The organism is Pseudoclavibacter sp. JAI123 (genome assembly GCF_013409665.1).
In the GTDB taxonomy this organism is placed as follows: domain Bacteria; phylum Actinomycetota; class Actinomycetes; order Actinomycetales; family Microbacteriaceae; genus Pseudoclavibacter.
The window spans coordinates 451,576-508,301 of sequence record NZ_JACCCM010000003.1; the positions used below are offsets into that span (position 1 = coordinate 451,576).

Here is a 56,726-nt window from a genome sequence, read left to right on the forward strand (position 1 = left end):
GGGCGAGCATGTCCTGGATCACGGCGTCGAGCGGCGCACCGCGATTGAGTCCCAGGGCGGCACCGGTGAGTCCATCATCCGTGCTGACGCGCACGACGGTGCAGTCACGGTGCGTGATCGTGGTGCTCTTGAAATGAAGCGGATGCTCCAGTGGGACTCTGCACTGCCATGTGGTGATCTCGACGGCTCTCGGCATTTCGCACTTCCTCGTATCGACGTTCGGACGGCGCTCCTTTGCGCCAGCCTCAAATTACCACCCATTGCAGACGTGGTCCATTCTGTGAGACTATTGCGCCGTTCGATGGAACCAACCATCGACCTGGACGGACAAGAGGGGAATCATGAGACTTGATTCGCACCAGCGAGAGCTGGGCAACGTCGAAGGCCGCACCGCACTGGTGACGGGCGCATCGAGCGGCATGGGGGCTGCGATCGCGCAGATGCTCCTCAGCGGCGGAGCGAGAGTGCATGCAGTCGCGCGCCGAGCGGAAGAGCTCGCAGAAGTGGGTGGCGAGCACCTGGCTTCGGGCGCATACGTGCCGCACACACTCGACGTCTCAGACGGAGCAGCGGTCACATCCCTGTTGGACCAGCTCGCGCAGGAGGACCCCATCGACACGCTCATCGTGGCGGCGGGACGGAACATCAACCCCCGCATGTTCGGCGACGTGGAGTTCGACGCCTGGGATGACCTCATCGACGTGAACCTCAACGGAGCCTTCTACTTCCTGCGCGGCGCCTTGTCGCAGCTCCGGGACGCTCGCGGCGACGCGGTCCTCATCTCGAGTGTCGCCGCCCTCTGGCCCGATCACTCGGGAGCCGCGTACCAGGCGTCCAAAGCGGGCATGATCGGTCTGGCAAGAGGTGCGAGTCGTGATGAGCACGCATCCGGGGTCCGGATAACGACTATCCTCCCCGGCGTCGTGAACACGCCGATCCTGGACCGACGGCCGACGCCGCCGCCGCAGGAGATGCGCCGGTGGTTCATCCAGCCAGAAGACGTCGCTCAGGCGACCCTGGCGGCCATCACGATGCCAGGACGCACGACCGTCTCAGAGATCACGCTCACTGCGACACGCCTGCAGTCCATCGGGAACACCCAGCAGGCCACTCCCGTGCTGCCAGCTGACCTCGACTAGCAACGCTTCACCCGGTCCGCGTCACTCGGCGCGGACCCATCCCCCTATGACCTCAAAGGAGAGGCATATGACCGATACGCAGACGCATAAAAACGTCACCCCCCAGAGTCGGGGCTCGATGATGAGAACGACTGTCGCAGGGGCACTCGGGACCACGCTCGAGTACTACGACTACGTCATCTACGGGCTCGCGACGGCGCTCATCTTCAATCAGCTCTTCTACTCCAACCTGCCCCCGCAGATCGGCTTCGTCGCAGGGTTCGCTACCTATGCGGTCGGTTTTATCGTGCGCCCCATCGGCGGACTCCTCCTCGGTGCAGTCGGGGATCGAATCGGCCGGAAGTTCATCATGGTGCTCACCATCGTGCTCATGGGTGCATCCACCTTCGCGATCGGGCTCCTCCCGACGTACGACCAAGTCGGAGTGGTCGCGCCGCTCCTGCTGCTGCTGTGCCGCATGGTCCAGGGGTTCGCCACGGGAGCCGAACTCGCCAGTGCGTCTGCGCTCATGGTCGAGTCCGCGCCTCGCAAGCACAGAGGATTCGTCGGGTCCTTCGTCTCCTTCGGCACCAATACGGGCTCACTCCTTGCGACCGGAGTCTGGCTGCTCATCTCGACGATGCCGGAGGACCAGTTGATGAGCTGGGGTTGGCGCCTCCCGTTCCTCGGGTCGATCCTGGTCACGGTCCTCGGTCTCTGGGTCCGCAAGCGGGTCAAGGAGAGCCACGTCTTCGAGTCGGTGGCCGACCGACAGCGGAAGAGCTCGATGAAGGAGCTCTACGCCAACTTCTTCCGAAGCGGGTGGCGGTCCTTCCTGGTGTGCTTCGGCCTCCGTATCGGAGAGGGCGGCACGAGCGCCCTCTACCAGGTGTTCCTCGTCGGGTACGTCGCCACGCTCCCCGGACAGGGCCAGACCACCGGGGCCACGGCGCTCCTGGTCGCCTCACTCGTCGGGCTCGGAGCGATCCCCCTGATCGGGTCGCTCACCGACAAGTACGGTCGACGGCGGGTGTTCCTGGTGCTCGCCGGGGTCCAGGTGCTCTTCGCCTTCCCCGGCCTGATGCTCATCTCCACGGGTGAGACATGGGCGATCTTCGCCGCGTTCATCATCGCTTCCGGCATCTGCGTGCAAGGCATGTATGCAACCGAATCCGCCTACATGGTCGAGATGTTCGGACTGCGCCACCGATTGACCGGGGTGACTGCGTCGAAGGAACTCGGCGGGCTCGCCGGTGCCGGCATCGCGCCTCTGGTCGTCGCCCTGTTGCTTGCCGCCACTGGCCACTGGTGGGTGATCGCGGCCTACGTCGCGTTGCTCGCGCTCATCGGCTTCATCGCAGCACTGATCTCTCCCGAGGTGGCGGGTCGCGATCTGACACTCGACGAGGACGCGATCGCGCCCCGTCAGCGGAAGCGAGGCTGACCGAACGTGAAAGGAACACGTATGCATTCGACGACGACCGTCTCGGCTGACGACACCGACCGAGCACGTCTGGAAGACCGAGCCGATTTCATCCGCACGGAGACGATCCGGCTCATCGAGATAGCGAAGACAGGGCACTACAGCTCCGTGTTCTCGGCGGCGGAGATCTTCGCTGCGCTCTACTACTCGGTCATGGACATCCGCCCCGACGATCCTGGGTGGGCGGACCGCGACCGGTTCGTGATCGGCAAGGGCCATGCCGCTGTCGGCATGTTCGCGTACCTCGCCGACCTCGGGTACTTCCCCCGCGAAGAGCTCGATTCGTATGCGCGCCTGGGCAGCCCTTACGGCGATCACCCAGACATGACGAAGGTCAAGGGCATCGACTTCAGCTCGGGATCGATCGGCCATGCCCTGTCCAACGGCTTCGGGATGGCGCTTGCCGGGAGGATGTCCGACCGCGACTACACCGTCTTCGCGATGCTGGGTGACGGTGAGATGCAGGAGGGACAGGTGTGGGAGGCGGCGATGTCTTCGGCTCACCACCGTCTCGATCGACTCGTCGCGATCGTCGACCGCAACGGCTATCAACTGGATGGAGCGGTGGACGACGTCCTCGGAGTCGAGGCGCTCGCCGACAAGTGGCGCGCCTTCGGATGGAACGTCATCGAGGTGGACGGGCACGACGTGATCGAGGTGCGCGACACACTGAACCGCATCAAGCATGCCAAGCGGGACGGGGTGCCGACGTGCGTGATCGCGCATACGCAGAAGGGCAAGGGCGTCCGCTACATGGAGGAGGAACCCGGGTGGCATCTCGGGTACCTGGATCCGGAGGACGCGGAGTCCGCTATCGAAGAGATCAACAACGGAAGGAGAGCTCGATGACCGGGCCGAAGTCGAAGAAGTCGTGGCAGTACCGCGCGCTGAACGAGTTGAATCCTGACCTCGACTACCTCTCCCTTGGGCTCGACGACCTCGTGAAGGACGGGGTCCCGGTCGTGGCGGGAACGGCAGATCTCAAGTACTCCAACGGGCTGCAGCTCTTCGAGAGACAGCATCCGGATCGATTCGTGCAGTTCGGCATCTCCGAGCAGCACATGGTCTCGGCCGCGGCTGGCATGGCCACATGCGGTCTCATGCCGTTCGTTGCGACGTTCGCGTCATTCCTCGGATTGCTCTGCTGCGAGCAGATCAGGATGGATCTGGGGTACACCAAGCTCCCGGTGCGCCTCGTTGGCCACCACACGGGAATCTCCCTCGGGTTCTACGGAACGAGCCACCACGCGACCGAGGACATCTCGACCACACGAGCGATCGCCGGCTTGACGGTCATCTCGCCGTCGGATGGTCGCCAGCTGAGGGCCGCCCTCAGAGCGAGCGCCCACTGGCCGGAGCCGATCTACTTTCGGATCGGCCGGGGTCGAGACCCACAGGTGTACGGGGACGATGTCGAGTTCACCATCGGGAAGGGGATCGAGCATTCCCGTGGTACCGACGTGACGTTCATGGCCTGCGGTGCGCTTGTCCATCCAGCACTCGAAGCCGCACGACGGCTTACGGATGAGGGGTACTCAGTGGGGGTCGTGGACATGGCGACGATCAAGCCTCTGGACGCGGAGCTCGTTGCGGCGGTGGCCGAGCGGAGCGCCGTGATCATCACGGCTGAGGAACACAACATCCTCGGTGGTCTCGGATCAGCTGTCGCCGAGGTTCTGGCTGAGCGTTCGGCTGGGGCGCGTCTCGTTCGCCACGGTCTCAGGGACGAATACAGCCTGATCGGCCCGCCGACTCACCTCTACCGTCACTATGGCCTGGATGCGGATGGGCTCGTGAGCATCGCGCGGCAGCAACTCTGACGTCGATCGGGGCGCCTTGCGGTCGTGGCCGTGCCACAAGCACAGTCGCGACCGCGGGGCGACTGTCCCGAAGATCGAGGAGGGGAGGCGTGACTCTCGATGCTGCCAGTCAGGGCGCGGTCAGCCAACGCGCCAGCTCCTGCCAGAGTGCGCCAAGGCCGCTTGCATACGATCTCTCGCATGCTCATCAGGCTCCGCAGTTCGGCCCAGCGCCCAGATTCCGAGGGGAGGGGCGTCGGGTGACCCGTCTCGAATCGCGGTATCGTGCGCCGAGGCAGACCAGGTTCTCCCGCTCATCGGTGGTGTGGGATGCGCCAGGCGTCGAGGCCGTGTCTGGCCCCGCCACGCTCGCCTGGGTGGCCGAGGCGACCGGCCATGTCGAGTCGGCGAGCGTCGTCGAGAACGCCGTCGGAGCCCTCACTGCGAACTCCCGAATCTCAGCGCCCGTCGTCGGCGCACCCGCCTCGGCGCAGGATCCGGAGCTCGAATACCTGCTCGAGACGGACCCCGTGCTGCGCACCAGGCTCGTCTCCCTCCGCCGTCCCCGCTCAGGGGAGAGCCTCACCATCACGTCCAATGGCCGCGGCGACTGGCGCGTCGGCGATCGTCCAGCCCCGGAGTTGAGCGGGGCACTGGATGTGGACATCCGTGCGACGCCGCTCACCAACACGCTTCCGATGCGCAGGCTCGGCCTCGAGGTCGGTGAGCAGCGCGAGATCGAGGTCGCCTACATCGACACAGAGACGTTCGCCGTCTTCCTCGACCGCCAGCGGTACCGCCGCCTCAGTCGCACCCGCTACCTCTTCCAAGCAGTCGATGGCTCCTTCGAGCGTGAGATCACGACCGACGAGCAGGGCTTCGTCCTCACCTACCCCGGTCTCTTCGCCCGCCTCTGACCCTCACGCGGAGGGCGGGATGCACGCACCCGGCTAGGCTCGAGCGCATGACCCAGGACGGCACGACCCAGCACCTTTCGGCGGAGATCACCCCAGGCGACGAGGTCGAACTCGAAGTCGGCGACATCGCGCACGGTGGCATCTTCGTGGCTCGCCACGAGGGTCGCGTCGTGTTCGTCGCCGACGCCGTGCCAGGGGAGCGAGTGCTGGCGCGAATCACCGAGGTGCGGAAGTCGTTCGCTCGGGCCGTCGCCACCGACGTGCTGCGCGAGTCCGCCGACCGCCAGGCGCACGTCTGGCAGGAAGCGAGTATCGAGCGAGCTCCGGAGGACCGGGCTGGCGGTGCCGAGCTCGGACACATCCGCCTCGCCCGGCAGCGGGAGCTCAAAGCGCAGGTGCTCAGCGAATCCATGGCGCGCTTCGCCGGCCACGAATGGCAGGGCGTCGTCGAACCGCTGCTCGGCGACGACGAGAACGGTGGCACCCGGTGGCGCACCCGCGTGACCCTGCACGTCGACAAGGACGGCCGCGTCGGCCCATACGCCGCGCGTTCGCACCGCGTCGTCGAGACCGAGACGCTGCCGCTCGCTCACGGCGACATCGAGGAGCTGGCTCCCCTCGGCGAGCGCCTCGCTGGAACCGGGCGCATCGAACTCGTTGCGCCGGCTGAGCTCGACACGCGCATGCGGACCATCCTCGACGGCGCCCACGGGCGCAAGCCGGGCGTGGTCACCGAGGTCGTCAACGGGCGCGAGTACCGGGTCGACGAAGACGGGTTCTGGCAGGTGCACCGACTCGCCGCCGAGACCCTCTCCAACGCCGTCGCGGACGCGCTCGACCCGGCACTCGTCGACGCGGAGGCCGTGAACCTCGACCTCTACGGCGGCGTCGGCCTCCTCGCCGCGGCCTTCGCGCAGGAAGCCGGGCCAGGCGCGTTCATCGAGACCGTTGAGTCGAACGCGGCGGCCACCCGCCACGCCGCGGCGAACCTCGCCGAATGGCGCGGCGCGAGCGCCGTGACCGCACGCGTCGACCAGTACCTCGTGCACCTCGAACGTGACGCCACGCACCTCGACCGGGAAGGCATCAGCCGCGGCACGGTCATCCTCGACCCACCCCGCTCGGGTGCAGGCAAAGACGTCGTCGACCGTATCGCCGGCTTCGCGCCAGCCCAGCTGATCTACGTCGCCTGCGATCCAGTCGCCCTCGCACGCGACACGGGCCTCCTGCTCGCGCACGGCTACGCGCTCGAGTGGATGCGCGCCTACGACCTCTTCCCGAACACCCACCACTTCGAGACGATCGCGCGCTTCGCGCGAGCCTGACCCGAACGACGTCGCCGCACGCGAAGAACGCCGGGCACTCGCATCCGCGAGGCACCCGGCGTTCACCGCACGGTCTCCGTCGAACGACGAGACCAGAGCGTCCTAGCGAGCTGCCCCGGCGAGGCTGCCCGTCGTCTGCGCGGCCTCGTCGGTGACGATGCACTGGATGAGGCGGTCATCGGCGTCATCCCAGCTCTGCTGGGTGGGAGTGAGGTAGCTGAAGTCCAGCGCGCTCTCCTCGTAGGGAAGCCCCACGAAGGTCGCGAACTGCGCCGTGCAGTCGGCTTCCGCCTGCGCGCTGATGGCTTCGTCTCCCGGGTACTCGCCCGCGGGCATCTCGACCTCGAAGTACACCTCGAAGTCGTGCGGCTCCGAGCACGGCACGACAGGGATTTCGCTGACCATGGTGCTGCCGGCGTCGTTGAAGCAGTCGCCCATCGCGAGCTTGAAGACGTCGAGGTCACCCGACTCGGTGACCTCCTGCGTCTCGTCGTCGCGGACCTCGCTCTCACCACCGGAGACCTCGCTCTCGACCGAGTCCGCGATCTCCTGCGCCGCTGAGCAGCCGGTGAGGCCGAACCCGAGGAGCGCGAGTGCTCCGATCGCGAGTGCTGATGTGACGGTGCTCTTCGCCATGTTCTCCCCCTGGAGGCTCGGTGGTTTTCGCTCACTGTAGCGACAAAATGGGCGCTTCAGGACCGCTTCTCGAGAAGCAGCGCAACGGCGCGCTCCTTCCGATCGACCGGGCAGTCCGCGAAATACGCTGAGCTCGCGATGAGCGCCTGCGTGTAGCACTCGGCGTGCCCCTCGACCGCGGGGACGGTGCTGCCGTCCCAGCCGGAGAACTGCCCATATCCTTCCTCTTCCAGCACGCGGATCATCTCGTCCGGGTTCGGGAAGACGTACGCCTGCTGCGCGTGGCCCAGCTCATGGATCAGGACCGACGCGCCCACCTCCGTGATCGTCGGGAACAGCGTCGCATCATCCGCACGCAGATGGATGCTGGCCGTCGGAGGCTCGACCGGGCAGCCGTTGCCCTCGCACCAGGACTGCTTCGTGCAGGCCTGCGCGGCCTCAGGGCAGGCCGTCTGGCCATCCGCAGCCCAGGTCGCAGGAACACCGGATGCCGCGATGAACGCGTCGATGCCTGCGTCCCCCTCCGGCCACGGACCGAGCGGGGCCGTGACGAGCGGCGGGTAGCTCAGCGAGGAGCTCTGCGCATCCTCCGGCGCGACGACGACCGGTTCGAAGCGGGACTGCGTGCCGAAGACGTTGACCTCGAACCACTCGCGGACGCCCTCAGCGCTCCACGGCTCTGCCGCACTCGCGCCACCCTCGTCGTCCGAGGGCACACCGGCAGGAGTCGCGAACACCAGCACCATGGCAAGCAAGGCGACGACGGCGAACAGGAACCCGCCAGACGATCGCTCGGTTCGCATGCGGGTGGGATCAGCTCCGGTAGGAGCCGCCGAACGGGTCGCTCGCGGAGCCGCCGCCCCGCATCCCGCGCTGGGAGAGCTCCCACGTCGTGCGCCGCCTGACGATGTCACGCGGTCGGTCGAGGTCCTGCGCGGACTCGATCATCGACGCGAGCACAAGCGTCGCCGCGGCGAGCTCGTCCTCGCTCGGATTGCCGCTGACCGTGCGCACGATGTGCTCGAGGCCGACGTGCGAGGGAACCTGCTCCTGGCTCACAGCGGGATGTTCCCATGCTTCTTGGGTGGCAGCGAAGCGCGCTTCGTGCGCAGCGTGCGCAACGCCTTCGCGACGATGACGCGGGTCGACGCGGGTTCGATGACCGAGTCGAGCTCACCGCGCTCCGCGGCGAGGAAGGGAGACGCCACGTTGTACGTGTACTCGTTCGCGAGGCGCGTGCGCACGGCGGCCACGTCCTCCCCGGCCTCCTCGGCGCGCTTGATCTCGCCGCGGTAGAGGATGTTCACGGCCCCCTGTCCACCCATGACGGCGATCTCGGCCGTCGGCCACGCGAAGTTCAGGTCGGCGCCGAGCTGCTTCGACCCCATGACGATGTACGCGCCGCCGTAGGCCTTGCGCAGGATGACGGTGACGAGCGGCACGGTCGCCTCCGCATACGCGTAGAGCAGCTTCGCGCCGCGGCGGATGACGCCCGACCACTCCTGGTCGGTGCCTGGCAGGTAGCCGGGCACATCCACGAGCGTGAGGATCGGGATGGAGAACGCGTCGCAGAAGCGGACGAACCTGGAGGCCTTCTCGCCGGCCTCGATGTTGAGGGTGCCCGCCATGGCGTTCGGCTGGTTCGCGACGATGCCGACAGAGGTGCCGTCGACGCGCGCGAACCCGATGATGATGTTCGGCGCGAACAGCGGCTGCACCTCGAGGAAGTCGCCGTCGTCGACGATGAGCTCGATGACCTGCTTCACGTCGTACGGCTGGTTCGGGGAGTCGGGGATGACGGTGTTGAGCTTCTTGTCGAGGTCCGTGACCTCGAGCTCCGTCTCGATGTCGTAGCTCGGCAGCTCCGCCTGGTTGTTGTCAGGGAGGAACGAGAGGAGCTGGCGCGCGTAGTCGAGCGCGTCGTCCTCGTCCGCTGCCAGGTAGTGGGAGACGCCCGAGGTGCGGTTGTGCGCGAGCGCGCCGCCCAGCTCCTCGAAGCCGACCTCCTCGCCCGTCACCGTCTTGATGACGTCGGGCCCCGTCACGAACATGTGGCTCGTCTTGTCGACCATGATGACGAAGTCCGTGAGCGCGGGGGAGTACACGGCCCCACCCGCAGCGGGACCCATGACGATGGAGATCTGCGGGATGACGCCGGAGGCCTGCGTGTTCCGGCGGAAGATCTCGCCGTACTTGCCGAGCGCGACGACGCCTTCCTGGATGCGCGCCCCGCCCGAGTCGAGCATGCCGATGATCGGCACCCCCACCTTCATGGCGTGGTCCATGATCTTGATGATCTTCTCGCCGGCGACCTCGCCGAGCGAGCCGCCGAACGTCGTGAAGTCCTGCGAGTACACCGCGACTCCGCGACCGTGGATCGTGCCGGTGCCGGTGATGACCGCGTCGCCGTACGGGCGGCGCGCATCCATGCCGAACGCCGTCGTCCGGTGCCGCACGTACTCGTCCAGCTCGACGAACGAACCCGGGTCGAGGAGCTCGAGAATGCGCTCGCGTGCGGTCTTCTTGCCCTTCGCGTGCTGCTTCGACGCGGAGACCTCCTCCGCCTGCGTCACCGCTTCCGCGTGGCGGGCCCTGAGGTCGGCGATCTTGTCGGCCGTGCTCGTGGGAGTCGGGCCGGACGCTGCGGAGTCAAGTGGTGCGGAGTTCACCCGCGCTACTTTACCGGGCAACGGCTCACATGCGGCCGTACGGGTTAGCCTGAGTGCCCGGCGGCGTGCACGAGACACGCGCGACGCACGACATTTGAGAGGTTGACGGCATGACTCAGGGCACTGGTGCACCGAACGAGGCCGCGCCTCGACCGGGCGCCGAGGTAGTACCGCTCGCACCGGATGCGCAGGCGCAGCAGTGCATGCTGCCGCCGAGCGCCCCCGTCACCCCGTACGACGCGAACGCGCGCGGAGACCGGCCGGAGGATGTTCCCGAGTCACGCCGCAGCGTCTGGGGGATGTGGGCGCTCGGTGTCGCCGTCCTGTCGCTGGTCCTCGCGTTCATCCCCGTTCCCGTGCTCAACATCGCGCTCGCGCTCTCCATCGCCGCGGTCGCGTTCGTCCTCGCGATCGTCGCCCTCTGGCAGAAGCGACGCTCGAAGGCGCTCGCCATCACCGCGCTCGTCACGCTGTTCGTCGCCGTCCTCGCCTCCGTCGTGATGACGTTCGTCTACCTGTCCTTCATCGGCTCGGCGATCGCGGGTGCCCAGTGAACGCCCCCGCCATCACCCAGCTCCTCCTCGGGGGGCGCGCGGCCGGCACCGAGCTCCGCCTCATCTCCGTGCCGGAGGCGACCTCGACCAACGACGTGCTCGCCGACATCTGGGAGCGCACCGGAGGAGAGGCCAGCCAGAACCCGGCCCTCAGCACACTGGTCACCTACGCGCAGACCGCTGGCGTCGGACGCCACGGGCGCGAATGGGTGTCCCCCCGAGGCAAGTGCCTCGCCGCATCGACGCTCGTGCGCCTCACCGACGACGAGACCGCTCCCCGCATCCTGGGCTGGCTGCCACTCATCGCGGGCCTCGCCCTCCGCAGCGCGATCCTCGAGCTCTCACCGCCCGCACCGGGCTTCCGCCCCGACGAGCAGGCGGCCCGCGTCGAGATCAAATGGCCGAACGACGTGCAGATCGACGGCAACAAGGTCGCTGGCATTCTCGGCCGAGTCCTCGGCACTCGTGACGGCGAGCTCTCCTGCGTCGTCGGCACCGGCGTCAACATCACGCTGCAGTCCGACGAGCTCCCCACCCCGCACGCGACCTCGCTCGCCCTCAGCGGCATGCTCCCCGCGCATCCGGCCGAACTGCTTCCCGCCTACCTCGCCGAGTTCGTCGCGCGCCTCGACGCGCTTCGCGCGGCACAGGGAGACGCCGTCGCGAGCGGCGCGCACGGCGAGCTGAGCGACGTCTGCTCCACCCTCCGGGCGCGAGTCGCCGCATCCCTCCCCTCGGGCGAGGTGCTGCACGGGTTCGCCACCGAGCTCACACCAGACGGGCACCTCGTGATCCGCGGTGACAACGGTGAGACGAGAGCCGTCGCTGCGGGCGATGTCGAACGGGTGCGCCCCGAGAACGGGGCCTGATGCGCGGCCGCCCACCGCACCCGAGCGAGCAGTCCTGGGACCAGATCTTCGGTGCCCCCGCCAGCGCGCAGCCGGGCTACCAGCAATACCCGGCGCAGCCCGCGCCCGCGCAGTACCCGAACCAGTACGCCCAGCCGGCGGCTCCCCACGCGTACACGCAGTACCCGCAGCACGGCGACCCCAGCCAGCAGCACGGCAACCAGCAGTACGACGGATACGCCGCGCAGCCAGACAGCGGCCCGCAGCGCCACTACGAGCCGCTCGGAATGCGCCTGCCCGAGCAGACGGTCATGCGGGTCCGCAAGCACGGGCGCCGCCTCCTGCTGCCCTCGCTGATCCTCATCGCCGGCTTCGGCGCCGCCGGCTACAACCTGGGTGCCCTGCAGGAGGCCACCATCGGGGCCCGCCACGCCTGGCTGCTCGTCTCGCTCGCCGCGATCGTCCTGCTCGGGATCGTGCCCATCGTCATGTGGCTCCAGGCGCGGAACCGAATCACCACGCACCGGGTCGTGCTCTCCCACGGCACGCTGACGAGCGAGAACCGCGAGATCCCCATGAACGCGATCGTCGACGTCACCGTCCGGCGCAACCTGTGGCAGGCGATGTTCCGCTCGGGAACGATCGTCATCACCTCGGTGTCAGGGCAGCGGCTGCGACTCGTCGACGTCCCGAGCGCGAACTCGGTCGCCGCGTGCATCCGGGAACTCAGCGGGCCGTAGGGTCGAAGAGGTCGGTTTCGGGGCGCGGGCCGGCGTCAGCTGGTCGCGACGTCCGAGTCGTTCTTCTCCTGCATCTCGGCGACGCGCTTCGGGGAGAACACCCAGAAGCGGTAGAGGATGAAGCGGAAGATCGCACCCAGGCCGATGCCCACGAGGTTCGCGATGTTGTACGCCACCAGCGAGTGGTTGTCGAGCACGGCGTTCGTGAACCAGATCGGCAGCAGACCGATGCCGAGCCCCACGAGGCTGACGCCGAAGAACTCGATCGCCTCGCGGAAGTTGTCCTGGCGCTTGTGCTGGCGGAACGTCCAGATGCGGTTGCCGATCCAGTTCGTCACGATCGCGGCGCACGTCGAGATGACCTTCGCCCAGAGCGCACCGTGCGCGACCTCACTCGGATTGAGCACGGTCAGCATGAGGACGTTGAAGAGGCCCGTGTCGACGACGAAGCCGACCCCGCCGACCAGACCGAAGTTGATGAGCTGCGCCATCATGCCCTTGGACGCGGCAATGCGTCGGAACACGTTGGCGACGCGGCCCCAGAGCGACCTCGAGGTGCGCTGGGCGGGAAGATCGAACTCCGCCGTCTCAGCAGCGACGAAGCCGACGAAATCCTCAGGCTCAGAGTGATGCGGCTCTGCGTGCTTGTGGGAGCGATTGGTCAAGCGCTCGACCTCCATCGTGGGGCACTTGCGGGGATGATGCCGCCGCAAGCAGGATAAACTGTCGGGGAGTTGTGACCCTCGTCGGAGTATAGACACGTCAGAGCACAGGCACGAGATTGCCACAGCACCGAAGGCGGGGAGAAGTCCCCTCACGTCGAATTCGATGCGGGCGCACAGACTCCTCCACGGCAGCAGACTGCCGGCACACTCTCGAACGGAGCGAACCATGGGTCAGGTCGTCGGCGTCATCGGAGCAGGGCAGCTCGCGCGAATGATGCTCCCGCCCGCCATCGAGCTGGATATCGACCTGCGGGTCTTCGCCGCCAGCCGCGGTGAGAGCGCAGATCGGGCGGTCACCGAGGTCGGTGACATGCACGTGCTCGAAGAGGTGCTCGCGTTCGCCCGAGGCGTGGATGTGGTCACCTTCGACCACGAGCACGTCCCGCAGGACGTCCTCCGCGGGCTGGTCGACGCCGGTGTCGCCGTGCGGCCGGGACCCCACGCCCTCCAGTACGCGCAGGACAAGCTGCTCATGCGCCGACGGCTCGCGGAACTCGGCATCCCCATCCCCGAGTGGGCCGAAGTGCAGGACGAAGCCGAACTGCAGACCTTCATCGATGCCAACGGCGGCGTCGCAGTCCTCAAGACCCCACGCGGCGGGTACGACGGCAAGGGCGTGCGCATCGTGCGGTCCGGCGCGGAAGGCGCCGACTGGTTCGAAGCAGGCGAGCCGCTCCTCGTCGAAGAGCGAGTCGACTTCCGGCGTGAGCTCGCACAGCTCGTCGCCCGCCGTCCCTCCGGTGAGATCGCTCTCTGGCCCATCGTCGAGACCGTGCAGCGAAACGGCGTGTGCGCGGAAGTCCTCGCCCCCGCGCCCGGCGCAGAAGGAGCAGACGACCGCCTCGGCTACGTCGCCGCGACCATCGCCCAGTCCGTCGCCCTCGGCCTCGACGTCACCGGAGTGCTCGCGGTCGAGCTCTTCGAGACCACCGACCAGCGCATCCTCGTCAACGAGCTCGCCATGCGCCCCCACAACTCAGGCCACTGGACGATCGACGGATCCACGACGAGCCAGTTCGAACAGCACCTCCGCGCAGTCCTCGACCTCCCACTCGGCGACACCGGCATGACGGCGCCGCACGCCGTCATGGTCAACGTGCTCGGCGGCCCGCAAGAAGGCAGCTACGGCGACCGCTACGAGCGGGCCATGCACGCGCATCCCGACGCTAAGATCCACAGCTACGGCAAGTCCGCGCGTCCCGGGCGGAAAGTCGGACACGTGACCGTCGCCGGTCAGGAACTCGACGACGTCGCCTACCGTGCTCGCGCAGCGGCGGCCGCCTTCGACGACGACAGCACCGTCTGACGCGTGTGACCTGGCGCGCCCGGAGGAAAGGCCCCACCGGCACGCCTCAGCGGCGCCCGGCGAACCCGCGTCTACGCTTGCACGCATGAGCGAGAACCCCACCGCATCGCCCGCGCCCACCGACGAAGCCTCGCAGCAGGCGCCCCTCGTCGGCATCATCATGGGCAGCGACAGCGACTGGCGCGTCATGCACGAGGCCCGCGACGTGCTTGCCGAGTTCGGCGTCCCCGCCGAGGTCGAAGTGGTCTCCGCGCACCGCACCCCGGAGAAGCTCGTCAGCTACAGCCGCGAAGCGCGCGGCCGAGGCATCCGCGTCATCATCGCCGGAGCCGGTGGCGCAGCGCACCTCCCCGGCATGGTCGCCTCCCTCACAACGCTGCCCGTCGTCGGCGTCCCCGTGCCGCTCAAGTACCTCGACGGCATGGACTCGCTGCTCTCGATCGTGCAGATGCCCGCCGGCATCCCCGTCGCGACGGTCTCCATCGGCGGAGCCAAGAACGCGGGAATCCTCGCCGCACGCATCCTCGCCACAGGCGATCAAGCGCTCGCGGCCAGACTCGCCGACTACAGTGACGGACTGCGCGACGCCGTCGAAGCCAAGAACGACGCCCTCAAGCAGTCGCTCTAGCCAAGCCGTCGCCGGCCAGACCCGTCGCCGCATCCATGCTCCTCGACCGCAGGACCCCATGACACTCACCCTCCCGCTCCGGTACCCGGACGCCAGCTCGCCGCAGCTCATGACCAGGCGCGCCTGGTGGCTGCTCGTCGCGAACTTCTTCCTGCCGGGAACCGCGCAGGTGCTCGCCGGGAACCGCAAGTTCGGGCGCTTCATGCTGTCCATCTGGTTCGGCGGCATCGCCGCGATCCTCGTGGTCGTCATCCTCGCCCTCGTGCTCCGCGGGCCCCTGCTCTTCGTCTTCTCGACAACACTCGGCATCACGATCGCGCACCTCGTGCTGCTCTTCTACATCGCCATGTGGGTGGTGAGCGGGCTGGACGCGCTGCGGCTCGTGCGCATCATCAAGCTCGAACAGGTCGCGCGCCCCCTCATCGCCATCGTCGGCGTCGTGCTCGTCACGGTGCCGCTCGTCTTCGCTGCGGTGACCTCGCAGGTCGCCAACCAGGGCAGGTCCGCCATCGAGGGGCTCTTCGGCGGCGCCTCCAACGGCATCCAGCTGCCAGCAGACGGTCAGCTGAACATCATGATGCTCGGTGGTGACCGCGGCGACGACCGCGAAGGGCTCCGCCCCGACTCCATCAGCGTGATGAGCTTCAACGCGTTCACCGGCAAGCTCACGACCATCGGACTGCCGCGAGCGATGGAGAGCTTCCCGTTCTCCGAGGGGCCGATGCAGGACCTCTACCCGAACCTCTACGAGGGCTGCGCCGTCGACGTCTGCTACCTCAACTCCGTCTACACCGAGGCCACGATCTCCGAGAACGGCAGCTACGCCGACGCCGGTGAGAAGGGCTCCGAGCCCGGTATCGAGGCGATGCGCGACGCCGTCGAGGGCATCACCGGGCTGAGCATCCAGTACTACGTGCTCGTCGACATGGCGGGCTTCACCGAGCTCATCGACGCCCTCGGCGGCGTCGACATCAACGTCACCGAACGCGTCGGCATCGGCATCAACGACGACGGCTCACCCGGATGGGCGCCCGCGACGGAGTTCATCGAGGTGGGACAGCAGCACATGGACGGCTCGACCGCACTCTGGTACGCCCGCTCCCGCTACGAGACCACCGACTTCGCACGCATGGAACGCCAGCGACAGCTGCAGGAGGCGATGGTGGCGACCATGACCCCCAGCAACCTGCTCGGCAAGATCGGCCCGGTCACGGATGCGCTCGAGAAGGTGGTGCAGACCGACATCCCCGAGGGCATGATCGGCTACGTCGGCGACCTCCTCCTGAAGTCCCGCAGCGGCAACAGCGTTCGCCTCGACATCGTGCCGCCGAACTTCGACCAGGGCAACCCCGACATCCCCGCCATCCACGTCGCCGTGCAGGACGCGATCGCCTCCGACCCGCCAGAGGCGCCGGCCCCCGAGGAGACCGCGCCCGCCGAGTAGCGCGCGCCCGCCTCCGCTCGGCTCGCGCCTCCGCTCGGCTTCGGGATGGGAAACTCGCTTCTTTGCGGAAAGTTCCCCAGCACGAGGTGATTTATCCATCCCGAGTCGGGGCTATCTCGCCTGGGCGCGCTTCAACGCCGCGCGGACCTGCGCAAAAAACTCGGCGGGGTTCGCGAGCTGTTTTCGGGTCACTCGGATCACGAGCCAACCAGCCTGCTGGATTCGGTTGATGCGCGCGATGTCCTTGAGCGCCTGTTCCTCGGTCCAATGGTGCTTGCCGTCGTACTCGATGGCGATCCTGAGCTCCGGGTAGGCGAGGTCGACCCGACCCAGGAATCGGCCTGCCAGGAAGACCTCGTGAGCGACCGTCGGCTCGGGGAATCCCGCGGCGAGGAGCGCTAGGCGCGTCGCTGTCTCTCTCGGTGACTCGACACCCTCGCGGATCAGCGGCAGAGACAGGCGGATTCGGGACGCACCGATGGTTCGCCCCCAGCCACTGCTCATCTCGCTGAGCTGTTCGAGTGTGGCGAGGGGAGGGACGCTCGCGTATTCGTTGTCGGGAATGCTCGGGTCGTCCGGTCGGCGGAGCGAACGGTAGTTTCGCGATGTGGAGACAAGAGCGTCCCCGACGGTGACGAGTTCCCGTATCGAAAGGATGCGCGCGAGAAGCGCCCAAGTCAGCGCCGGACTTGCCAGTGGCGTGCCCCGGTGCTCGACGCGCTCCCACTTGTCCGGAGAGATGCGCCGGGCTGCGAGTCTGTTCCCCTTCGGAGCATTCCTCCCGGTTGGCACCACGATGTGCACCGTCATGCTCGTGAGGAGGCGGTTCGGCACCGGCAGCCCCCAGAACATCGCAGCGGTCGTGTCCCCGAAGGCCTGCCAGTCGCGCATCCGCGGGAGATAGGCCGTCGCCATCTCTTCGGGGGTGACCGGTTCTTCATTGGTGCGGATGCCATGGTGCGGGCGCGCGTAGCTCGATCCGAAGACTTCACGTGCACTCAGGCCGGCACGGAGCCCTTCACCCGTGGTGAAGGCGGAGCCCGGACGGGAGGGCGGGAGCGGTGCTTCTGTCGTCATGCGGACAGGGTAGGGAGCGCTCGCCCATCAGGGCGAAGTTATCCACAGCGCGAATCGACCTCAGCCGCGGATTCCACATCCCGTCACCGGGTTCGGGATGGCAACCTCACTTCGTTGGGGGAACTTTCCCGCCACGAAGTGAGGTTTCCAGCCGGAGACGCGGCTACAGGTCGGCGTGGAAGTTCCAGACCTGGTCGGCCGAGATCTCCCACGAGAACATGCCGCCGCGGTCTTTGCCGGCGAGGCGCAGTCGACGTTCGAGGTCGCTGTCGCCGAGGACCCCGGCGATGGCGCCGGCGAGTCGTTCCGGGTAGCCGCTGTCGGCGATACCGTCGCCGCGTTCCACGACGAGGGTCGCGTCGAGCCCCACCTCGACGAGGGCGGGGTCGTCGGAGGTGATGACGGGGGTGCCGAACTTGAAGGCCTCGATGATGGGCAGACCGAATCCGGCGCTGAGGCTGGGCACGACAAGCGCGCTGGCGCGCTGGAGCGCGACGGCGAGCTGCTCGTCGGTGATGGCTCCGACGGCGACGACGCGCTCGCTGGCGACCCCGGACTCGCTGACGAGCGCGTCGAGGGTGACGTCGCCGCGCTCGGTCGGGCCGACGACGACGAGCTTGACGCCGTCGAGGCTGCGCTCGCCGAGTGCCTTGAGGAGCTGCGCGAGGCCGTGGCGCTTGTGCAGCGAGGCGAGCGTGACGATGTAGTCGTCTGGGAGTCCGAGCGTCTCGGCGATCGCATCGCCGGCCTCTTCGGACTCGGGGAGGCGGATGCTGGCTGCCGCGGCGGGGCTCATGACCCGTACGCGGTCGCCGAAGTCGTAGTGCTCGATGACCTGGTCGGCGACGGCGTTGGTCGGCACGACGATGCCGCTCGCGTAGCGGAACGCGCGGCGCAGCAGCGCCTTGTGGTGCTTGACGGTGTGCGAGCTGATGAGCTCGGGGTGGGTGAACGCCGTCATGTCATGCCAGGTGACGACCGTCTGGTCGATGCCCTGGCTGAGTGAGATGTCGCGCATGGGGGCGAGGGGAGTGAAGCTGTGGATGAACCCGCCGCCGACGGAGTTCGTGAGCAGCCCTCGAGACCAGGACGATTCGAGGCGCTCCGGACGAAGTGGAGCCTGCACGACGTTCGTCAGCCCGGGCACGCGCTCCTCGAGCAGCGCGACCTCTTCGCGCGACCGCTTGGGGATGATCGCCTCGACGTCGCACCCGCGTGGCGCGCGCACGATGAGCTGGCGTCCGAGCTCCTCGCTGTAACGCCGGGTTCCGCCTGGGCGCTCGTCGGCGGCGCGATCGAGCAGGACACGAAGGGTAACCATCAGGTTCTGAGGACTCCTTGGGCGGCGGCGTCTTCGAGTGCGTCGAGCCAGGGCCGCATGGGTGGAACTCCCGCGCTCGGCCAGGCGTCGTGGCCGAGGACGGAGTAGGCGGGTCGTGGGGCTGGACGCACGAACGCGGTGCTGTCCGTCTCTTTCACGTTGGCGGGGTCGAAGCCCGCGAGGCGGAAGATCTCTCGCGCGAAGTCGTACCAGGAGGCGATGCCCGCGTTGGTGCCGTGGTAGGTGCCTGCGGGTGCGTCGGCGTCGACGAGCGCGACGATCTGGGCCGCGAGGTCGGCCGAGTAGGTGGGCTGTCCGAGCTGGTCGGACACGACGGACACCTCGGGCTTGGTCGCCGCGAGGCGCGCCATGGTCTTCGCGAAGTTCGGGCCGTCGGCCCCGTAGAGCCAGGCGGTGCGCACGATGTAGGAGGCGTCCGGCAGGGCGTCGCGCACGGCCGTCTCGCCCGCCGCCTTCGTGCGGCCGTAGGCGGAGATCGGGTCGTGGTCGGCGTCTTCCTCGTACGGGGACGTCGCGTCGCCGCGGAACACGTAGTCGGTGGACACATGCACGAGCTTCGCGCCGTGCTCCGCGCACGCGGCGGCGAGCACGGCGGGACCGGTCGCGTTCACCGCGTAGGCGGTGTCCTCATCGGTCTCCGCGCCATCCACGTTGGTGTAGGCGGCGGCGTTGATGACGACGTCCATCCCCGCCACGGCGGCCGAGACCGCCGCGGGGTCGGTGATGTCGAGCGCGGCGCGATCCAGGGCGGTGACGTCCCGGCCCGCGAGGGCACGCTGGAGGTCACGGCCGAGCATCCCGGATGCACCCGTGATCAGGAACCGCGCGGCGGCCGCTGGTGCGGCCGCCGCGGCGGGGACAGACGTCGAATCGGTCACAGGGCAGCGCGCTCCTTCAGCGGCTCCCACCAGGTGCGGTTGTCGCGGTACCACTGCACCACGTCAGCCAGGCCCTGCTCGAACGGAACCTTGGGCTCGTAGCCCAGCTCGCGCTGGATCTTCGAGATGTCGACCGAGTAGCGGAGGTCGTGGCCCAGGCGGTCCTGGACGCGGTCGACGTACGACCAGTCCTTGCCGGTCGCGTCGAGCAGGAGCTGCGTGAGCTCCTTGTTCGTGAGCTCCGTGCCGCCGCCGATGTTGTAGATCTCGCCGGGCTTGCCGCCGACGAGCACCATCGCGATGCCGCGGCAGTGGTCGTCCACGTGCAGCCAGTCGCGGATGTTGTTGCCCTCGCCGTAGAGGGGAACGTGCTTGTCGTCGATGAGGTTCGTGACGAACAGCGGGATGACCTTCTCGGGGAAGTGGTACGGGCCGTAGTTGTTCGAGCAGCGCGTGATCGACACGTTCAGGCCGTGCGTGCGGTGGTACGAGCGCGCGATGAGGTCGGAGGATGCCTTCGACGCCGAGTACGGCGAGTTGGGCTCGAGCGGGAACGTCTCGCTCCAGCTTCCCTCTTCGATCGAGCCGTACACCTCGTCGGTGGAGACGTGCACGAAGCGGGGAAGCTCGTGGCGCAGGGCCGCGTCGAGCAGCTTCTGCGTGCCGACGACGTTCGTCTCGATGAACACGGACGCGTCGCGGACGGAGCGGTCGACGTGCGACTCAGCGGCGAAGTGGACGACTGCGTCGACCTTCGGGATCCACTCGTCGAGCACGTCGTCGTCGGTGATGTCACCCTCGACGAACGTGAACCGCTCGGAGTCGGACACGGGAGCGAGGTTCTCGAGGTTTCCCGAGTAGGTCAGCTTGTCCAGGACGACGACCTCGACGCCTTCCAGACCCTCGTACTGGTCCTGGAGCGCGCGGCGCACGAAGTTCGAGCCGATGAAGCCGGCCCCGCCGGTCACGAGAAGTTTCATACCTGTCCTGTTCAATCGTCGGCCGGGCTGTGCCGATGGAAATTTGCCGATGGTTGTGCGGTTCGAGCGGCGCGGTGTGGCCCGCGCGCGGTCGGAGCTACTCTAGCGCGGCCCTCCGACGTGCTACCACAGCCGTGCGGTGATGAGCGTGGCGAGGGCGGCGCGATCGCGCGGTCTGCGGCGCAGCTGACGCCAGCGTCGCACGAGCCGCAGCGCGTCCCGGTACGTGAACTCCACGAGGATCTCGTGCAGCCACTGCAGCCTCGGCAGCTCTTCCGGGGAGGCGATGTGGATGCACGCCTCGACGGTCAGCTGCACCTGCCCGCGGTGCCAGCGGTTGGAGGTGAGGCGGAGCCGTTTCCAGGCCTGGGCGAGGCCGGTGTTCGCGCCGACCGCGTTGGCGACGTGCTGCCGGTAGTCGACGGTCGACTCGCCGTCGATGATCCAGCGCAGACCGGCGGCGCGCGCGAGGGCGTAGATCAGCCAGTCGTGCGCGAAGGCCTCGCGTGCGGGGGAGTCGGGGTTGTCGAGCTGCTCGGCGACGAGGTGCGCGAAGCGCCTCGTGAGCAGGAACGTCGACCCGGGGCCCGGCGTCTCGAAGAGGTGGTCGGCGAGGCGCTGGGGGTAGTCCTTCTTGATGAGGATGCGCGTGCCGTCTTCCGAGAAGGCGGTCACGTTCGAGGAGACGCCGTCGGCGTGGCCCTCGGTGAGGAGGCGGATGTGGCGCTCGAGCTTGCCCGGCATCCACACGTCGTCCTGGTCTGCGAAGCCGACGTAGTCGTACTCCTCGACTGGGATCGTCGTGAGCAGGCGGAAGAAGTTCGGGGCGGGGGCGCCGAAGGTCTCGGGCGGCAGGATCGTGATGCGCGCGTCGGCTGCGGCCCGCTCGGCGAGGAGCTCGAGGGTGCCGTCGGTCGATCCGTCGTCGGAGACGAACACGTGGAGGTCGGCCCCTGCCTGGTCGAGGATCGAGTCGAGCTGCTCGTCGAGGTAGGTCCTGCCCATGTGCGTCGCGAGGAGGACGGCCACGCGCGGCGGCGTGCGCGACTCGGCGTTGGTGTGCATCCGTCGTCCTCTTTCTCTCTTGCGTGCGGCGAACCCCGTGGGTCGGGCAGGTCGCCAGCCCCCAAGTATGGCCGAGTGCGTCGGAGCGCGATCGCTGCACGCACCGCACTAGACTCCTCGGCATGGAGATTCGCGAACTCAGCATCCCAGACAGCTACGAGATCACGCCGAAGCAGTTCGGCGACGACCGCGGCGTGTTCTTGGAGTGGTACCGCTTCGACAAGCTCGCAGAAGCTGTCGGGCACTCGATCGACCTCAAGCAGGCGAACACCTCGGTGTCGACGCGTGGCGTGGTCCGGGGCATCCACTTCGCGGACATCCCGCCGAGCCAGTCCAAGTACGTGACGTGCACGCGCGGCGCCGTGCTCGACTTCGTCATCGACATCCGCACGGGGTCGCCGAAGTTCGGCGAGTGGGACTCGGTCCGTCTCGATGACGTCGACCGCAAGGCGATCTATCTCTCCGAGGGCCTCGGTCACGCGTTCGTCGCGCTGACCGACGACGCGACGGTCAGCTACCTCGTCACCGACACGTACCACGCAGAGCGCGAGCACGGCATCAACCCGCTCGACAAGGACGTCGACCTGCGCTTCCCCGAGGAGGCCGGCGAGCTGCTGCTCTCCCCGAAGGACACGGATGCCCCCTCGCTCGCCGAGGCGGCCGCATCCGGTCTCCTCCCCAGCTGGGAAGAGGCTCGCGCCTACTACGCGGAGCTCAGCGCGAAGGCGGGTGCGTAGCCATGAAGGGAATCATCCTCGCCGGCGGGTCGGGCACGCGCCTGTGGCCGATCACCAAGGGCATCTCGAAGCAGCTCATGCCCATCTACGACAAGCCGATGATCTACTACCCGCTGTCGACGCTCATGATGGCGGACATCCGCGAGGTGCTGATCATCACGACGCCCGAGTACAACGAGCAGTTCCGCGCCCTGCTGGGTGACGGCTCGCAGCTCGGGATGCGCATCGAGTACGCCGTGCAGCCGTCGCCGGATGGGCTCGCGCAGGCGTTCATCATCGGCGAGGAGTTCATCGGCGACGACTCGGTCGCGCTGGTGCTCGGCGACAACATCTTCCATGGCTCGGGCCTCGGCTCGTCGCTGCGCGGCAACAACGTGCTCGACGGCGGCCTGATCTTCGCGTACCACGTGTCGAACCCGGTCGCGTATGGCGTCGTGGAGTTCGACGAGGACAACAAGGCCGTGTCGATCGAGGAGAAGCCGGAGGTGCCGAAGTCGAACTACGCGGTGCCCGGCCTCTACTTCTACGACAACGACGTGGTCGAGATCGCGAAGAACGTCGAGCCGTCCGCGCGTGGCGAGCTTGAGATCTCGAGCATCAACTCGGCGTACCTGGATGCGGGCAAGCTGCAGGTGCAGGTCCTCGACCGTGGCACGGCGTGGCTGGACACGGGCACGTTCGAGTCGATGATGCAGGCGAGCGAGTACGTGCGCGTCATCGAGGACCGCCAGGGCTTCAAGATCGGCTGCATCGAGGAGATCGCCTGGCGTGCCGGGTGGATCGACGACGCCGAGTTCGCTGAGCTCGCGAAGCCGCTGCAGAAGAGCGGATACGGACGCTACATGCAGGGACTGCTCGCGTAGCGGGTCCCTCATGATGGCGAAGGCCGTGACTCGTCCGAGTCACGGCCTTCGTCGTCGGCGTCGCAGCCGGGGTTCAGCTCCCGGTGTGCGCGTCGCGGTCCCGCAGTGACTGGAAGAGGTCGCGGGCGATGTCGTAGCTGCCGCGCGAGTAGGTGCGGTAGCGGCCCCGCAGGGTCCACCTGAGGATGCGGGGCACGCGCCGGATTCGTGCGGTCGGCAGCTGGACCCTCTGCCGTTCGTGGGCGACCTTGCGCCGCACGTGGGCTTCCTGCTCTGCCGTGCCGCCGAGTTCGGTGACGCGCTTGAGGAGGGCGACGGCGCGGCGGTAGCGGCGCAGCTGGTCGGCCGAGCCGTCCTTCGTCGCCTGCGCGATCTTGACCTGCAGCGTCGGCGCGGTCTGCCCGATCTGGTTGTCGGTGTGCTGCCGGTAGTCGATGAGGGGCTCGCGGACGACGCGGAGGCCGTTGACGAGGGCGGCTGTCGTCGCGAGCCACTCGTCGTGGATCCAGGGGGCCGGCGCATTGCCTGCCCGGAAGACGAGGGATGCGCGCAGCATCATGGTCGCGCCGGTCACGAAGTTGCGGGCGGTGAGCGCTTCGAGCTGCCGCCCGTTCTCGTAGTCGCGCCACTCGGTCTGCGTGATCTCGAGCGAGTCGAGGAGGGTGCCGCCGATGGGCTCGCCGTCTTCGTCCACGAGGAGCGCGTCCGAGTGGGCGAGGAGCGCCTCGTCGTCACCGAGGAGGGCTGCGAGGAGGTGCTCGACCTTCTTGGGGTGCCAGACGTCGTCCTGGTCGCTCGTCGCGAGGTACTCGGTGCGGGCCTCGCCGAGGGCGAAGCTGAAGTTCGCGCTGACACGCAGCGGCTCGTCTCGCGTGTAGATGCGGAACGCCCGGTCGGAGGCTTCGAGCACGCGGCGGGCGAGCTCCACCGTGCCGTCGCTGGACGCGTCGTCCGAGACGATGATCTCGGCGACGGGGTGGCTCTGCGACAGGATGCTCAGCAGCTGCTGCTCGAGGAATCTCTCGCCGTTGTGCGTGCAGACGACCGCGGTGACGGCGGCGTCTCCGAGTCGTGGCTCGCGTGCGTCCTCTGGTCGGCGTTCGGCGACGAGTCGCGAAGCTGGCATCTGCTCTCCTGGGTCTGGTGCGCGGTGGTGCTAGCTTGGCACGAGTCTGCACGCGCTCAGGGGAGGAGTCGGCCGTATCGGCCGCCCGCGACTATGAATCGACTTGTCATCTACCTGCTCTTCGACAGGGCTGGCGTCGCCGACGCTGGCGTGCTGCACGCCCTGCGCGGCCTGCGCCCGCACGCGAGTGAGCTCTTCGTCGTCGTGAACGGCTCGGTGACCGACGAGTCGCGCGCGTCGCTGGGCGCGGTCGCCGATTCGGTCTTCGAGCGACCCAATGAGGGCTTCGACGTCGGCGGCTACCGTGCGGCGCTCGAGGAGATCGGTGCCGAGCGTCTGGCCGCCTTCGACGAGGTGATCCTCGCGAACTACACGTTCCTCGGCCCCGTCGGCGACTTCGCCGCGACGTTCGAGTGGGCGGATGCGGCGGGGCACGATGTGTGGGGCGTCACCGAGCACGGCGAGCTAACGCCCGACCCGTACACGCGCCGCGGCACGATGCCAGCGCATCTGCAGTCGCACTGGATCGCCGTGCGCCGGAGCGTCGTGGTGAGCGATGCGTGGGCCGAGTACTGGGCGTCGTTGCCGGAGATCCGGTCGTACGACGATTCGGTGCGGCACCACGAGGCTCGGTTCTCGCCGTTCTTCGCGGAGCGCGGCTTCTCGGTCGGCGCGCAGTTCCCGGCGGGCAACTTCAGAGTCGAGGGGGCACCGGTCGCCAATCCGAGCCTCGAGACGCCCGTCCTGCTGCTCGAGGCCGGTGCGCCGCTCGTGAAGCGCCGGATCTTCGTCCACGACCCCGTCGAACTCGACCATCGGGGTGTGTCCGCTCGTGATGTCGCGCTCGATCTCGAGCGTCGCGCGTTCCCCATCGACGTGCTCGTCGAGAGCACGGCGAGGTTCGCGCCGAGCCGTGTGCTGGCCGGGGGAGTGGGGGCAGGGCCCAGGGTCCTGCGTCGCGCATCCACCGCTCTCACGCACGAGTGGGTTCGCGACGAGGCGAGCGGCGACGAGTCGGCGACCATCTCGGGGCTCCACCTCCGCATCGTGCGCGGTGACTTCTGGCGCAGGCTGGCGAACGGTGACGCGCGACTCCTCGAATCCGACCTCGTGCTCGTCGAGTCGGTCGCGGCCGCGTCCCTGGACTCGATGCCGGCGAGCGCTTCCCTGCTCGCCCGCCAGCGTGGGCGCCGGGTCGTCTTCGAGCGCGCCGAGCCCCTTGCGTGGGAGTTCGCCGACCACCGAACGCTCGGCATGGTCGTCCCTGTCACACCGCCGATCGGCACGGGGCTGCTCGCCGACGGCTGGCGGGGTGCGCGAGCGAAGGCGGCCGCGCTGGCCGCTTCGCTCGGTGCGGTTGCGCCCTTGGACGCCAATTCGCCCGTCGCGCCGTTTGCGGGCTTCGCCGCGTACCGGGTGGATGCGCTCCGCCGTTTCGCCGCGGTCCTGGACGCGCATGGGTTCTCGGCGCTCGAGGCCCGGTTCCCCGACGGCGAGCTCTCCCGGCTGCTCGACCTGCTCGCGAGCCGCCTCGTGTTCGATGCAGGGTTCGCCGTGTCGGAGGCGGAGACAGCCGACGGGCTCGCGAGCGACTACGCCCTCTTGGCCGCGAAGTACGAGGACCTCGTCGCGGAGTTCGGCGCTGAGGTGCGGGCGCCGCACCGGCTCGCGCGGGCACGGAAGCCTGGCGGCAGTCGCGTCGCGAGTCTCGCCGCGTCGCTCTTCCACCGGATGCCGGCGCTGGAGGAGCCGCTGCGGCGTCTCGCCGCTGACGCCAAGGGACTGCTCGCTCGCATCCGCTGACCCCGCTTCGCGGCGCGGCATCAGGTGGCCGTTACCCGCGCCGGGGTACCGTGTCTGCGACTGGAGGTGGCAGATGAGCAACGGCGAGACGCCGCTCGGCGGGCAGTACGACCCCGACGAGCTCGAAGAGCTGGAGAGCCAGGCCGAACGCCGTGGCACCGGCCGGGGGCTTGTCATCGGCCTCCTCATAGCGGCGGCCGTGGCGATCGCGGCGATCGTGTTCGTGCTCATGAACCCACTCGGCCAGGGCGCTCCTGCCGACAACACGGCACCCGTCACGACGCTGCCGCAGGCGACCGAGGTCGCCGTTCCGGAGACGCTCATCGTCACGGCGACGCCCGTGCCGACCGTCACCGTGACGGAGACGGCCACGGCCGAGCCGAGCGACCCCGCCGAGGCCTCCGGCGTGCAGGTCTCGCTCAGCCGCGTCTACTGGGTGCCGGACCAGAGCGTCATCTCCGCCGCAGCGCTCGTCTCGACCACGGACCCGGGCGGCACGTGCACGCTGGTCCTCAAGAACGGTCCCGAGACGTTCGCGGCCACCGCGACGGCCACCGCCCCCACCTCGGGGGACACCGACGCGTCCAGCTGCATCGTGAACCTGCGCGACCCGGCCATCAAGGCCGGCGACTGGTCGGCCGTCATGCAGTACGAGGGCCCGGCTGGCAGTGGCTCGAGCGAGCCGATGACGGTCACCGTCTCCTAGCCGAAGCCCCGGAATTCCGCCCTGACGGCCCGAAATCGCGATTCTGCTCTCTGTGTAGGATGAAGCGCCGCCTGCTTGCGGGCGAACGACTCCACGACCTAGGAAGCTATGCCGCTGACGCTCGACAAGGCCTTCGATCCACGGGCCAACAGCATCGGGTTCCTCCGATGGCTTCTCGCCTTCGCGGTGATCTTCGCGCACGCGGGACCCCTCGCAGGGTTCTACGGCGGGCACGACCTCGGCACTCAGATCTCCAGCGAGCAGTCCGTCGGCGGCGTCGCCGTCGCAGGGTTCTTCTTCTTCTCCGGCTACCTGATCACGCAGAGCCGCCGCGGGAAGTCGACGATCTTCCGCTTCTTCTGGCGGCGGGCTCTCCGTATCTTCCCTGCCTTCTGGCTCGCGCTGCTCACGACGGCGTTCATTCTCGCGCCGATCGCCTGGCATCAGGAGACGGGCTCGATGGCGGGCTACTGGGACGCCGACACCGAGTCGCCCTTCACGTACTTCCTGAGCAACATGTGGCTCGAGCTCGGCCAGCGCAACATCGCGGGCATGGGCAGCTCGCTGCCGTTCGCCAGCATCGGCGGCTTCGACTGGAACGGGTCGGCGTGGACCCTGTTCTACGAGTTCCGCGCGTACATCATGGTCGGGCTCCTCGGGCTCTTCGGCGTGTTCTCGAACCGCATCGTCGGCGGCCTCATCGCCGTCGGCATCATCGGAGTGAACTTCCTCACCTGGAGCGGCTGGGTCGAGATGACCTCGCTCAGCCCGTTCCTCACCAACCCCTTCTACCCGATGTTCTTCGCCCCCTTCGCGTTCGGGATGCTGTTCGCCCTGTTCGGGGACAAGATCCCGATCGATGACCGGCTGGCGGTGCTCGCGCTCGGCATCGCGGGCTTCGCGTACGCGTTCGGCGGCTGGAACATGTGGGGTCAGTACGGACTCATGTACTTCCTCATGTGGTTCGCGATCCGCACGCCGCGGCTCAACAAATGGGAGAAGCACGGCGACCTCTCGTACGGCATCTACATCTTCGCCTGGCCGCTCATGCAGTTCGGGGCGTACTTCGGCCTGCAGAACGCCGGCTGGTTCGTCTACCACCTCGTCATCGCGGTCGCCGCGCACATCTGCGCGTACATCTCCTGGCACCTGATCGAGAGCCCCGCGATGAGCCTCAAGAACTGGACCCCCAAGTGGCTCGTCTGGCTGCTCGAGCGGGGCACCCCGGTGGTGGATGCGGTGAAGCGCAGGATCGTCAACCCCGCCTACTCGTCGTCCAACTTCGCCGCGCGGATCCGCGCCGGACGCGTGGAGGCGAGCTCATGACCGCCGTCGGTCCGAGCGGCGTCCGGCCAGACAGCGGCTTCGAGGAGCCGAAGTCCGAGACGGGGCGTCTGACCTGGGCGCAGCGGTGGCACCGGGTGCGTCTCATCCCGCTGATCCTGCTGCTGATCGCTGCGATCGTGGCGACGGTCGCGGGATACCAGACCCGGAACGCCATAGCGATGGAGGAGTTCGTGCCGCCGGCGGAGGCTCCCGAGTCGGAGGCCACCCGGCTGCCGGCCGAGCAATGCCAGCCGGGTCTCTTGGACCCCGTCACCACCTCCCCATGGACGGGCGAGGAGCGAGAGGCCAGCGAGGCGGTCTGGGACGAGCACATCGGCTCCGACCCAGACGCGCAGCTCTTCGTCCCAGGGGAGAACGGCTGGGTCTTCTGGGGCGACACGCAGGCGAACAACTTCTCACAGGCCCTCGGCCGCGGCTTCCTCAGTGACGAGGAGAGCGAGGAGTGGGCGAACTACTTCCGGACCATCGACGAGGGCCTCAGCGCACAGGGCATCGACTTCGTGGTCCAGGTCGTCCCCGCGGACTGGTCGGTGCATCCTGAGCAGCTGCCCGGGTGGGCGCAAGAGCTCCGCGGGCCGACGGCGTTCGACTACCTGGTCGACGCGCATCCCGACCTGCCGCTCGTCGACACCCGCCAGGCGCTGCGCGACGCATCTGAGGAGGGTGCGGTCTACGCGCCCGGCAACAGCCACTGGTCACCGTTCGGCGCCGCCATCGGCTGGGAGCAGCTCGCCGGCTGCCTCGCAGCGGTCGACGCGAAGTACCAGGCGCTCGCCCCGCTCGACTACTCGAGCGTCGGGGATATGCCGGTCATCAGCGAGTTCGAGGCCTACGGGTTCCCGACGACGGACACCGGGTGGGGCACTCCGGTGCTGGACCAGGCTCCACCGAAGATGCAGGCCACGCTCAACGACGGCTCCGTGCTCGAGGTCGACGCCGGCAAGGGGCTCGACATGCTGCAGCTGCCGGCCACCACGGTGACGGAGGGGGCACAGTCCGACCTGCGCGCCCTGATCGTGCGAGACAGTCAGGGCAACAGCGCAGGACCGACCTGGCAGACCGGCTTCGCCGAGACCAAGCAGGTGACGAGCAACCTCGGCAGCGCTACCGAGCAGATCCCGGATGTGCTCGCGGAGGCGGCCGACTACCAGCCGGATGTCGTGATCTTCGAGATGACGGAGCGGTACCTCAACTGGATCCCGGTCCTCCCAGCCGAGTAGCCTGGCAGGCGCCATCGTCGCCTGCCACGGCACTTCGCTAGCCTTGGGGAAGACCCTAAGGAGCAACGCCATGACGACCTGCCTCATCACCGGGGGAGCCGGATTCATCGGATCCGCGCTCTCCCACCGCCTGCCCGAGCATTTCGACCGGGTCGTCGCCTTCGACAACCTGCACCCGCAGATCCACCCGGTCCCTGAGCGCCCGAGTGAACTCGACAGTCGCGTCGAGTTCGTGCAGGGCGACGTGGCCTCGGCGGCCGACTGGGATGCCCTCCTCGGCGACGTGACTCCAGACGTCATCATCCACCTGGCCGCGGAGACCGGCACAGGGCAGTCGCTGCTTGAGGCCACGCGCCACGCGAGCGTGAACGTCGTCGGGACGACCGAGATGCTCGACGCACTTGTCCGCGCCGACAAGCTGCCGAGCAAGATCGTGCTGTCCTCGAGCCGCGCGGTCTACGGCGAGGGCGCCTGGGTGGACGCCCAGGGGGCCGTGAGCTACCCGGGCCAGCGTTCCGCCGCCATGCTCGAGCGAGGCGAGTGGGACTTCCCCGGGCTCTCCGCGCTCCCGTTCGTCTCCTCGAAGGTGGCGCCCTCGCCGACGAGCGTGTACGGGGCCACGAAGCTCGCGCAGGAGCACATCCTCCGCTCGTGGTGCCTGTCGCTCGGAGTCACCGATGTGCTGTTCCGCCTGCAGAACGTGTACGGCCCAGGTCAGTCGCTCATCAATCCGTATACCGGGATCGTGTCGTTCTTCGCCCAGGAGGCGAAGGCCGGCCGGGTCATCCCCGTCTACGAGGACGGCCAGATCATCCGAGACTTCGTCTTCATCGACGACGTGGCCGACGCCATCGTGCGTGGCGCGCTCGAGTCGGACTCGAACGCGAACGCCTACGACATCGGCTCGGGGGAGGGCACGTCGATCCTCCGCCTCGCTGAGCTCATCGCGGCCCACTACGGGGCGCCTGCGCCCGAGATCAACGGGAAGTTCCGCAATGGCGACGTCCGTCACGCGTCCTGCGAGGTGTCGGAAGCGAGCGCCGCGCTGGGCTGGAGTCCTCGAGTCATGGTGGATGAGGGTGTGGGCCTCCTCTGCGACTGGATCGACGCGCAGAGACTCGAACGGGCCGAGTAGCTCGCATATACGGCACAGCGACCGGATTCCTTGGATTTCTCTCCTCGGGCGTGTCGCGACGATCACGGACCTGCCTGGGGCCGTGATCGTTGTGTTTCCGGGCTTCGCAGGGTCGACGCTGACACGGATGTTGTTTATGTGACTCGTGTGAAAGTTGGGACGGGTGTGGAGTTCCGTGGCGCATGTATGCATACTTGGAAACTGCTGAGCCTTCTCGGTGCACTCCGTGGATGCGCAGCAACCCAGTCGACCGACGCGTTGGGAACTCATGTTTCGCCGTACTCTTGCCATTTTCGCTACCGCAGCGGTAGCAGCCTCCGGGCTGCTCGGGCTGCAGCTCATCGCCTCGAGCCCCACGAACGGCGGCATCGAGGCCGCCGCTGCGGCGGACGCCAGCGGCTTCGACCCGGGCAACCTCATCAGCGATGAGAACTTCTACAACGGCAACGCGATGTCCGCGGCCGAGGTGCAGCAGTTCCTGGTCTCGCGCAACGGCTCGTCGTCCCCGACGGCGCTGCGCAACTACACGCAGGCGACGCCCTCCATGCCGGCCACGCAGTACTGCTCCGCCTACTCGGGCGCGGGCGGCGGCGAATCGGCGGCAGACATCATCGCGAAGGTCGGCCAGGCCTGCAACTTCAGCCAGAAGGCCATGCTCGTGCTCCTCGAGAAGGAGCAGAGCCTCGTCTCCATGCAGAGCCCGACCCTCGGTCGCCTCGCGGCGGCGACCGGATTCGGCTGCCCGGACACGGCACCCTGCGACCAGAGCTACGGCGGCTTCTTCTACCAGGTCTACAACGCGGCGCGTCAGTTCCAGAACTACAAGGCCAACCCGTACAGCTTCAACCACATCCCGTTCGCGTCGAACAACGTGCTGTACAACCCCAACTTCTCCTGCGGCTCCTCCGCGGTCTACATCTCGAACTACGCGACGGCCGGTCTCTACAACTACACGCCGTACCAGCCCAACCAGGCCGCGCTGAACAACATGTACGGCGAGGGCGATGGATGCTCCGCGTACGGCAACCGCAACTTCTGGAGCATGTACACCGACTGGTTCGGCGACCCCAAGGGCGCCGTCAGCGTGCCGTGGCTCGTCAAGGCCGAGGGCAGCTCGCAGGTGTACTTCCTCTCCGAGGAGGTCCGCTACCCGGTCACCGCGTCCAAGGTCGCTGACTTCGCGTACGCGCTCGGCGCCGTCTCCACGGTTCCGGCATCGACGCTCGACAAGTACACGACCGGCGCGAACGTCGGGGAGATCCTCGTAGGCCCGGACAACACGCCGTACTACATCGACGACGGCGTCTTCCGGAAGGTTCGCAACTGGACCGTGGCGGCCGACTTCGGCTACCAGCAGGGCTCGGACCTCGCGAAGATCACCCAGGAGCAGCTCGACAAGTTCAACAACGGCGGCGCGCTGGAGAAGTTCGTCCAGAACACGAGCGGTCAGATCTTCTTCATCGAGGGCACGACCAAGCGCGAGGTCGCGGACATCGCCGAGCTCGGCGCCCAGGGCATGTACATCGGCACCACGAAGCTGAAGGACGACAAGATCGACTTCCTCAGCGATGGCGAGCCGTTCCTCACCGGCGGAGCCGTCGTCGAGAAGCTCGATGGCTCGGGCAAGGTCGTGCTCGACAGTGACCTCACGGCTCATGCCGTTCCCGCATCGCTCGCCGACTTCAGCGCGTTCAAGGCGTCCGGAAGGTTCGGCCCGGCTTACGGCAAGCTCACCCAGGGCGACGCCCTCTCGGCGGAGCCCCTCGTGACCGACGGAACGTCGAGCTACGTGCACACCGATGGCGGGCTCCTGCGGGTCCCGGCGTCGACGTACGGAGCTTCGAAGTTCGTCTCCCTCCCGGCCGGCATCATCGGCTCGCTTGGCAAGAACGGCTCCGTCCCCGGCGCCCACTTCGTGCAGGAGAGCGGATCCGACACGATCAACCTCGTCGTCGGCGGCGAGCGCGTCGAGTTCTCCTCGAAGAGCGACGCAGAGGCCGAGGCCACGAAGCGCGGCATCTCGAGCACCATCTACACGGTGCCGAAGGGAACGCTCGACGGCATCGACACCGGTAACGGCATCACCAACGGCGCGCTCATCAAGAGCCCGAACAGCGACACCCTCTACGTGCTCGACGGCGCCCACCTCACGAAGGTGGCCAGCAGCGAGCTCGCCGAGGACTACGGCTTCGGCTCGAGCCCCTACGTCATCACCCAGGCCTCGTTCGACCGCATCCCGGTTCGGGACACGGCCATCACGACGAACCAGTTCCGCTGCGGGGACGACGCCTACGTCGCGACCGAGGGAGAGGCGTACAAGCTGACGCCTGAGCTCGAAGCGGCCTACGGCATCGACTTCCCGGGGATCTCGGCGCAGCTCTGCGGCGTCGTCCCGAACGCGGGTGCCTCGATGACCGAGTTCATCAAGGACGGCAGCGGGAAGATCTTCCTGATCACGGATGGGGAGAAGCAGCACATCTCGTCCCCGAAGCTCCTCGTGGAGTTCGGCGCCGTCGGCAACGTGATCTCGGTCCCGACCGCGTTCGCCGACCAGATCGCGACGGGCGCGCAGCTCACCAAGCTCCCAGCAGGCTGGGGCGAGCCGACGCCGAGCGAGACGGCCACGCCGACTCCAACGGCAACGGCCACGGCGACTCCGACGGCAACGGCGACTCCCACCGCGACGCCCGAGCCCACGGCAACGGCGACGCCGGAACCGACTGCGACCGCGACTCCGACCGCCAGTGCGACTCCGGAGCCCACGAACCCCACGCTCGAGCCCACTCCGACGTCGACGGATGCCCCCGGCACTCCCGAGCCGACGGAGACGGCAGCGCCGGAGCCAGCTGTCCCGCTCACGGCCGGTGAGGTCATCACCAACCGTGCCGGGACCGGCACCTGGATCGTGAACGGCGACGAGCTCCTGCAGGTCGGTTCGCCCGAGGTAGCGGCGCAGCTCGGACTCGCCATCGAGAACCCGCGCAGCGTGCCGGACGCGAACTTCGCGGAGTTCGGTGAGAACACCTCACCGCTCTACACCTCGGCTGTCACGGTCGGCGGCGTCTCCTACATCGGAGTCGACGGAGAGCTCGTGCCCTTCGCCACCCCGGAGTACGCGGCTGCCTTCGGTCTCGACTTCGCGCTCATCTCGCCCGAGGTCGGTGCGGGACTCACGGTCTCCACGACCGCCGAGCCGATCACGGACCGGGTCTTCGGCCCAGACGGAACGCTATACCTCGTGAAGGACGGCGTGCTGCACCCCGTCGACCCCTCGCTTGCGACTCCCGTCGTGACCGAGACGGCGACGGCCACCGCAGAACCGACCGAGACGGCTGCACCTGAGGCGACGGAAACCGAAGCGGCGAGCGCCGACGAGGCGCCGACGGACACGAGCCGCCCGGATGCCACGGACGGGGTTACCGCCGAGCCGACCGCGACCTCGACCGAGGAGCCCGTCGAGACACCCGCTGAGGCCCCTGAGGCCGGTGCTGGCGTCGACGAGACTCCCGCCGCCGAGCCGACTGCGACCACGGAGCCCACGACGTTCCAGCTGTCACGCGAGCTGTTCTCCACGTTCCGCATCGGAGAGCCGGTCGCCGGCTGACGCCAGACCGCACGATACGAAGACCCCCGCCGGGGTGAGCGATGCTCACCTGGCGGGGGTCTTCTCTCTACGGGCGGGTTCGAGTGATCGGACGACAACGCAGAAGACCCCCGCCGAGGCGAGGGTCTTCTGCGGTAGCTGTGCGGCGCTACTGGCCGGGGAGCTTCGCGACGATGCGGGCGTCCATCGCGAGCACGCCCTCGAGCGCGAACGGGGTGCCTGCGTGCACGCCGAAGCGGAACGAGCCGGTGAGGCTGTCGACGGGTGTGGTGCTCTCGTCTCGCCACACCTCGGCGTTGACGACGTACTCACCAGGTGCGAGCGCGAGCCGGTCGAGGTGGAAGTCCATGCTGCCCTGGCCGACCTGCACGGAGTCGGGCTGCCAGCCCAGCTGCTTGCAGGAGGTGCTCCAGATGCGGACGCCCTCGAGCGTCTCGATCGCGATCTTGAAGTTCGGGCGCTCGACCGGGCGCCTTGCCTCGAAGTTGAGGCGGATGGTGGGCGACTCGCCCGTGCGGATCTCGTTGTCGACTGCGCCGCTCTCGCCGACGAGCTCGATCGTGTCGATGTAGAGCTCGCCGCTGCCGTGGCGCTGGCCGCCGCCCTCGATGATCTCGGTCACGTTGCCGGAATCGCGGTACTTGTCGATGATCGCCGTCGCGGGGCCGACTTCCTGCAGCACGCCCTGCTCGAGCCAGGCGGCGCGGTCGCAGAACTCCCGCATGCCCTCGAGGCCGTGCGAGACGACGACGACGGTGCGGCCGCTGGCCTTGAAGTCGGCGAACTTCGCACGGCACTTGGCCTGGAAGTCCATGTCGCCGACGGCGAGCACCTCGTCGACGAGCAGCACGTCCGGTTCCGTGTGGATGGACACGGCGAAGCCGAGACGCACGTACATGCCGCTCGAGTAGTTCTTCACGGGCTGGTCGATGAACTTCTCGATGCCGGAGAAGTCGACGATCGAGTCGAAGCGGTTGTCGATCTGCTGCTTCGACATGCCGAGGATGGAGCCGTTGAGGTACACGTTCTCGCGTCCCGTGAGCTCGGGGTGGAAGCCGGAGCCGACCTCGAGCATCGCGGCGATGCGGCCGCGCGTCGTGATGGTCCCGGTGTTCGGCGACAGGATGCCGGCGATGCACTTGAGCAGCGTCGACTTGCCGGAGCCGTTGCGGCCGAGCAGGCCGAAGGTGCCGCCTTCCGGGACCTCGAAGGTCACGTCGTCGAGGGCCTTGAACTCCTCGTACTTCGCCCGCCCGCCCTTGAGCACCGTCGCCTTGAGCGACTGGTTGCGGTCGTGGTAGATGCGGAAGGTCTTCGAGACGCCGGAGACGTCGACTGCTGTGCCTGCCATTTAGAGCTCCTCCACGATGTTCTTCGAGAACCGGGTGAACACGAGGATGCCGATGACCAGCATCACGACTGCCCAGACCCCGATGTAGAGCCAGTTCTCGAGTGGCGGCACCTGGTAGTCGTAGACGATGTTCCTGATCGACTCGAGCATGCGCTGCGTCGGGTTGAGCTGGAAGAGGAAGACGAGCGGCCACGGCTCGCCGAAGAGCAGGCTGCCCTCCTCGGTCAGGTTGTCCTGCGCGTTCTGCACCATCTGCAGGGGGAACATGACGCCGGAGGCGTAGAGCCACAGCTGCGTGAGGATGCCCCAGAGGTGCTCGATGTCGCGGAAGTAGACGACGACGACCGAGAGGATGAGCGCGAGTCCGAGCACGAACATGATGATGAGGGCCAGCAGCGGGATCATGAGCGGCAGGTAGGCCAGCACCATGGGGCCGCCGATGAAGCACATGATGAGTGTGATGACCGCGATCTCGATGATGTAGGTCCACGCGTTCGCAAGGATGCGCGAGAGCGGCAGCACCCAGCGGGGGAAGTAGACCTTGCGCAGCAGGTCGGCGCTCGAGACGAGGGACCCCATGCCGCCGTTGACGGAGTTGGAGATGAAGCCCCAGCTCACGACGCCGATGCCGATCCACAGCGGGAAGAAGTGCACGCCCGAGTTCGTACCGGGAGGGGCCGAGATCTCGAAGAGCAGCCCGAAGACGAGCGAGAACGTCGCGATCTGCGCGAGCGGGTTGATGAGCGACCAGATTCGCCCGAGCGCAGTGCGCTTGTACTCCGACCGGATCTCACGAAGTGTGAGATTGACCAGGAGATTGAACGTGAGACCCCGAGACTGGGACCTCACAGAAACAGGCTTAGACATTGTCCTCCGCACACCTTGTGACGCTGGCCCCACGGAGGGGCCGCCCAAGACTAACACCAGGCTTCGGGGCCAATTCGGAGCCTCGCGGCGCGGCCACCGAGGGCCGCACGCGCGAGGTGGGGCGGGTCAGCGACCTGCCCGGAAGTTGCGGTACGCGGCGCGCGACCGGCTGTAGACCGGGCGCAGCGCGTTCGCGAGTCCCGGCGTCCGGCTCAGCACGATGCCCTTCGCGCGACCGAGCGGGGACTCGGCCTGGGAGGCGATGTACCGACGCACGAGCTCGACCTGCTCGCGGAACAGGCCGGGCAGGCCTGCCGTGATCTCCTGCACCTTGTACTCGAGGAGCGTGTGCGAGATGGCGGCGTTGTGCGTCGTCAGCACCGTGCGGACGTGGAAGCCCTCGCTGATCGCGGAGTAGCCGAGCAGTCGCTCGAGCACGTGCGGGAGCCCACCATCCGCGTACTGCCCCTCGTCGGGGAAGTCCTCCCACGTGAAGCCGGCCTGCACGAGCGGGCGCAGCGATTCGGGGCGGGCGATGAACATCGAGCCGAGCGGCGCGAGCGGGCTGGTCTCGTCGAACTCGACGCGCATCCCGAGCTTCGCGGCGAGCTCCTTGGCCGGCTCGAGGTTCGCGAACCAGGCGCGGCCGAGCGTCGGGAAGCCCATGTGGATCATGGGCGGGAAGACCATGCCGAGCGTGGGGTGGTCGACGAAGAGGCGGAGCAGGTTCGTCGTGTACCCGGGGGAGTTGAGCAGGTTCTGGAACAGGTGCTCCTTGAAGTGCCGCCCCGAGTTGAAGCCGTTCTGGGGGCTCTTCTTCGAGTGCAGCTTGACGACGATGTCGTAGCGTCCCGACTCGAGGACGTCCTTGCAGGTGAGCAGGAACGCCGAGATGTCGCGGCCGCGGTTGGAGCCGACGATGCGCACGTCGTCGTCCGGGCGGCCGAGTTCCACGAGCCTCTCCTGGATCGCGGTCTGCTTGTCGGCGCTCGCGGTCGTCACGACGAGGTCGTAGCCGCCGGGGATCGTGTTGGCGAGGTCGACGATCTCGTCGATCATCTCCTCGTAGAAGACGTGCGCGATGACGACCACGCGGAGGTCGCTCGGGTCGGCGCCGCCCAGGTCGACGTCCGGCATGATCTCGAGGAGGGCCGCGTTCGTGTTCAGGATGCGCGGCTTGGCCGTCGTGCCGATGTCCTGCCAGAGCAGGTCGAGCGGGTAGTGCTTCTCTTCGAGCTGCTCGAGCACGCGCTTGCCGATGATGGCGAGCTCGTCCAGGTAGATGGGGTCGTGGAAGAAGAAGCGCCGCTTGACGATGGGGCAGCCGTCGGCGATGAGCACGTCGGCGAGGTTGAAGATCGGGTGCTGGTCGCCGTAGTGGGCCGACGCGTAGGCGACCCACGAGGAGAAGCCCGCCGACTCGAAGTAGTGGGTGAAACGCGCCTCGTGCAACATGACGGAGTCGTCGTAGGAGTCGATGCGGGGCATGTCGTCCCAGTAGGAGCGCCAGGCATCTGAGGTGAACATGCTGCGGCGCACGCCGATCCAGTGCGACTGGATGTGGCGGTGCATGACGCCGGTCATCGTGATGGGGTTCGGCACCACGGCCGCGTGGTCGGTGATGCCCCAGAAGTCGACGGTCTTCGCGTCGGCCTCTTCGAGGAGCGGCGCGAACGAGCCGATGGGCCCGTAGAAGGTGTAGTTGGCGAGGACGAGCTCGTCGTAGTCGCGGAGGCGGTCTGACCCGAATTCGCGGAGCGCGTCGCGGTACGCCCAGACGTCGTAGCCGACGTTCTCGCGCTCCCACACCGTGTCGGCGACGGCTTCGAGGCGGCGCCGCGAGTCGGTGGTGAGGGGGGAGTTGGACACGACGAAGATGTGCTCGGCGTGGGCGCGCAGCTCGCGGAGGCAGTGCTCGACGTAGCCGCCGACGTGTCCCTGCTTGTCGTAGACGAGGAAAAATACCACTCGACGCATGAGGTTGGCGTCCTTTGCTCTGCTCACGGCGACCCCGGCTGGAGTCTGTCGGGGCCGGGCGCCGGTGGGCGCCAGCCGATGCCCCATGCTACAGCGGGGTAGCCTTGGCCCATGAAAATCGTCATGACCATGATGGTTCGCGACGAGGCCGACATCATCGCGGCCGTCGTGGAGCATTCGCTCGCTCAGGGCATCGACCACCTCATCGTCACCGACAACGCGTCGGTCGATGGAACCCGCGAGATCCTCGAGCAGTACGAGGAGAAGGGGGTCATGACCCTCCTGCACGATCCCGAGCACAAGAAGCAGCAGGCCCAGGTCGTGACGCGCATGGCTCGCTCGGCGTACTCCGAGCACGGTGCTGACTGGGTCATCAACGGCGATGCCGACGAGTTCGTGTTCGCGCGCGACCGCTCGCTGACCGTCAGGCAGGCGCTTGAGCACTACAGCCCCGACCTGACGACGTTCCGCGTCCCGGTCGTCAACATGGTCGGCTCGTTCGGGCGCGAAGGCAGCGGGCTCGCTCGCCTCCGCTTCCGGGACGAGCGCTCCATCGAGCAGCTGAACCGCGCCGGGGTGTTCGCGCACCCGACTCCCAACGCCATCCACGTGGGCTCGGACGAGGTCGAGGTCGCGCACGGCAACCACTTCGTCTCCCTCGAGCAGCAGGGCGACGTGCCGGAGGGCTTCGAGCTCGAGGTGCTGCACGTGCCGTGGCGTTCCTGGTCGCAGTTCGAGCGGAAGACGGTCGCGATGGCGCTCGGCTTCGAGGCGAACCCGGGGCTTCGCCCGAGCGCGAACCACCATGGCATGCGCGACTGGCGGCGGTACAAGGCCGGCGTGCTCGAGGACTTCTTCGCGCTGCGCATGCCCACGACGTCCGAGCTCGCCGACGGCGGCTACGTGGAGGACACATCCATCATCGACGCCCTGCGCGCGATCGGCGACGCCGCCGTGGTGCCCGCGCAGCTCTCCGCGACGCTGGACGACGGTCACGACGAGGTCTACTCGGACGAGCAGCTGCTGCGCCTCCGCGAGCGGGCCGCGCTCTTCCAGAGGTATGACGACGTCGCGCACGAGGAGGTGCGTCTGCTTCGTGAGGAAGTCGACGAGCGCAACTCGACGCTGTACCAGCGAGAGCTGGACCTCGTCGGTCTGCGGACGGCCTACAACGAGCTGGGGCAGCGCGAGGCCGAGGCGCAGACGAAGCTCTACGAGCTGCAGCTGCGTGAGGACCGCACGGCGGCCGCCGAGCACAGCGCAGCGGATGCTCGCGCACAGGCGGCGCGGCTCGGCGCCGAGCTGCTCGGGGCCCGCCAGCAGCTGCAGGCGGTCGAGCAGATGCCGGCGGTCAAGCTCGAACGGAAGGCGCGCCGCGCGGCGAAGTCGGTGCTCAGGCGCTGACCGTCAGGACGGAGAAAAGGGGCGCGCTGTCGAGAGATCGACGGCGCGCCCCTCTCTGTGTCGGTGCTCAGGCGCCGGCGCGGGTCGCCATGAACGACTGGATGTCGCTCGCGTCGCCGTAGACCTCTTTGGAGTCGTACGGACGGTCGGGGAACGCCCCGTACTTCAGGGAGATGTCGAGGTCGTTCTCGGTGATGAACCGCTCGACGTGCTCGCCGAGCGAGACGGGCACACCCGAGCCCACGTTGACGACGCCGCGCAGCTCATCCTGGAGGGCGACGGCCGCGATCTGCCTGCCGAGCTCCTCGACGTGGATGAAGTCGAACTTCGCCTTGCCGGAGGTGAACGGGAACTCGGTCTTGCCCGCGTCCGCGGCCTCGAGGAGCTTCGTGAAGATGGACTGGTTGTTCCGGTCGTCGCCGTAGATGTAGTAGGCGCGCAGCCACTGCAGCGTGACCTTCTCGTCGAAGGCGAGGAACGTCGACTTGCGCAGCGCGTCCTTCGCGATGCCATAGAGCGACAGCGGGTTGGTGGGCGTCTCGGCGGTGATCGCACCCTCGTGCCTGCCGACCTCGTGCATGGTGCCGAGCACGGCGAGGCGCTTGACGCCAGCTTCGACCGCCGAGTTCAGGAACCTGAAGTGATCGGACAGCTTGAGCATGTGCACGGGGGAGTTGTGGGCGAAGCCCGCCTCCCAGGCAAGGTGGATGACCGAGGTCGGTGCCGGCTCGAGGACGCTCGAGTAGTCAGCGTCGCTGCTCAGCAGGTCGAGCTCGACGATCGTCGCAGCCGGGTTGACCTTGGCGGCGCCACCGGGTCGGACGACGGCCACGACGTCTGCGTCCTCGGCGAGCAGCGCGTTCACGACGTGGCGCCCGATGTACCCCCCAGCGCCGGTCACCAGCACCCGTTGGCGTTCTGTCATGACGTTCCTTTCGACAAGGCCCTCACTCTAACGGAGCACGAAGATCGGCATCCGAGGCCAGCAAGGGCGGCACACGTTCCGTGCCATGATGTTTGCTGCGGTGGACGAGGCGGCGCAGGACGCGCGGCCGCTTGCAAAAGAGGAGACGCATGACGAGGACGACAGCCAGCGTGGTCAGCCCTGCTCCTGGTGCATCCAGTCTCCCGGACTGGACCAGGCGGGACTGGGTCTGGGTCGTGGTGGTCTTCCTCGTGGTCACGGTCTGGACGTGGTTCCGGATCCCGCTGCCGGATCACGATGTGGTCTGGGCTGAGGACGGGGTCATCTTCCTCAAGGAGCAGATCGAGCGGGGAACGCTTGCCACGCTCCTGCATCCGTACGCCGGGTACCAGCACTTCCTGCCGAGGGTCTTCAGCGCTGCTGTCGTCGAATGGGTCCCCCTCGAGTCCTACAACCGCGCCGTCTTCACGGTCTGCGTCGTGTTCGCGGGGCTCACGGCCGCTGCGACCTACCGGCTCACTCGGGGCATCATCCGCTGGATCCCGGGCCGTGTGCTCATGTCGCTCGTCCCGGTGGCAGTGCCGCTGCTGAGCCTCGAGATCATCGGCAACTTCGCCGACCTCCACACGTACTGCCTCTGGCTGGCGGCGTGGGTCGCGCTCTCGAAGCCAGCAAGCAAGATCGAGGGCGTCCTCTGGGGAGTCGTCGCGCTCATCGCCTGTCTCACCGAGGTGCAGGCGCTGCTCGTCGTGCCGCTCGTGGTCGTGCGCCTCTTCTGGGACCGCAGCATTCCAGTCCTCGCGATCGCGGCCGGAACGCTCATCGGCGTGGGAACGCAGATGTTCTCCTGGCTCACGACGCCGCGCCCCATCAAGGAGGGTGTCGAGATCGGCATTCCCGATGTCGTGGTCGGCTGGCTGGTGAACGCCGTCCTCCCGATCTGGAACGGGCACCGTGAGACGAACTCGATCCTCCTGGCCGAGTACGGGTGGAAGATCCTGGCACTCGCCGTGCTGCCGTTCGTGCTCGCGACCCTGGCTGCCCTCGTCTTCGACAAGGGGTATCAGCGGTTCGCGCTCTGCGGCCTGCTCTTCATCTCGGCGGCATCCTTCGGCGGGTCCCTTCTCGTGAACCCGCACGAGTCGTTCCAGTACGCGCGGTTCGTGGGCCCCGAGTGGTTCCTCGTGCCCATCGACCTCAGGTACGGCGCGGCCGCGGCTCTGTTCGTGCTCGCCGCGCTTCCGTTCGCGGCGTCCTCGCTCGTGATGCGCTTCAGCCCGAGGTTCCCGGTCCTGTCGCGCACGGTCGTGCTGGTCCTCTCGACCGTCGTCCTGGGCTACATCGCGATCCAGGGGCCGGAGGTGGCCTCAGCGAAGACGATGGCGAAGCCGTGGAGCGCGCAGGTCGGGGCCGCGGTCGTCGCCTGCGAGGCCGCGCCGGAGTCGAGCTACACCTTCGAGAGCGCGCCGGGCATCAGGTACTTCGACCTCTCCTGCCGAGACGTGCTCGAGCGCGCCACGATCAGGCAGTGATCTGCGGCCGTGCGCCCTCGCGAGGGAGCACGGCCGACCGCGGCTCAGCGCAGGGACTCGACTCGAGCGACGAGCGTCGACGCGCGCGCACCGCCGCTCGGCCCGGCGGCGCGGTTGATGCGGCGCAGCAGGTCGAAGGTCATCGACAGCAGGTACTTCGCGAGCGCCGGCGTGACGGCGACCCTGGGCACGAAGCCCGCGGTCTGCACCGCCAGAGCGACGAGCTTCTGCCAGTCGCGGGTGCTCAGCTGCACGAGGCTTCCGTACGGCGCCGACGCGACGGACGCGCCGAATGTGCGGATCGCCTCGGTGCGGAGGATGACCGTGCCGCCCGACCCCTGCAACGGCGACGTCTTTCGCGAGTAGGGCACCGCGATCCCGAGCATCGAAGCGATGCCCTCGAACGCCGGCGTGGTGTCATCCCACTCCCGGCCGAGCTCGCCGAAGTGCTCGCCGTGGAGCAGCGGGGCCGCGACGAGCAGTCCCAGCTCTGAAGCACGCTCGAACTCGGCGATGGCCGCCGACGGGTCGGGGAGCCCGAAGGTCTCTGCGCCGAACGCGCGCGCGTCGACGAGGTCCGCCTGGCGTCCGCTCTGGTGGAACGCGTCGGGGCCGAGCACGATCGTGACGTCCTGGCTGATGCGGCCGCCGGCTTCCGACCAGTGCGAGGCCACCTCGATGCTGAGGGCGCCAGAGGCCTGGATGAGGGCGTCCGCGTCGCTCAGCCGGGTGCGGGTTCCGGTGACGACCAGCGCGGCCCGGCCTTCGATCAGGCGAGCCTGCGCGAGGCGCTCCTCGAATCCTGCGCCCACTGGGACGAGGACCGCGAACTCCGTCGACGACGCGGCCGTGGACTCGAGCATCGCCCAGTCGTGGAGCGTGGAGAACTGCGCGTACTGGTCCATGCTGCGCTGCATGTGCGGCCGCAGCTGTGCCATGTCGAAGCGCCCGGAGGTCTCGAGGAACTCGTAGAGCCGCGTCGCGTTGAACCCGGCGATCTCCTCGATCGTCGACGGGATGCCCGCGAAGAGGGTCTTGCGCTTGAAGATGGGGCAGTTGCGCTCTTCGATGAGCTCGACCGGGTACGTGTTGAGCGGGTAGAGCGTGTACGGCTCGAGGTCGGTCGTGTCGACGTAGGCCTCCCACGTGAAACCGAGGCGGTCGAAGAACCACGTGAACTTCGCCTCGTGCTTCGCGACGGCGTGCGAGTAGTCGGGGATCTGCGGCAGGTCATCCCAGTAGTCCTGGAACGGCTCGGACAGGAACATCGAGCGACGCACGGCGATGAAGTGCGACTGGATGTGCACGGGCAGGGTCGGCGTCTCGAGGACGCCGAACGGGTCGAAGGGGGCCGCGTGGTGCACGGTGATGCCCCAGAAGTCGAGGTCCTTCGCATCCATCGTGTCGAACATGAGGCCCATGTCGGCGACCGGGCCGACGATCGTGAAGTTGAACATCACGAACTCGTCGTACTCGGCGAGGCCCTCCCAGCCGATCGAGTCGATGGCGGTCTTGTAGGCCCAGGAGTCGAACCCCTCGTTGGGACGCACGATGAGGTCGGTGCCGGGGCGCGCGGTGAACAGCTCGCGGCCTGCGTCGTTCAGCTCGCCGTTCACGACGACGATGACGTGGTCGAGGTGCGGCTGCATGCCGTCGAGCAGCGTCGTGACGTACTCGTCGACGATGCCCTGCTCATCGAAGAAGAAGAAGATGCCGAGCCGCTTGGGCGACCTGAGGTCGCTCAGCTTCACTTGATGCCACCCAGGATGCGCCGTGGCACGGCGAGGATGCGCCTTGGGATGCTCCGGGCCAGCGAGGGGAGACGACGCAGGAGGTTGCGGGCGCGCTGCGCGGTCGTCGGCCGCACGTTGAGGTGATAGTGCGCGTCGTCCAGGGAGTTCTGCAGTGCGAGGACCCTCGCCTTGAGCTCGGCGTTCTCGGCCTTCTCCTCAGCCCGCTCGCGGGCGAGCTCGTCGAGGCGCTCCCGGAGTGCCTCGATCTCGACGACCAGTTCTGCGGAGCTTCGGGTATCGGGTGCGCTGCTTGGCATGGCCACGAGCATATCGCCGGTGACTCCCTTGTCCGTCTCCCTCGCCGCGGGGTCGGCTCGGCGGCGGATAGCATCGACGGATGAGCGCGCGAGCAGTCGGTTCCGAGTCGGAACGGTGGCGACTCGCTCCGCACCGCGAGTCCGCCTGGCTGGCCGGTGTCTTCGCCGTGGCCCTCGTGCTGGCGTGGTTCCGGGTGCCGGCCGGGGCGCACGGAGTGCTCTGGGCAGAGGACGGCGATACGTTCCTGCGCGAGCAGATCGAGCTCGGCAGCCTCGCCACGCTGTTCCACCCGTACGCCGGCTACCAGCATTTCCTGCCTCGGGTGTTCACGATCGTCGCCGCGGAGCTCTTCCCGCGCGACAACTTCGGTGTGGCGGTCTCGTTCCTGAGCCTCCTGGCGACCGCCCTGGTCTGCGCCGGCACGTTCCGCCTGGCCAGGGGAATCGTCACGTGGCTGCCTGCGCGCGTCGCGGTCGCCCTCGTTCCCGTGTTCGTGCCGCTCATCAGCCGCGAGGTGCTCGGCGACCTCGCGAACCTGCACACGTACTGCCTGTGGCTGGTGGTGTGGATCTTCGTCTCCCGAAGCGACGTGTCCAGGGCGGAGCGGGGGTTCTGGGCCGCTGTTGTCCTCGTCTGCCTCCTGACGGAGGTCCAGGCAATCGTCGCGCTGCCCATCCTGCTGCTTCGCCTCCTCTGGGATCGCGGCAAAGCGGTGTGGCTCCTGCTCACCGGCGCCCTCCTGGGCGTCCTGCCTCAGCTCGTGACGTGGCTGCTCGCCCCCCGGCCTCAGTTCAACGCCCCACATGGGCCCATCTCCGTCGCCGATGTGCTCGTCGGCTGGGGCGCGACGGCGTTGCTTCCCGTCTGGAGCGGCGACACCGAGTCGAACGCGGTGGCGCTCGCGAGCCAGGGGGCGGGCATCCTGGTGCTGGCCTTCGTGCCCTTCGCGCTCGCGGTGGGGCTCGTGATGGCGATCGGGCGGCGACCGGAGCGCGTGGCCCTAGCCGCGCTGCTGCTGGTCTCGGCTGCGGCATTCGGTGGCACGCTCCTCGTCAACCCTCTGACGATCTTCCAGTTCGCCCGGTTCGAGGGTGGTGACTGGCTGACTGCGCAGATCGACATCCGCTACGGGGCCGCCGCAGCGATCTTCGCGCTCGCGAGCTTCCCGCTCGCGGCGTCCGCGATCGTCGAGCGCTGGGGAGTGCGAGCCCCGCGCGCTGCGCGCTTGGCCGCCGCGGCTCTCCTGCTCGCCGTCGGGGCCGCGGTGGTGTCGCAGTGGGCGACCGTGCCGGATGATCGCCGCGCCGTTCCTGCCTGGTCGGCGCAGTACCGCGATGCGGTCGCAACCTGTGTCGGCGAGCCGGAGGGCGAGCGAGTCTTCGCCGTCGCGCCCGGCAAGTCCTTCGTGCTCGCCTGCGACGACCTGCTCCGCGACGCCGGGAAGTAGCGGAGGAGAAGCGTCAGACGCCCTCGAGCTTGTTGCGCTCGACGATCGGCAGGGGCCCCGTCTTGGTCGAGATGGTGCGCCTCGGCAGCGCGGGGAGGTCTTGGATGCGCAGCTTCGAGTAGATCGCCAGGTAGCAGAGCAGCAGCCAGTTCCCCTCGACGAGGAGGCGCGACTCGGTCAGCGACTGCACCGCGAGGGCGACCATGAGCAGGAACGCGAGCATGGCCGTCGGCGGGAAGTCGCGGGGTCCGCTGGCGTCGGTCTGCGGGCGGTCGACGGCCAGCCACCAGGTGCGGATGAGGGTCGAGAGCACGATGCCGACGAAGAAGAACGCACCGATGAGGCCCGTCTGCATCCACACGTCGAGGTAGGCGTTGTGGGCCTGCAGGAAGTGCACCCCGTCGACGACGAGGAGTCCCTTGAACGGCTCCACCCACGGGGCCCAGTAGCTGATCCACCCCATGCCGGTGAGCCAGTGCTCGCTGCCGAGCCGACCGACCTCGGCCCAGATGTCGCCGCGGCCCGACATGTCGCTCGAGCGGTTGATGAGGCCGAAGAGCTGCGTGTTGAACTGGAGCACGATCCAGCCGACGACGAGCATGATGGCGAAGACCGCGCCGTACATGCCCCACCGTTGCGCGTTGCTGAGCGGGCGTGCGATGAAGACGAGGGCCACGGCCAGGAGCACGACGGCGCACCCCACGAAGACGGTCGCCGACTTGCAGAGGAGGATCGCGACCAGGCCGAGCACGATCCACGTGATCGCCGGCCACCGCTTCATCTGCTTGGCGTACCACTGCACAGCGACGGCGATGACGCACAGGAGCGCGGCCATGGCGAGCAGGTTGCGGTTGCCGAGGATGCCCTGGATGGCGCTGCCCGCGAAGATGTGCCCCTGGCTCCACAGGAACGCGGCCGGCACGGTCTCGGCGGTGGCTCCGGGGATGCCGGAGACGCGCTCGAGCTGACCGGGGATGAGGAGGGCGAGGGGCAGCACGCCGCCGGGGAAGAAGATGGCGACGAGGACCTCGAACGCGAGCGAGAGGCCGAGGATCCAGCGCATGGCCGCGCTGAAGGCGCGCAGGAACTGCGGCTTCGTGAGCGAGACGGCGAGGGCGAGGGCGACGATCACCGTCACGAGCTGGATGCCGAAGCCGAGGAGCGACTCGGGTCGGTAGGCGGACCAGATGATGGAGAAGGCGCACCAGACGACGAACGCGACGAGCGCCGACGGAAGATGCATGATCTTCGGGAGGGGCTTCTTGCTGGCGAGGAGCCAGATCGAGATGCCGATGATGATCGCGACGACGACACCGAAGCCGTACCAGGTGAGCAGGTTGCGCCAGAAGTCGCCGGCGAAGGCCGTGAAGAACGTGAACGTCGCGAAGGCGGTGAGCCCGGGGCTCCCCGGTACCCGGGACACGAATCGACGCCATGGGGCGCGTTCGGTCGCGATGGAGTCTGCGGGGATTCGGGTGGAGCTCACCGGCCTATTCTCGCTCACTCGCGGACCCGATCGGTGCTGGTCCGCTGGAAGCCAGGGCCGCGCGACGGCCGGCGCCGCTCACACGAACGCCGCGTGGCCCGTGATCGACCTGCCGACGATGAGGGTGTTCATCTCTCTGGTCCCCTCATACGAGTAGATGGCCTCCGCGTCCGCGAAGAACCGGCCGACACCGTAGTCGGCGACGATGCCGTTGCCTCCGCATACCTCCCGCGCGAGGGCGACGACCTGTCGCATGTTTCCCGTGGCCACCGCCTTCGCGAGCGCCGAGTGCTCGTCGCGCTGGGCGTCGTCATCGTCGAGCTGCGACACCCGAACGCACAGCGTGATGCTCGAGGTGATGAGTCCGAGCGCGTCGACGAGGCGCTCCTGAATGAGCTGTCGTGCAGCGATGGGGGCGCCGAACTGGAGCCGGTCCTTCGCGTAGGCGAGCGCGGTCTCGTAGGCGCCGACGGCGATGCCCGTCGCGAGCCATGCGACCTCGGCCCTGGTCTTGCGCAGAACACGGGCGGTGTCCTTGAACGAGTTGGCATGCTCGAGCTTCGCGTCGGCGGGCACGCGCACGCCGTCGAGGGTGATGTCGGCGTTCTGCACGATGCGGAGCGACACCTTCCGCTCGATCTTCGTCGCGGTGAAGCCGGGAAGGGAGGTGTCGACCACGAAGCCCTTCACCTGCCCGTCCGCCACATCCTTGGCCCAGATCACGACGATGTCCGCGAAGGTCGCGTTCCCGATCCAGCGCTTCGCGCCGTTGAGCACCCATTCGTCGCCGACGAGCTCGGCGGTCGTCGTGAGCCCCCTGGCGGAGTCGCTGCCGGAACCGGGCTCGGTGAGTCCGAAGGCGCCGACGATCTCACCGGACGCCAGCGCGGGGAGCCAGCGTTCACGCTGGGCGACGGAACCGCAGAGGCCGATGGCGCCAAGGGCCAGGCCGTTCTGCACGCCGACGTAGGTCGCGACGCTCGCATCGACGCGAGCGAGCTCGAGGGCAGTCCACCCGCGGAAGACCGCAGAGTTCTCGAATCGTCTGGTCTCCTCGAACGCGAGGCCGACGACGCCGGCCGCGGCGAGGCCCTGGACGATCTCGCGCGGGAAGGTCGCGGCTTCCCAGTGCGCGTCGATCACGGGGCGCACGTCGCGCTCGAGGTAGTCGCGGAGATTCGAGATCAGGCGCTTCTCCTCCGGAGAGAGCTCGGCCTCGAGCCCGGTGAAGTCGCCTGGCAGCAGCTGAAACTCGTTGTCGTCCATGACCGTCCTGTTCCTGGTCGAGCGGGGTGGGGCGCTGCGAGGCCGTGGCGGCCTTGCCTCCGGCGACGAATCGAGCGCTCCGCGAGCTTACGAAGAGGTGAGCCGGGTGCGCCACCGGGTTGGTGGAAACCATGAAGTCGAACGCGAGCTGGGTGCGCACCCTTGTATCTGCCATGCAGTTCGTCGCACCTCTCCCACAGGCGGACAGAGATTCGGTAGCCTTCGCGTGATGTTTCTGCCACTGAAGAATGCGCCCCGCGACTACGCCTGGGGTGCCCCGGGATCGATCTCGCAGCTCCTCGGCACGACCGGTGCCTGCACCCTCGACGACGCGGACTGGGACGGAGTGCCGCAAGCCGAGCTCTGGCTCGGTGCGCATCCTGGGGCGCCGAGTCGAATCGTCGACCCCGAACTGGCGGGTGGGGCGACGACGCTCGACGCCTGGATCGCGCAGGAGCCGGTGGCCACGCTCGGGCGGTACGCCATGGGCCTGCGGGAGGGCGATGGGCCTGGGCTCCCGTACCTCCTGAAGGTCCTCTCGGCGGCGGCCCCGTTGTCGCTGCAGGTGCACCCGACGCTGGCGGATGCCCGTCGCGGGTTCGATCGAGAGAACTCGTCCGGCATCCCCCTCAGCGCGCCGGAGCGCAACTACAAGGACCCGCTCCACAAGCCAGAGATGCTCCTCGCGCTGAGCGAGACGATGGATGCCCTCGCCGGCTTCCGCGATTTCGGTGAGGTCGCCGCCGTGGTCGGCGACTTCGCCCAGCGGGCGGATGCAGACCAGGGGCAGCCGGAAGCCGGGCGCGCGGCGCTTGCAGACTTCAGCGCGCGGGTCCGCTCGCTCGCCACCGGCGAGGATCTCCGGGGACTCGTCACGTGGCTCCTCGAGGGTGGCGAGGCGGTTGATGAACTCGTCGCCGCCGTGTCCCGGGTCGCGCTCGCGGGCGACGAGGCCGGTGACCAGGCCGAGCGCTTCGCTCGTGAGCGCGGCATCATCGCGACGCTCGCGCGCATGTACGCGGGTGACCCCGGGATCGCGCTCGCGCTCCTGCTCAACCAGATCACCATCCGTCGTGGTGAGGCGATCTTCCTGCCGGCCGGGAACATGCACGCCTACGTCCGCGGGCTCGGCATCGAGATCATGGCGGCGTCCGACAACGTGCTGCGTGGCGGGCTCACGCCCAAGCACATCGACATTCCCGAGCTGCTCGCACGGCTGGACTTCGCGCCGGTGCCCCCGCCGTACATCGCGGCGACGCGCATCCAGGACGGTGTGGAGGAGTATCGGCCCGAGATCCCCGACTTCCGCCTCGTGCGGGTTGTTCCGAGTCCTGTCGACACGGTCAAGACCATCCACCTCGATGGGCCCACGATGCTGCTCTGCCTCGAGGGGGAGGCCCGTCTCGAGGGAGCCAAGACGACTGCCTCCATCTCGGCGGGCGAGTCTGTCTTCGTGACCCCGGACGAGCTGCCGGTGCGAGTGATTGGCTCGGTCGACCTCTTCGCGGCGGGTCCGGGGCTCGACAGGCGCGACACGGTGCCGATGCGACACGCCGACTAGCTGGGAATTTCCGGCGCGGGCATTCCGGCGCGCCGTTTCCTGGTCCCTCAGGGATCCTCGGCGACACGCCGTCGCGAATCCCGCGCGGCTTCTCCGAAAAGTCTCAAGACCGGGCTTAGTGTTGAGGGCTTCCGACTTGACGCGGGGTGAATTACAACGATGTAATGATTCCGACGCGCGGGCAGGTGCCCGCAAGCAACGTGGGGAGAACGTGATATGGCAATTCCAGGGAGGAACCCCTCGGTTCCCGAAGACTGGTATGTCGACCCGGTCGTCCTCGGCGTCCCAGGAGTCCGCAGGAATGTCGGAGACGACAACCCGCTCGCCTGGCAGGCAGACGCGCTGTGCGCGCAGGTCGACCCCGAAGCCTTCTTCCCGGAGAAGGGCGGCTCGACGCGCGACGCGAAGCGCATCTGCGATTCCTGCGAGGTCCGGAGCGACTGCCTCGAGTACGCGCTCTCCAACGATGAGCGCTTCGGCATCTGGGGTGGGCTGAGCGAACGGGAGCGGCGCAAGCTCCGCAAGCAAGCCTGAGCGGCGCGGGTCACGGGCGTCAGGCCCGGGCCGCATCGTCTTGGCCAGTCAGTCTCGGGTGAGAGCGCGCGAGCAGGCAGGGCCCCGTCTCGACTCCGGTCGGGCGGGGCCCTTCGTGCATCCATGTGCGGGGGAGTCGGATGCATGAGCGGGAGACGAGCCAGTGCGACGTCGACGCGTGTCGCGGCTTGCCGCCCGCAATGCGAGATCGGCCGGGGGACCCGAATACCATTCGTTCAATGCGTCCCGGAGTCACCGCAATCCTTGTCGCGCGAGATGCGTCGCGCGCGCTCGAGCGCACCATCGCCGCGCTCGAGGGCTCCTCGCGCCTCCCCGAACGCGTCGTGATGGTGAATCTGGCCTCGACGGATTCGACACTGGACATCATGCGCGCGTCCGAGCCGGACATCCTGCTGACGTTGGAGACCGACACGACCTTCGGCGGTGCCGTCGCCGAAGCCGTTGCCGTGCTCGAGGAGCAGGGGCTCCACTCGGAGGGGGATTGGCTCTGGCTGCTCGCGGCCGACAACGCCCCGGAGCACGATGCGCTCGAGCAGCTCCTCGCGACGGCTGAGCGGAATCCGTCGCTCGAGGTGACCGGCCCGAAGCTGGTGCGCAGCGACGACGCCGCGACGCTCGTGGAGTTCGGCCAGTCCATGCTGCAGAACGGTGAGAGCCTGCGCCTTCGCGAGGACGAGCTCGATCAGGGCCAGTTCGATCAGGATTCCGACGTGCTCGGTGTCGCGGCCGGTGGGATGCTGGTGCGCCGTGAACCGTGGTTGGCTCTCGACGGTTTCGACCCCGGTCTCCCGGCAGTGGACGATGCGCTCGACTTCTGCACGCGTGTGTGGCTCGCCGGCGGACGTGTGCTCCTGACCCCGTCTGCTCGAGTCGCCTGCGACCCGGAGGCTCCGGGCACGGCCGCGATGAACCCCTCGATGAGCGCCTCTGCCGTCGCGGCGGCGCGCGATACCGCGAGGGTCCACCGCAGTCTCACGAAGACCCCGCCGCCCGCGTTCGCCGTGCTCCGGCTCCTGCTCATCCCGATCGCCATCCTCAAGGGCGTCTGGCACCTCGTTCGGAAGCGTCCGCGGCGTATCCTCGCAGAGCTCAGGTCCGCCGCTCGCGTGACGTTCGGCAAGACGGGCGCGGCCCGCTCGAGGGCGCAGTTCGCGAAGACCCGCACCGAGTCGTGGACGGTCATCGAGCCGTTGCTCGTGAGCGCCGAGGAGAACCAGAAGACGCTGGGCCTGCAGCGCGAGGAGCTGCGTGCGCTCACGCACGAGGAGCGCGAGCGGTACTCGCTGGTCGGCTCCGGCGGCCTCTGGGTGCTGCTCGTGTCCACGCTGCTCGGCCTCGGGCTGGCGCTGCCGCTCATCGGTCAGACGACGCTGTCCGGTGGCGGACTCCTTCCCCTCGCCGACTCGATCGGCGCGCTGTGGGGGAGGACGGGGTACGGCGTCCGCGACGTGGGCGACGGGGCCTTCGGTGTGGCAGACCCCTTCACCTATGTGCTCGCGGTGCTCGGCACCCTCACCTTCTGGTACCCGAGTCTCAGCATCGTGCTGGTCTGGCTCTTCGCCCTCCCGCTGGCCGCGATGGGCGCCTGGCTTCTTGTGGCGCGACTCACCAAGCGGGCCGGCCTCCGCGCCTTCGGTGCGTTCGCCTGGATGCTCGCGCCCCCGCTGCTGGTGGCGCTGGCCGAGGGGCGCATCGCGGCGGTCATCGCGCACCTCGTCCTCCCATGGCTGATCTTCTCCGCCCTGAGCGCTTCACGGAACTGGTCGCGCGCGGCGGCCACCGGCCTGCTCGCCGCAGTCGCGATCGCATCCGCTCCGCTCCTCGCGGTCCCGCTTGCCGTCGTCTGGCTCGTCTGGCTGGTGATCGGCGGTCGTGGGTTCCTGCAACGACTGCTGACGGCCGCTCCGACCCTGGTCCTCTTCGCTCCGCTCGCGGTCGCGCAATGGAACCGAGGGCGGCCGCTGGCCCTGTTCGCCGACCCGGGCGTCCCGCTCGCGAGCACGGCGCCGGATGCGTGGCAGCTGCTCCTCGGCTTCCCCACGTCGCTCGTCGCCGATCCCAGCTGGGCTGGTGGACAGCTCGAGGCGTATCCCTTCGCCCCGATCATCGCCGCCGTCCTGGTGGCGCCCCTGTTCCTTCTCGCGGTCCTCGCCCCCGGTGGCCGTAACTGGCGCGCGGCGCTCTTCGGTCTCCAGCTCCTCCTCCTCGGCTTCGTGACCAGCGCGGCGGCAACCCGTCTCGGGTTCGCGCACGTCGGCGTCGAGAACATCTCGCTGTGGCCGGGCAGTGCGCAGTCGCTCATGTGGCTCGGCGCTGTGGTGGCGGCCGCGGCGACGCTCGGGGCGATCCGAGCGCGCGCCTCGCACGTCCTCGCCGGCGTCACGATCGCGGGCATGGTGCTCCTGGCTGCACTGCCGGCAACTGCGGTGGCGCGCGGCGACGCACTGGTCGGCGCAGGCGACGGCCGGTCCCTTCCAGCGATCGTCGACGCCCAGGGGCGAGCTTCTGACGAGGTGGGGACCCTCGTCATCGTTCCGCTTGCGAGTGGCGCGGTCGAGGTGCGGCTCGAACGGGGAACGGGTGACGGCCTCGACTCGCAATCGACGCTGCGCACGACAAGCGTCGGTTTCTCCTCCGGTGACCAGCGCCTGGCTGAACTGGCCGTGAACTTCGCCTCGGATTCCCTCTTCCGCCCGACAGAGGAGCTGCACGCGCTCGGCATCTCGTACCTGCTCGTGCCGGAGGGCTCAAGCGACGCGGCGACTATGGAGGGCCGACTCGTGTCCTCGCTCGACGCGAACCCGGGCCTGCGTCCGGCGGGCGCAACGGAGTTCGGCGCGCTCTGGCAGGTGGTCGGACCCACGCTCGAACCCACCGACCCGAGCGTCGCTGGCCCCCTCGACACTGCGAACACCGGGACGACGCTCGGGCGGTGGATGCTCATCGTGCAAGGCGTCCTGCTCGCGCTGACCCTCCTCACTGCCCTCCCGACCGGGGGCCTCACGGCGCGTGCCGCCGATATGCGCCGCCGCGAGAAGACCACCGGTCGCCCCTGGTACGACCTGGACGGTGACGGTTTCGACGATGGCGAGCGGATGCTGCGTCGCGACGTCACGTCGCTCACCGTCGATGACTTCGAGGACGACGATGACGACGTGCTCGGCACGGGAGCACGGGGAGGCGACCATGACGCCCGATGAATCGACCGTGATCGCCGAGGCGCGTGCTGCGGACGACGCCGCCCGCGAGGCTTCCAGACCGGCCGCGAGCGGCCGGCGTCCCATCTGTCGGGTCCTGAGCGTCGGCGCCGCGCTCGTGACCGTGGGAGGCGTGGTCGCGGCGGTGCAGCTCGCACCGGAGGCCGTGCTCTCCACTCCCGCCAATGCTGTCCTCGTCAGCCCGGTCGCGAGCGCGCAGGAGCGCGTGTGCCCAGGCCCCCTCACGTTGCTCGGCTTGGCGACGGATGACCCGACGCTGCCAGCGACCCTGGGGACGACGAGCATCCGTCTCGCCGGAGACCTCGACGAGCTCGACATCGAGCCGATCGTGCAGTCGACCCCAGCCGCCGACGAGCAGCAGGCGCTCGCGCCGGTCCGCTTCACGGTTCCGGGGATGACCGAGGACGGCGCCCCGACCGAGTTCGGAGCGGCACAGACACTGGAGCTCGCTCAGCCCTCGGCCGCGGGCTTCGCCGCGACATCCTGCCGCATGCCGTCCGCCGAGCAGTGGCTCGTCGGGGGGAGCACCGCGGAGGGCAGCAGCACGCAGCTGGTCATCGTGAACCCCGCCGACCGAGCCGCCGAGGTCCGCGTGACGGTGACGACGGCGGATGGCACGGTGCAGGCCCCGACGATCCGCGAGATCGCGGTGCCCGCCAGCAGCCGTGAGGTGGTGAGCCTCGAGGGCGTGGCGCCCGACCGGGGCGACCTCGTCGTGCAGGTCGAAGCCGTCTCCGGCAGCGTGACCTCCACACTGCACCAGACGCGCACCTCGGGGGCGACGCCAAGCGGCATCGAGATCATCGGAGCGCAGGACGCGCCGAGCACCTCCTTCTCGATCGTGGGCGTGCCCTCGACGAGCACGGCGTCCGAGGCGGAGGGCACCCTGGTGCTCGAGCGCGGCGCCACGCTTCGCGTCCTCGCGCCCGGCGACGAGGAGACCGAGCTCGCGGTGGCCGTTCGCGATGCAGCAGGCACCTCGCTCGAGCCGATCTCGCTGACGATCCAGGGAGGCCGAACCACCGAGATCCCGCTCACCGGATACCCGATCGGCCAGTACACCCTCGAGATCGAGGCAAGCCACCCCGTCGTCGCCTCGGTGCAGACGACGGCCACGGCGACCTCCTCGGACCTGGCCTGGTACCAGCCGGTTCCCGCGCTGAGCGGCGGCCAGGTCGTGGCCGTGCCGAACGGCCCGTCACCGAAGCTGCAGCTCGCCGACGCCGACGGGGTCGAGAAGACCGCGACGCTCATCGCAGAGGACGGCACTGAGACTGCGATCTCCATCCCGGCGCACGGCACCACGTCCGTCGACGTCGAGGCAGGCCGCGAGTACCGGCTCGAGGGACTCGACCGGGTCTCCGTCCAGCTCGCCTACGCGGGCGACGGCCAGCTCGCTGCCATCCCCATCTCAGCGAGCAACCCGCTCGCCGAGGTCATCACCGTCTACCGCTGAGCGCCGGGCCCGCGGCCGGCGAGGTCACTCGTCGCCGAAGCGCTCCGGCGCGATGTCCCACGGGTCCGAGCCGAGCAGCTCGGCGACCGCCTGCAGCACGCACCGTTCCACGAGCATCCTGTAGTGCACCGGGTCCTCGCAGTGCAGCCGCGCGAGCCGATCGATCGCGACTCGATAGAGGATGATCCGGTTCGGAGCCTCGACATGCCAGCGGTCCATGCCATCGGAGTGCTGCAGCGTCTTGGGCACGTTGGCGATGTCGACCTGCACGTTCGCGAGCCGTTCGGGATTCGCCGCGCGCAGGTAGTTCATGGCATCCGCGACATGGTTCTCGAACCTGACCACGCGTCCGGTGAGCATCGGAAGGTAGGGGCCCGCGACGCTCGAGCGGATGCCCCTGCCGTGCCTTCCGCGGGCGAGGCCGCGCTCAGGGCGCGCCTGCCTCCTGGCGTTCTCGGATTTCTTCTCCCGGCGGCGACGTGGCATGACTGCGAGTTTACGCCCGGCGTACACTTGCCCCGATGCCCAATCGACCATGCTCACGAGTCGCGTGCTCCCGCAAAGCGGAGTACACGCTGACGTTCGACTACGAGGACAAGCTCGCCGTCATCGGCCCGCTTGCGCTCGCGGCGGAACCGCACAGCTACGACCTGTGCGCACGCCACGCAGAACGCTCGACGCCACCGCAGGGGTGGAGCATGATGCGTCCGGTAGTTTTGGGTTCATGACTTCTGTGGCTATCGCACCCGCGTCGACTGACGAGCGGGGTTCTCTCTCTGGTGTCGTGAAGAGCTATGACGTTCGGGGGCTCGTGGGCAGCGAGCTCACGGAGACGCTCGTGACGGCGCTGGGCGCCGGGTTCGTCGACGAATTCGCTCTCGCCGGGCAGACGGTCGTCGTCGGCCACGACATGCGCGACTCCTCGCCTGGCTTCGCCGCCGCCTTCGCCCGCGGTGCCGTCGCGCGAGGCGCGAACGTCACGCACATCGGCCTCTGCTCGACCGACGAGGACTACTTCGCGTCCGGCCGCTACGACGCGGCCGCCGCCATGTTCACGGCAAGCCACAACCCCGCCGCCTACAACGGCATCAAGCTCTCGCTCGCGGGCGCCAAGGCGCTCAGCTTCGACACCGGTCTCTCCGCGATCCGCGACAGGGCAGCCGCGTTCCTCGACGACGGCATCCCCGCGGTCGATCGGCCGGGCTCGGAGCAGCGCATCGACGTGCTCGCCGACTACGCGGCGTACCTGCGCGAGCTTGTCGACCTCTCGGGCATCCGCCCGCTCAAGGTCGTCGTCGATGCCGGCAATGGGATGGGCGGGCTCACCGTGCCCGCCGTGCTCGGCGACGCGGCCGGTCTCGGGGCGCTGCCGCTCGAGATCATCCCCATGTACTTCGAGCTCGACGGTACCTTCCCCAATCACGAGGCGAACCCGCTCGACCCCAAGAACCTCGTCGACGTGCAGGCGGCCGTCGTCGAGCACGGCGCGGATCTCGGTCTCGCCTTCGACGGCGACGCCGACCGCTGCTTCCTGATCGACGAGCTCGGCGAGCCC

At 68.3% G+C, this 56,726-nt stretch carries 50 protein-coding genes (2 of these 50 only partly in view); 29 read left to right on the plus strand and 21 right to left on the minus strand.

Annotated features, from left to right (window positions below; translation table 11 throughout):
• Positions 1-196, minus strand: the 5' end (the start) of a protein-coding gene (locus HDC34_RS17225) for a mandelate racemase/muconate lactonizing enzyme family protein (protein ID WP_179557922.1). The gene continues 941 nt to the left of window position 1, outside the view; only the first 196 of its 1,137 coding nucleotides appear in the window; it begins with the start codon at positions 194-196; the stop codon falls past the left edge of the window.
• A 145-nt stretch (positions 197-341) separates the two neighbouring features.
• Between HDC34_RS17225 and HDC34_RS17230 the strand changes: the two genes are divergently transcribed.
• From HDC34_RS17230 to HDC34_RS17255, 6 genes are all read left to right on the plus strand, one after another.
• The gene (locus HDC34_RS17230; protein WP_179557923.1) at positions 342-1,139 is read left to right on the plus strand and encodes an SDR family oxidoreductase; all 798 of its coding nucleotides are present in this window, start codon (positions 342-344) and stop codon (positions 1,137-1,139) included.
• A 118-nt stretch (positions 1,140-1,257) separates the two neighbouring features.
• A complete protein-coding gene (locus HDC34_RS17235; RefSeq protein ID WP_228502405.1) occupies positions 1,258-2,562 on the plus strand; it encodes an MFS transporter in 1,305 nt (434 codons plus the stop codon).
• A 21-nt stretch (positions 2,563-2,583) separates the two neighbouring features.
• Positions 2,584-3,450 carry a transketolase gene (locus HDC34_RS17240; protein ID WP_179557925.1) on the plus strand — a complete coding sequence of 289 codons (867 nt, stop codon included), beginning with the start codon at positions 2,584-2,586 and terminating at the stop codon, positions 3,448-3,450.
• Complete coding sequence (locus HDC34_RS17245) at positions 3,447-4,421, plus strand: transketolase family protein (protein ID WP_179557926.1); 975 nt, start codon at positions 3,447-3,449, stop codon at positions 4,419-4,421. Before HDC34_RS17240 ends, HDC34_RS17245 begins: the two co-directional genes overlap by 4 nt.
• A 239-nt stretch (positions 4,422-4,660) precedes the next feature.
• Positions 4,661-5,317 carry a putative glycolipid-binding domain-containing protein gene (locus tag HDC34_RS17250; protein WP_179557927.1) on the plus strand — a complete coding sequence of 219 codons (657 nt, stop codon included), beginning with the start codon at positions 4,661-4,663 and terminating at the stop codon, positions 5,315-5,317.
• Positions 5,318-5,364: 47 nt separating this feature from the next.
• A complete protein-coding gene (locus HDC34_RS17255; protein WP_179557928.1) occupies positions 5,365-6,642 on the plus strand; it encodes a class I SAM-dependent RNA methyltransferase in 1,278 nt (425 codons plus the stop codon).
• Between the two features lie 102 nt (positions 6,643-6,744).
• Here HDC34_RS17255 and HDC34_RS17260 read toward each other — a convergent pair whose 3' ends face one another.
• Genes HDC34_RS17260 through HDC34_RS17275 form a run of 4 tightly spaced genes read right to left on the minus strand, consistent with a single transcriptional unit; the run spans position 6,745 to position 9,947 of the window.
• On the minus strand, positions 6,745-7,278 hold the full coding sequence (locus tag HDC34_RS17260) for a septum formation family protein (protein ID WP_179557929.1): 534 nt from the start codon (positions 7,276-7,278) through the stop codon (positions 6,745-6,747).
• A 56-nt stretch (positions 7,279-7,334) separates the two neighbouring features.
• Positions 7,335-8,081, minus strand: a complete 747-nt coding sequence (locus tag HDC34_RS17265; RefSeq protein ID WP_179557930.1) for a hypothetical protein — start codon at positions 8,079-8,081, stop codon at positions 7,335-7,337.
• Positions 8,082-8,091: 10 nt separating this feature from the next.
• Positions 8,092-8,337, minus strand: coding sequence for an acyl-CoA carboxylase subunit epsilon (locus HDC34_RS17270; RefSeq protein WP_308807387.1), 246 nt, complete (start codon positions 8,335-8,337; stop codon positions 8,092-8,094).
• On the minus strand, positions 8,334-9,947 hold the full coding sequence (locus HDC34_RS17275) for an acyl-CoA carboxylase subunit beta (RefSeq protein WP_104252231.1): 1,614 nt from the start codon (positions 9,945-9,947) through the stop codon (positions 8,334-8,336). The genes HDC34_RS17270 and HDC34_RS17275 overlap by 4 nt, the downstream gene beginning before the upstream one ends.
• Before the next feature lie 110 nt (positions 9,948-10,057).
• Here HDC34_RS17275 and HDC34_RS17280 point away from each other — a divergent pair, with 110 nt between their 5' ends.
• Genes HDC34_RS17280 through HDC34_RS17290 form a run of 3 tightly spaced genes read left to right on the plus strand, consistent with a single transcriptional unit; the run spans position 10,058 to position 12,089 of the window.
• On the plus strand, positions 10,058-10,501 hold the full coding sequence (locus HDC34_RS17280; protein ID WP_179557931.1) for a DUF4199 domain-containing protein: 444 nt from the start codon (positions 10,058-10,060) through the stop codon (positions 10,499-10,501).
• On the plus strand, positions 10,498-11,370 hold the full coding sequence (locus HDC34_RS17285; RefSeq protein WP_146080834.1) for a biotin--[acetyl-CoA-carboxylase] ligase: 873 nt from the start codon (positions 10,498-10,500) through the stop codon (positions 11,368-11,370). The genes HDC34_RS17280 and HDC34_RS17285 overlap by 4 nt, the downstream gene beginning before the upstream one ends.
• Entirely contained in the window at positions 11,370-12,089 is a 720-nt protein-coding gene (locus HDC34_RS17290) for a PH domain-containing protein (RefSeq protein ID WP_179557932.1), read from the plus strand. The genes HDC34_RS17285 and HDC34_RS17290 overlap by 1 nt, the downstream gene beginning before the upstream one ends.
• 35 nt (positions 12,090-12,124) lie before the next feature.
• On the opposite strand, the gene HDC34_RS17295 is transcribed toward HDC34_RS17290, so the two are convergent.
• Positions 12,125-12,754 carry a GtrA family protein gene (locus HDC34_RS17295; protein ID WP_179557933.1) on the minus strand — a complete coding sequence of 210 codons (630 nt, stop codon included), beginning with the start codon at positions 12,752-12,754 and terminating at the stop codon, positions 12,125-12,127.
• A 163-nt stretch (positions 12,755-12,917) separates the two neighbouring features.
• On the opposite strand from HDC34_RS17295, the gene HDC34_RS17300 reads away from it, so the two are divergent.
• From HDC34_RS17300 to HDC34_RS17310, 3 genes are all read left to right on the plus strand, one after another.
• A complete protein-coding gene (locus tag HDC34_RS17300; protein ID WP_257023370.1) occupies positions 12,918-14,120 on the plus strand; it encodes a 5-(carboxyamino)imidazole ribonucleotide synthase in 1,203 nt (400 codons plus the stop codon).
• A gap of 85 nt (positions 14,121-14,205) precedes the next feature.
• On the plus strand, positions 14,206-14,748 hold the full coding sequence (purE, locus tag HDC34_RS17305) for a 5-(carboxyamino)imidazole ribonucleotide mutase (RefSeq protein WP_179557935.1): 543 nt from the start codon (positions 14,206-14,208) through the stop codon (positions 14,746-14,748).
• Positions 14,749-14,806: 58 nt separating this feature from the next.
• Positions 14,807-16,192, plus strand: a complete 1,386-nt coding sequence (locus HDC34_RS17310; RefSeq protein WP_179557936.1) for an LCP family protein — start codon at positions 14,807-14,809, stop codon at positions 16,190-16,192.
• A 111-nt stretch (positions 16,193-16,303) separates the two neighbouring features.
• Here HDC34_RS17310 and HDC34_RS17315 read toward each other — a convergent pair whose 3' ends face one another.
• The 5 genes from HDC34_RS17315 to HDC34_RS17335 form a co-directional block, all read right to left on the minus strand.
• Positions 16,304-17,269: an endonuclease domain-containing protein gene (locus HDC34_RS17315; RefSeq protein WP_179557937.1), complete on the minus strand. Its 966-nt coding sequence runs from the start codon at positions 17,267-17,269 to the stop codon at positions 16,304-16,306.
• A 163-nt stretch (positions 17,270-17,432) separates the two neighbouring features.
• Complete coding sequence (locus HDC34_RS17320) at positions 17,433-18,590, minus strand: glycosyltransferase family 1 protein (protein WP_179557938.1); 1,158 nt, start codon at positions 18,588-18,590, stop codon at positions 17,433-17,435.
• Positions 18,590-19,489 (minus strand): dTDP-4-dehydrorhamnose reductase, encoded by a 900-nt coding sequence (gene rfbD / locus HDC34_RS17325; RefSeq protein ID WP_308807388.1) that lies wholly within the window; start codon positions 19,487-19,489, stop codon positions 18,590-18,592. Before rfbD ends, HDC34_RS17320 begins: the two co-directional genes overlap by 1 nt.
• Positions 19,486-20,469: a dTDP-glucose 4,6-dehydratase gene (gene rfbB / locus HDC34_RS17330; RefSeq protein WP_179557939.1), complete on the minus strand. Its 984-nt coding sequence runs from the start codon at positions 20,467-20,469 to the stop codon at positions 19,486-19,488. Before rfbB ends, rfbD begins: the two co-directional genes overlap by 4 nt.
• Before the next feature lie 123 nt (positions 20,470-20,592).
• The gene (locus HDC34_RS17335; protein WP_179557940.1) at positions 20,593-21,534 is read right to left on the minus strand and encodes a glycosyltransferase; all 942 of its coding nucleotides are present in this window, start codon (positions 21,532-21,534) and stop codon (positions 20,593-20,595) included.
• Positions 21,535-21,656: 122 nt separating this feature from the next.
• Here HDC34_RS17335 and HDC34_RS17340 point away from each other — a divergent pair, with 122 nt between their 5' ends.
• Both HDC34_RS17340 and rfbA read left to right on the plus strand, forming a co-directional pair.
• The gene (locus tag HDC34_RS17340; protein WP_068479667.1) at positions 21,657-22,271 is read left to right on the plus strand and encodes a dTDP-4-dehydrorhamnose 3,5-epimerase family protein; all 615 of its coding nucleotides are present in this window, start codon (positions 21,657-21,659) and stop codon (positions 22,269-22,271) included.
• Between the two features lie 2 nt (positions 22,272-22,273).
• Positions 22,274-23,134 (plus strand): glucose-1-phosphate thymidylyltransferase RfbA, encoded by an 861-nt coding sequence (gene rfbA, locus HDC34_RS17345; protein WP_104252242.1) that lies wholly within the window; start codon positions 22,274-22,276, stop codon positions 23,132-23,134.
• Between the two features lie 73 nt (positions 23,135-23,207).
• Here rfbA and HDC34_RS17350 read toward each other — a convergent pair whose 3' ends face one another.
• Complete coding sequence (locus HDC34_RS17350) at positions 23,208-24,260, minus strand: glycosyltransferase family 2 protein (RefSeq protein WP_179557941.1); 1,053 nt, start codon at positions 24,258-24,260, stop codon at positions 23,208-23,210.
• 93 nt (positions 24,261-24,353) lie between these two features.
• Here HDC34_RS17350 and HDC34_RS17355 point away from each other — a divergent pair, with 93 nt between their 5' ends.
• From HDC34_RS17355 to HDC34_RS18090, 6 genes are all read left to right on the plus strand, one after another.
• Positions 24,354-26,063, plus strand: coding sequence for a rhamnan synthesis F family protein (locus HDC34_RS17355; RefSeq protein WP_179557942.1), 1,710 nt, complete (start codon positions 24,354-24,356; stop codon positions 26,061-26,063).
• A 73-nt stretch (positions 26,064-26,136) separates the two neighbouring features.
• The gene (locus HDC34_RS17360) at positions 26,137-26,769 is read left to right on the plus strand and encodes a hypothetical protein (RefSeq protein ID WP_179557943.1); all 633 of its coding nucleotides are present in this window, start codon (positions 26,137-26,139) and stop codon (positions 26,767-26,769) included.
• A 108-nt stretch (positions 26,770-26,877) separates the two neighbouring features.
• A complete protein-coding gene (locus HDC34_RS17365) occupies positions 26,878-28,095 on the plus strand; it encodes an acyltransferase (RefSeq protein ID WP_179557944.1) in 1,218 nt (405 codons plus the stop codon).
• Positions 28,092-29,336, plus strand: a complete 1,245-nt coding sequence (locus HDC34_RS17370) for a hypothetical protein (RefSeq protein WP_179557945.1) — start codon at positions 28,092-28,094, stop codon at positions 29,334-29,336. The genes HDC34_RS17365 and HDC34_RS17370 overlap by 4 nt, the downstream gene beginning before the upstream one ends.
• 70 nt (positions 29,337-29,406) lie before the next feature.
• The gene (locus tag HDC34_RS17375; protein WP_179557946.1) at positions 29,407-30,471 is read left to right on the plus strand and encodes an NAD(P)-dependent oxidoreductase; all 1,065 of its coding nucleotides are present in this window, start codon (positions 29,407-29,409) and stop codon (positions 30,469-30,471) included.
• A gap of 268 nt (positions 30,472-30,739) precedes the next feature.
• Positions 30,740-34,075 (plus strand): hypothetical protein, encoded by a 3,336-nt coding sequence (locus HDC34_RS18090; protein ID WP_179557947.1) that lies wholly within the window; start codon positions 30,740-30,742, stop codon positions 34,073-34,075.
• A gap of 148 nt (positions 34,076-34,223) precedes the next feature.
• On the opposite strand, the gene HDC34_RS17385 is transcribed toward HDC34_RS18090, so the two are convergent.
• From HDC34_RS17385 to HDC34_RS17395, 3 genes are all read right to left on the minus strand, one after another.
• The gene (locus tag HDC34_RS17385) at positions 34,224-35,426 is read right to left on the minus strand and encodes an ABC transporter ATP-binding protein (RefSeq protein ID WP_179557948.1); all 1,203 of its coding nucleotides are present in this window, start codon (positions 35,424-35,426) and stop codon (positions 34,224-34,226) included.
• Positions 35,427-36,275 (minus strand): ABC transporter permease, encoded by an 849-nt coding sequence (locus HDC34_RS17390; protein ID WP_179557949.1) that lies wholly within the window; start codon positions 36,273-36,275, stop codon positions 35,427-35,429.
• Between the two features lie 144 nt (positions 36,276-36,419).
• On the minus strand, positions 36,420-38,297 hold the full coding sequence (locus tag HDC34_RS17395; protein ID WP_218855325.1) for a rhamnan synthesis F family protein: 1,878 nt from the start codon (positions 38,295-38,297) through the stop codon (positions 36,420-36,422).
• A gap of 84 nt (positions 38,298-38,381) precedes the next feature.
• Between HDC34_RS17395 and HDC34_RS17400 the strand changes: the two genes are divergently transcribed.
• A complete protein-coding gene (locus HDC34_RS17400; RefSeq protein ID WP_179557950.1) occupies positions 38,382-39,674 on the plus strand; it encodes a glycosyltransferase family 2 protein in 1,293 nt (430 codons plus the stop codon).
• Between the two features lie 67 nt (positions 39,675-39,741).
• Here HDC34_RS17400 and HDC34_RS17405 read toward each other — a convergent pair whose 3' ends face one another.
• Positions 39,742-40,599 (minus strand): NAD(P)-dependent oxidoreductase, encoded by an 858-nt coding sequence (locus HDC34_RS17405; RefSeq protein WP_179557951.1) that lies wholly within the window; start codon positions 40,597-40,599, stop codon positions 39,742-39,744.
• Positions 40,600-40,748: 149 nt separating this feature from the next.
• On the opposite strand from HDC34_RS17405, the gene HDC34_RS17410 reads away from it, so the two are divergent.
• A complete protein-coding gene (locus tag HDC34_RS17410) occupies positions 40,749-42,131 on the plus strand; it encodes a hypothetical protein (protein ID WP_179557952.1) in 1,383 nt (460 codons plus the stop codon).
• 44 nt (positions 42,132-42,175) lie between these two features.
• On the opposite strand, the gene HDC34_RS17415 is transcribed toward HDC34_RS17410, so the two are convergent.
• Positions 42,176-43,882 carry a rhamnan synthesis F family protein gene (locus tag HDC34_RS17415; protein ID WP_179557953.1) on the minus strand — a complete coding sequence of 569 codons (1,707 nt, stop codon included), beginning with the start codon at positions 43,880-43,882 and terminating at the stop codon, positions 42,176-42,178.
• The gene (locus tag HDC34_RS17420; RefSeq protein ID WP_146080833.1) at positions 43,879-44,181 is read right to left on the minus strand and encodes a hypothetical protein; all 303 of its coding nucleotides are present in this window, start codon (positions 44,179-44,181) and stop codon (positions 43,879-43,881) included. The genes HDC34_RS17415 and HDC34_RS17420 overlap by 4 nt, the downstream gene beginning before the upstream one ends.
• Before the next feature lie 80 nt (positions 44,182-44,261).
• Here HDC34_RS17420 and HDC34_RS17425 point away from each other — a divergent pair, with 80 nt between their 5' ends.
• Positions 44,262-45,629 carry a hypothetical protein gene (locus HDC34_RS17425; protein ID WP_179557954.1) on the plus strand — a complete coding sequence of 456 codons (1,368 nt, stop codon included), beginning with the start codon at positions 44,262-44,264 and terminating at the stop codon, positions 45,627-45,629.
• Between the two features lie 13 nt (positions 45,630-45,642).
• On the opposite strand, the gene HDC34_RS18095 is transcribed toward HDC34_RS17425, so the two are convergent.
• Positions 45,643-47,115 (minus strand): O-antigen ligase, encoded by a 1,473-nt coding sequence (locus tag HDC34_RS18095; RefSeq protein WP_179557955.1) that lies wholly within the window; start codon positions 47,113-47,115, stop codon positions 45,643-45,645.
• A 78-nt stretch (positions 47,116-47,193) separates the two neighbouring features.
• On the minus strand, positions 47,194-48,381 hold the full coding sequence (locus HDC34_RS17435) for an acyl-CoA dehydrogenase family protein (RefSeq protein ID WP_179557956.1): 1,188 nt from the start codon (positions 48,379-48,381) through the stop codon (positions 47,194-47,196).
• A gap of 229 nt (positions 48,382-48,610) precedes the next feature.
• Between HDC34_RS17435 and manA the strand changes: the two genes are divergently transcribed.
• The 4 genes from manA (at position 48,611) to HDC34_RS17455 (ending at position 55,171) form a co-directional block, all read left to right on the plus strand.
• On the plus strand, positions 48,611-49,942 hold the full coding sequence (gene manA, locus HDC34_RS17440; protein ID WP_179557957.1) for a mannose-6-phosphate isomerase, class I: 1,332 nt from the start codon (positions 48,611-48,613) through the stop codon (positions 49,940-49,942).
• Between the two features lie 216 nt (positions 49,943-50,158).
• A complete protein-coding gene (locus HDC34_RS17445; protein ID WP_104252260.1) occupies positions 50,159-50,476 on the plus strand; it encodes a WhiB family transcriptional regulator in 318 nt (105 codons plus the stop codon).
• A gap of 239 nt (positions 50,477-50,715) precedes the next feature.
• Complete coding sequence (locus HDC34_RS17450) at positions 50,716-53,697, plus strand: glycosyltransferase (RefSeq protein ID WP_179557958.1); 2,982 nt, start codon at positions 50,716-50,718, stop codon at positions 53,695-53,697.
• Positions 53,684-55,171 (plus strand): DUF5719 family protein, encoded by a 1,488-nt coding sequence (locus tag HDC34_RS17455; RefSeq protein WP_179557959.1) that lies wholly within the window; start codon positions 53,684-53,686, stop codon positions 55,169-55,171. The genes HDC34_RS17450 and HDC34_RS17455 overlap by 14 nt, the downstream gene beginning before the upstream one ends.
• Before the next feature lie 24 nt (positions 55,172-55,195).
• On the opposite strand, the gene HDC34_RS17460 is transcribed toward HDC34_RS17455, so the two are convergent.
• Positions 55,196-55,657 carry a hypothetical protein gene (locus tag HDC34_RS17460; protein WP_179557960.1) on the minus strand — a complete coding sequence of 154 codons (462 nt, stop codon included), beginning with the start codon at positions 55,655-55,657 and terminating at the stop codon, positions 55,196-55,198.
• A 35-nt stretch (positions 55,658-55,692) separates the two neighbouring features.
• Between HDC34_RS17460 and HDC34_RS17465 the strand changes: the two genes are divergently transcribed.
• On the plus strand, positions 55,693-55,899 hold the full coding sequence (locus HDC34_RS17465; protein WP_104252264.1) for a DUF3499 family protein: 207 nt from the start codon (positions 55,693-55,695) through the stop codon (positions 55,897-55,899).
• Positions 55,896-56,726, plus strand: partial view of a phosphomannomutase/phosphoglucomutase gene (locus tag HDC34_RS17470; RefSeq protein ID WP_179557961.1) — the 5' portion only. It continues 612 nt past the right edge of the window; the window shows 831 of its 1,443 coding nt (coding positions 1-831); the start codon lies at positions 55,896-55,898; the stop codon falls past the right edge of the window. The genes HDC34_RS17465 and HDC34_RS17470 overlap by 4 nt, the downstream gene beginning before the upstream one ends.

What these genes read in the sequence shown, in the direction of transcription:
- HDC34_RS17300 (WP_257023370.1), top strand. Translation starts at nt 12,918, where the DNA reads ATGCGGGCGCACAGACTCCTCCACGGCAGCAGACTGCCGGCACACTCT.
- HDC34_RS17230 (WP_179557923.1), top strand. Translation starts at nt 342, where the DNA reads ATGAGACTTGATTCGCACCAGCGAGAGCTGGGCAACGTCGAAGGCCGC.
- HDC34_RS17435 (WP_179557956.1), bottom strand. Translation starts at nt 48,381, where the DNA reads ATGGACGACAACGAGTTTCAGCTGCTGCCAGGCGACTTCACCGGGCTC.
- HDC34_RS17445 (WP_104252260.1), top strand. Translation starts at nt 50,159, where the DNA reads ATGGCAATTCCAGGGAGGAACCCCTCGGTTCCCGAAGACTGGTATGTC.
- HDC34_RS17365 (WP_179557944.1), top strand. Translation starts at nt 26,878, where the DNA reads ATGCCGCTGACGCTCGACAAGGCCTTCGATCCACGGGCCAACAGCATC.
- HDC34_RS17455 (WP_179557959.1), top strand. Translation starts at nt 53,684, where the DNA reads ATGACGCCCGATGAATCGACCGTGATCGCCGAGGCGCGTGCTGCGGAC.
- HDC34_RS17240 (WP_179557925.1), top strand. Translation starts at nt 2,584, where the DNA reads ATGCATTCGACGACGACCGTCTCGGCTGACGACACCGACCGAGCACGT.
- HDC34_RS17360 (WP_179557943.1), top strand. Translation starts at nt 26,137, where the DNA reads ATGAGCAACGGCGAGACGCCGCTCGGCGGGCAGTACGACCCCGACGAG.
- HDC34_RS17245 (WP_179557926.1), top strand. Translation starts at nt 3,447, where the DNA reads ATGACCGGGCCGAAGTCGAAGAAGTCGTGGCAGTACCGCGCGCTGAAC.
- HDC34_RS17260 (WP_179557929.1), bottom strand. Translation starts at nt 7,278, where the DNA reads ATGGCGAAGAGCACCGTCACATCAGCACTCGCGATCGGAGCACTCGCG.
- HDC34_RS17335 (WP_179557940.1), bottom strand. Translation starts at nt 21,534, where the DNA reads ATGCACACCAACGCCGAGTCGCGCACGCCGCCGCGCGTGGCCGTCCTC.
- HDC34_RS17290 (WP_179557932.1), top strand. Translation starts at nt 11,370, where the DNA reads ATGCGCGGCCGCCCACCGCACCCGAGCGAGCAGTCCTGGGACCAGATC.
- HDC34_RS17315 (WP_179557937.1), bottom strand. Translation starts at nt 17,269, where the DNA reads ATGACGACAGAAGCACCGCTCCCGCCCTCCCGTCCGGGCTCCGCCTTC.
- HDC34_RS17235 (WP_228502405.1), top strand. Translation starts at nt 1,258, where the DNA reads ATGATGAGAACGACTGTCGCAGGGGCACTCGGGACCACGCTCGAGTAC.
- HDC34_RS17320 (WP_179557938.1), bottom strand. Translation starts at nt 18,590, where the DNA reads ATGGTTACCCTTCGTGTCCTGCTCGATCGCGCCGCCGACGAGCGCCCA.
- HDC34_RS17385 (WP_179557948.1), bottom strand. Translation starts at nt 35,426, where the DNA reads ATGGCAGGCACAGCAGTCGACGTCTCCGGCGTCTCGAAGACCTTCCGC.
- HDC34_RS17400 (WP_179557950.1), top strand. Translation starts at nt 38,382, where the DNA reads ATGAAAATCGTCATGACCATGATGGTTCGCGACGAGGCCGACATCATC.
- HDC34_RS17425 (WP_179557954.1), top strand. Translation starts at nt 44,262, where the DNA reads ATGAGCGCGCGAGCAGTCGGTTCCGAGTCGGAACGGTGGCGACTCGCT.
- HDC34_RS17255 (WP_179557928.1), top strand. Translation starts at nt 5,365, where the DNA reads ATGACCCAGGACGGCACGACCCAGCACCTTTCGGCGGAGATCACCCCA.
- HDC34_RS17465 (WP_104252264.1), top strand. Translation starts at nt 55,693, where the DNA reads ATGCCCAATCGACCATGCTCACGAGTCGCGTGCTCCCGCAAAGCGGAG.
- HDC34_RS18090 (WP_179557947.1), top strand. Translation starts at nt 30,740, where the DNA reads ATGTTTCGCCGTACTCTTGCCATTTTCGCTACCGCAGCGGTAGCAGCC.
- HDC34_RS17375 (WP_179557946.1), top strand. Translation starts at nt 29,407, where the DNA reads ATGACGACCTGCCTCATCACCGGGGGAGCCGGATTCATCGGATCCGCG.
- HDC34_RS17350 (WP_179557941.1), bottom strand. Translation starts at nt 24,260, where the DNA reads ATGCCAGCTTCGCGACTCGTCGCCGAACGCCGACCAGAGGACGCACGC.
- HDC34_RS17450 (WP_179557958.1), top strand. Translation starts at nt 50,716, where the DNA reads ATGCGTCCCGGAGTCACCGCAATCCTTGTCGCGCGAGATGCGTCGCGC.
- purE (WP_179557935.1), top strand. Translation starts at nt 14,206, where the DNA reads ATGAGCGAGAACCCCACCGCATCGCCCGCGCCCACCGACGAAGCCTCG.
- rfbA (WP_104252242.1), top strand. Translation starts at nt 22,274, where the DNA reads ATGAAGGGAATCATCCTCGCCGGCGGGTCGGGCACGCGCCTGTGGCCG.
- HDC34_RS17355 (WP_179557942.1), top strand. Translation starts at nt 24,354, where the DNA reads ATGAATCGACTTGTCATCTACCTGCTCTTCGACAGGGCTGGCGTCGCC.
- HDC34_RS17410 (WP_179557952.1), top strand. Translation starts at nt 40,749, where the DNA reads ATGACGAGGACGACAGCCAGCGTGGTCAGCCCTGCTCCTGGTGCATCC.
- HDC34_RS17265 (WP_179557930.1), bottom strand. Translation starts at nt 8,081, where the DNA reads ATGCGAACCGAGCGATCGTCTGGCGGGTTCCTGTTCGCCGTCGTCGCC.
- manA (WP_179557957.1), top strand. Translation starts at nt 48,611, where the DNA reads ATGTTTCTGCCACTGAAGAATGCGCCCCGCGACTACGCCTGGGGTGCC.
- HDC34_RS17310 (WP_179557936.1), top strand. Translation starts at nt 14,807, where the DNA reads ATGACACTCACCCTCCCGCTCCGGTACCCGGACGCCAGCTCGCCGCAG.
- HDC34_RS17405 (WP_179557951.1), bottom strand. Translation starts at nt 40,599, where the DNA reads ATGACAGAACGCCAACGGGTGCTGGTGACCGGCGCTGGGGGGTACATC.
- HDC34_RS17340 (WP_068479667.1), top strand. Translation starts at nt 21,657, where the DNA reads ATGGAGATTCGCGAACTCAGCATCCCAGACAGCTACGAGATCACGCCG.
- rfbB (WP_179557939.1), bottom strand. Translation starts at nt 20,469, where the DNA reads ATGAAACTTCTCGTGACCGGCGGGGCCGGCTTCATCGGCTCGAACTTC.
- HDC34_RS17370 (WP_179557945.1), top strand. Translation starts at nt 28,092, where the DNA reads ATGACCGCCGTCGGTCCGAGCGGCGTCCGGCCAGACAGCGGCTTCGAG.
- HDC34_RS17460 (WP_179557960.1), bottom strand. Translation starts at nt 55,657, where the DNA reads ATGCCACGTCGCCGCCGGGAGAAGAAATCCGAGAACGCCAGGAGGCAG.
- HDC34_RS17420 (WP_146080833.1), bottom strand. Translation starts at nt 44,181, where the DNA reads ATGCCAAGCAGCGCACCCGATACCCGAAGCTCCGCAGAACTGGTCGTC.
- HDC34_RS17280 (WP_179557931.1), top strand. Translation starts at nt 10,058, where the DNA reads ATGACTCAGGGCACTGGTGCACCGAACGAGGCCGCGCCTCGACCGGGC.